52 protein-coding genes are annotated in these 56,151 nt (G+C 39.2%); 29 read left to right on the forward strand and 23 right to left on the reverse strand.

The annotated features are described in order from the left end of the window. Both B2V92_RS14045 and B2V92_RS14050 read left to right on the forward strand, forming a co-directional pair. Positions 1 to 810, forward strand: an 810-nt coding sequence (locus B2V92_RS14045) for an ROK family protein (protein WP_293309181.1), incomplete at its 5' end; no start/stop codon positions are given. Positions 811 to 896: 86 nt separating this feature from the next. Further along, a complete protein-coding gene (locus B2V92_RS14050; protein ID WP_293309183.1) occupies positions 897 to 3,272 on the forward strand; it encodes a glycoside hydrolase family 3 N-terminal domain-containing protein in 2,376 nt (791 codons plus the stop codon). A gap of 128 nt (positions 3,273 to 3,400) precedes the next feature. Here B2V92_RS14050 and B2V92_RS14055 read toward each other — a convergent pair whose 3' ends face one another. Further along, entirely contained in the window at positions 3,401 to 4,126 is a 726-nt protein-coding gene (locus B2V92_RS14055; protein ID WP_293309185.1) for a LytR/AlgR family response regulator transcription factor, read from the reverse strand. Beyond that, positions 4,123 to 4,332 (reverse strand): hypothetical protein, encoded by a 210-nt coding sequence (locus tag B2V92_RS14060; RefSeq protein WP_293309187.1) that lies wholly within the window; start codon positions 4,330 to 4,332, stop codon positions 4,123 to 4,125. Before B2V92_RS14060 ends, B2V92_RS14055 begins: the two co-directional genes overlap by 4 nt. Before the next feature lie 44 nt (positions 4,333 to 4,376). Between B2V92_RS14060 and B2V92_RS14065 the strand changes: the two genes are divergently transcribed. From B2V92_RS14065 to B2V92_RS14105, 9 genes are all read left to right on the forward strand, one after another. Then, positions 4,377 to 4,880 carry a hypothetical protein gene (locus tag B2V92_RS14065; protein ID WP_293309189.1) on the forward strand — a complete coding sequence of 168 codons (504 nt, stop codon included), beginning with the start codon at positions 4,377 to 4,379 and terminating at the stop codon, positions 4,878 to 4,880. Positions 4,881 to 4,945: 65 nt separating this feature from the next. Continuing rightward, positions 4,946 to 5,113, forward strand: a complete 168-nt coding sequence (locus B2V92_RS14070) for a hypothetical protein (protein WP_293309191.1) — start codon at positions 4,946 to 4,948, stop codon at positions 5,111 to 5,113. Further along, complete coding sequence (locus B2V92_RS14075; protein ID WP_349681434.1) at positions 5,097 to 5,630, forward strand: ATP-binding cassette domain-containing protein; 534 nt, start codon at positions 5,097 to 5,099, stop codon at positions 5,628 to 5,630. The genes B2V92_RS14070 and B2V92_RS14075 overlap by 17 nt, the downstream gene beginning before the upstream one ends. Before the next feature lie 43 nt (positions 5,631 to 5,673). Then, the gene (locus tag B2V92_RS14080; protein WP_293309193.1) at positions 5,674 to 5,982 is read left to right on the forward strand and encodes an HTH domain-containing protein; all 309 of its coding nucleotides are present in this window, start codon (positions 5,674 to 5,676) and stop codon (positions 5,980 to 5,982) included. Positions 5,983 to 6,069: 87 nt separating this feature from the next. After that, complete coding sequence (locus B2V92_RS14085; protein WP_293309195.1) at positions 6,070 to 6,222, forward strand: class IIb bacteriocin, lactobin A/cerein 7B family; 153 nt, start codon at positions 6,070 to 6,072, stop codon at positions 6,220 to 6,222. Positions 6,223 to 6,283: 61 nt separating this feature from the next. Next, entirely contained in the window at positions 6,284 to 6,481 is a 198-nt protein-coding gene (locus B2V92_RS14090) for a hypothetical protein (protein WP_293309197.1), read from the forward strand. 56 nt (positions 6,482 to 6,537) lie between these two features. Further along, the gene (locus B2V92_RS14095; protein WP_293309199.1) at positions 6,538 to 7,719 is read left to right on the forward strand and encodes a hypothetical protein; all 1,182 of its coding nucleotides are present in this window, start codon (positions 6,538 to 6,540) and stop codon (positions 7,717 to 7,719) included. 181 nt (positions 7,720 to 7,900) lie between these two features. Continuing rightward, positions 7,901 to 8,104: a hypothetical protein gene (locus B2V92_RS14100; protein WP_293309201.1), complete on the forward strand. Its 204-nt coding sequence runs from the start codon at positions 7,901 to 7,903 to the stop codon at positions 8,102 to 8,104. 60 nt (positions 8,105 to 8,164) lie between these two features. Then, entirely contained in the window at positions 8,165 to 9,256 is a 1,092-nt protein-coding gene (locus B2V92_RS14105) for a hypothetical protein (RefSeq protein ID WP_293309203.1), read from the forward strand. 235 nt (positions 9,257 to 9,491) lie between these two features. Here B2V92_RS14105 and B2V92_RS14110 read toward each other — a convergent pair whose 3' ends face one another. The 8 genes from B2V92_RS14110 to B2V92_RS14145 form a co-directional block, all read right to left on the reverse strand. Continuing rightward, positions 9,492 to 9,947, reverse strand: coding sequence for a 4'-phosphopantetheinyl transferase family protein (locus B2V92_RS14110; protein WP_293309205.1), 456 nt, complete (start codon positions 9,945 to 9,947; stop codon positions 9,492 to 9,494). After that, positions 9,934 to 10,197, reverse strand: coding sequence for an acyl carrier protein (locus B2V92_RS14115; protein ID WP_293309207.1), 264 nt, complete (start codon positions 10,195 to 10,197; stop codon positions 9,934 to 9,936). Before B2V92_RS14115 ends, B2V92_RS14110 begins: the two co-directional genes overlap by 14 nt. Beyond that, the gene (locus tag B2V92_RS14120) at positions 10,190 to 11,467 is read right to left on the reverse strand and encodes a beta-ketoacyl-[acyl-carrier-protein] synthase family protein (RefSeq protein WP_293309209.1); all 1,278 of its coding nucleotides are present in this window, start codon (positions 11,465 to 11,467) and stop codon (positions 10,190 to 10,192) included. The genes B2V92_RS14115 and B2V92_RS14120 overlap by 8 nt, the downstream gene beginning before the upstream one ends. Next, positions 11,460 to 11,900 carry a 3-hydroxyacyl-ACP dehydratase FabZ family protein gene (locus tag B2V92_RS14125; protein ID WP_293309211.1) on the reverse strand — a complete coding sequence of 147 codons (441 nt, stop codon included), beginning with the start codon at positions 11,898 to 11,900 and terminating at the stop codon, positions 11,460 to 11,462. Before B2V92_RS14125 ends, B2V92_RS14120 begins: the two co-directional genes overlap by 8 nt. A gap of 117 nt (positions 11,901 to 12,017) precedes the next feature. Next, complete coding sequence (locus tag B2V92_RS14130; RefSeq protein ID WP_293309213.1) at positions 12,018 to 13,070, reverse strand: type III polyketide synthase; 1,053 nt, start codon at positions 13,068 to 13,070, stop codon at positions 12,018 to 12,020. After that, complete coding sequence (locus tag B2V92_RS14135) at positions 13,067 to 13,780, reverse strand: methyltransferase domain-containing protein (RefSeq protein ID WP_293309215.1); 714 nt, start codon at positions 13,778 to 13,780, stop codon at positions 13,067 to 13,069. Before B2V92_RS14135 ends, B2V92_RS14130 begins: the two co-directional genes overlap by 4 nt. Then, on the reverse strand, positions 13,781 to 14,986 hold the full coding sequence (locus B2V92_RS14140; RefSeq protein WP_293309217.1) for an NAD(P)/FAD-dependent oxidoreductase: 1,206 nt from the start codon (positions 14,984 to 14,986) through the stop codon (positions 13,781 to 13,783). Between the two features lie 242 nt (positions 14,987 to 15,228). Further along, positions 15,229 to 16,368 carry a sterol desaturase family protein gene (locus B2V92_RS14145; protein WP_293309219.1) on the reverse strand — a complete coding sequence of 380 codons (1,140 nt, stop codon included), beginning with the start codon at positions 16,366 to 16,368 and terminating at the stop codon, positions 15,229 to 15,231. A 405-nt stretch (positions 16,369 to 16,773) separates the two neighbouring features. On the opposite strand from B2V92_RS14145, the gene B2V92_RS14150 reads away from it, so the two are divergent. The 4 genes from B2V92_RS14150 (at position 16,774) to B2V92_RS14165 (ending at position 22,305) form a co-directional block, all read left to right on the forward strand. Further along, a complete protein-coding gene (locus tag B2V92_RS14150) occupies positions 16,774 to 17,934 on the forward strand; it encodes a carboxypeptidase-like regulatory domain-containing protein (RefSeq protein ID WP_293309221.1) in 1,161 nt (386 codons plus the stop codon). Between the two features lie 514 nt (positions 17,935 to 18,448). Further along, positions 18,449 to 19,510, forward strand: coding sequence for a tetraacyldisaccharide 4'-kinase (lpxK, locus tag B2V92_RS14155; RefSeq protein ID WP_293309223.1), 1,062 nt, complete (start codon positions 18,449 to 18,451; stop codon positions 19,508 to 19,510). Beyond that, positions 19,482 to 20,297, forward strand: a complete 816-nt coding sequence (locus B2V92_RS14160; RefSeq protein WP_293309225.1) for a purine-nucleoside phosphorylase — start codon at positions 19,482 to 19,484, stop codon at positions 20,295 to 20,297. Before lpxK ends, B2V92_RS14160 begins: the two co-directional genes overlap by 29 nt. A gap of 1 nt (position 20,298) precedes the next feature. Continuing rightward, the gene (locus B2V92_RS14165; RefSeq protein WP_293309227.1) at positions 20,299 to 22,305 is read left to right on the forward strand and encodes a putative porin; all 2,007 of its coding nucleotides are present in this window, start codon (positions 20,299 to 20,301) and stop codon (positions 22,303 to 22,305) included. A gap of 237 nt (positions 22,306 to 22,542) precedes the next feature. Here the strand turns inward: B2V92_RS14165 and B2V92_RS14170 are convergent, their stop codons facing one another. Further along, on the reverse strand, positions 22,543 to 23,274 hold the full coding sequence (locus B2V92_RS14170) for an outer membrane beta-barrel protein (RefSeq protein WP_293309229.1): 732 nt from the start codon (positions 23,272 to 23,274) through the stop codon (positions 22,543 to 22,545). A gap of 284 nt (positions 23,275 to 23,558) precedes the next feature. Next, positions 23,559 to 24,740, reverse strand: a complete 1,182-nt coding sequence (locus tag B2V92_RS14175) for an asparagine synthetase B (protein ID WP_293309276.1) — start codon at positions 24,738 to 24,740, stop codon at positions 23,559 to 23,561. A gap of 233 nt (positions 24,741 to 24,973) precedes the next feature. Here B2V92_RS14175 and B2V92_RS14180 point away from each other — a divergent pair, with 233 nt between their 5' ends. Both B2V92_RS14180 and B2V92_RS14185 read left to right on the forward strand, forming a co-directional pair. Then, the gene (locus B2V92_RS14180; protein WP_293309278.1) at positions 24,974 to 25,435 is read left to right on the forward strand and encodes a peptidylprolyl isomerase; all 462 of its coding nucleotides are present in this window, start codon (positions 24,974 to 24,976) and stop codon (positions 25,433 to 25,435) included. Positions 25,436 to 25,501: 66 nt separating this feature from the next. After that, complete coding sequence (locus B2V92_RS14185; protein WP_293309231.1) at positions 25,502 to 26,041, forward strand: DUF5606 domain-containing protein; 540 nt, start codon at positions 25,502 to 25,504, stop codon at positions 26,039 to 26,041. 60 nt (positions 26,042 to 26,101) lie between these two features. Here the strand turns inward: B2V92_RS14185 and B2V92_RS14190 are convergent, their stop codons facing one another. Both B2V92_RS14190 and rlmH read right to left on the reverse strand, forming a co-directional pair. Beyond that, a complete protein-coding gene (locus B2V92_RS14190; RefSeq protein ID WP_293309233.1) occupies positions 26,102 to 26,230 on the reverse strand; it encodes a hypothetical protein in 129 nt (42 codons plus the stop codon). Between the two features lie 77 nt (positions 26,231 to 26,307). Then, positions 26,308 to 26,781, reverse strand: coding sequence for a 23S rRNA (pseudouridine(1915)-N(3))-methyltransferase RlmH (gene rlmH, locus B2V92_RS14195; protein WP_293309235.1), 474 nt, complete (start codon positions 26,779 to 26,781; stop codon positions 26,308 to 26,310). Between the two features lie 111 nt (positions 26,782 to 26,892). On the opposite strand from rlmH, the gene B2V92_RS14200 reads away from it, so the two are divergent. Continuing rightward, positions 26,893 to 28,707 carry a MutS-related protein gene (locus B2V92_RS14200; RefSeq protein ID WP_293309237.1) on the forward strand — a complete coding sequence of 605 codons (1,815 nt, stop codon included), beginning with the start codon at positions 26,893 to 26,895 and terminating at the stop codon, positions 28,705 to 28,707. A 199-nt stretch (positions 28,708 to 28,906) separates the two neighbouring features. Here the strand turns inward: B2V92_RS14200 and B2V92_RS26560 are convergent, their stop codons facing one another. The 4 genes from B2V92_RS26560 to B2V92_RS14215 form a co-directional block, all read right to left on the reverse strand. Beyond that, complete coding sequence (locus tag B2V92_RS26560; RefSeq protein ID WP_414691896.1) at positions 28,907 to 28,993, reverse strand: AraC family transcriptional regulator; 87 nt, start codon at positions 28,991 to 28,993, stop codon at positions 28,907 to 28,909. A gap of 1 nt (position 28,994) precedes the next feature. Then, the gene (locus B2V92_RS14205; protein WP_293309238.1) at positions 28,995 to 29,519 is read right to left on the reverse strand and encodes a hypothetical protein; all 525 of its coding nucleotides are present in this window, start codon (positions 29,517 to 29,519) and stop codon (positions 28,995 to 28,997) included. 3 nt (positions 29,520 to 29,522) lie between these two features. After that, entirely contained in the window at positions 29,523 to 30,698 is a 1,176-nt protein-coding gene (locus B2V92_RS14210; RefSeq protein ID WP_293309240.1) for a hypothetical protein, read from the reverse strand. A 438-nt stretch (positions 30,699 to 31,136) separates the two neighbouring features. Further along, positions 31,137 to 32,021 (reverse strand): AraC family transcriptional regulator, encoded by an 885-nt coding sequence (locus B2V92_RS14215; protein ID WP_293309242.1) that lies wholly within the window; start codon positions 32,019 to 32,021, stop codon positions 31,137 to 31,139. A 217-nt stretch (positions 32,022 to 32,238) separates the two neighbouring features. Between B2V92_RS14215 and B2V92_RS14220 the strand changes: the two genes are divergently transcribed. From B2V92_RS14220 to B2V92_RS14245, 6 genes are all read left to right on the forward strand, one after another. Then, positions 32,239 to 34,977, forward strand: coding sequence for a DUF1553 domain-containing protein (locus tag B2V92_RS14220; RefSeq protein ID WP_293309244.1), 2,739 nt, complete (start codon positions 32,239 to 32,241; stop codon positions 34,975 to 34,977). 11 nt (positions 34,978 to 34,988) lie between these two features. Continuing rightward, entirely contained in the window at positions 34,989 to 36,500 is a 1,512-nt protein-coding gene (locus B2V92_RS14225) for a DUF1501 domain-containing protein (protein ID WP_293309246.1), read from the forward strand. Positions 36,501 to 36,713: 213 nt separating this feature from the next. After that, complete coding sequence (locus tag B2V92_RS14230; RefSeq protein WP_293309248.1) at positions 36,714 to 37,646, forward strand: sugar phosphate isomerase/epimerase family protein; 933 nt, start codon at positions 36,714 to 36,716, stop codon at positions 37,644 to 37,646. 1 nt (position 37,647) lies between these two features. Next, positions 37,648 to 39,042, forward strand: a complete 1,395-nt coding sequence (locus tag B2V92_RS14235; RefSeq protein WP_293309250.1) for a c-type cytochrome domain-containing protein — start codon at positions 37,648 to 37,650, stop codon at positions 39,040 to 39,042. 112 nt (positions 39,043 to 39,154) lie between these two features. Continuing rightward, on the forward strand, positions 39,155 to 40,492 hold the full coding sequence (locus B2V92_RS14240; protein WP_293309252.1) for a GH1 family beta-glucosidase: 1,338 nt from the start codon (positions 39,155 to 39,157) through the stop codon (positions 40,490 to 40,492). A 211-nt stretch (positions 40,493 to 40,703) separates the two neighbouring features. Continuing rightward, positions 40,704 to 41,150 (forward strand): DUF2007 domain-containing protein, encoded by a 447-nt coding sequence (locus B2V92_RS14245; RefSeq protein WP_293309254.1) that lies wholly within the window; start codon positions 40,704 to 40,706, stop codon positions 41,148 to 41,150. 362 nt (positions 41,151 to 41,512) lie between these two features. Here B2V92_RS14245 and B2V92_RS14250 read toward each other — a convergent pair whose 3' ends face one another. The 4 genes from B2V92_RS14250 to B2V92_RS14265 form a co-directional block, all read right to left on the reverse strand. Beyond that, a complete protein-coding gene (locus tag B2V92_RS14250) occupies positions 41,513 to 43,792 on the reverse strand; it encodes an aconitate hydratase (protein ID WP_293309256.1) in 2,280 nt (759 codons plus the stop codon). Positions 43,793 to 43,984: 192 nt separating this feature from the next. Beyond that, entirely contained in the window at positions 43,985 to 46,750 is a 2,766-nt protein-coding gene (locus B2V92_RS14255; protein ID WP_293309258.1) for a bifunctional aconitate hydratase 2/2-methylisocitrate dehydratase, read from the reverse strand. A 321-nt stretch (positions 46,751 to 47,071) separates the two neighbouring features. Further along, positions 47,072 to 47,701: a hypothetical protein gene (locus B2V92_RS14260; RefSeq protein WP_293309260.1), complete on the reverse strand. Its 630-nt coding sequence runs from the start codon at positions 47,699 to 47,701 to the stop codon at positions 47,072 to 47,074. A gap of 166 nt (positions 47,702 to 47,867) precedes the next feature. Further along, positions 47,868 to 48,524, reverse strand: coding sequence for a polysaccharide deacetylase family protein (locus B2V92_RS14265; RefSeq protein WP_293309262.1), 657 nt, complete (start codon positions 48,522 to 48,524; stop codon positions 47,868 to 47,870). 73 nt (positions 48,525 to 48,597) lie between these two features. On the opposite strand from B2V92_RS14265, the gene B2V92_RS14270 reads away from it, so the two are divergent. The 3 genes from B2V92_RS14270 (at position 48,598) to B2V92_RS14280 (ending at position 52,626) form a co-directional block, all read left to right on the forward strand. Next, complete coding sequence (locus B2V92_RS14270; protein WP_293309264.1) at positions 48,598 to 49,968, forward strand: TolC family protein; 1,371 nt, start codon at positions 48,598 to 48,600, stop codon at positions 49,966 to 49,968. Between the two features lie 150 nt (positions 49,969 to 50,118). Further along, entirely contained in the window at positions 50,119 to 51,450 is a 1,332-nt protein-coding gene (locus B2V92_RS14275; RefSeq protein ID WP_293309266.1) for an efflux RND transporter periplasmic adaptor subunit, read from the forward strand. Positions 51,451 to 51,624: 174 nt separating this feature from the next. Next, positions 51,625 to 52,626: an NAD(P)H-dependent glycerol-3-phosphate dehydrogenase gene (locus B2V92_RS14280; protein WP_293309268.1), complete on the forward strand. Its 1,002-nt coding sequence runs from the start codon at positions 51,625 to 51,627 to the stop codon at positions 52,624 to 52,626. 300 nt (positions 52,627 to 52,926) lie between these two features. On the opposite strand, the gene B2V92_RS14285 is transcribed toward B2V92_RS14280, so the two are convergent. Then, positions 52,927 to 53,787 carry an AraC family transcriptional regulator gene (locus B2V92_RS14285; protein ID WP_293309270.1) on the reverse strand — a complete coding sequence of 287 codons (861 nt, stop codon included), beginning with the start codon at positions 53,785 to 53,787 and terminating at the stop codon, positions 52,927 to 52,929. Positions 53,788 to 53,955: 168 nt separating this feature from the next. On the opposite strand from B2V92_RS14285, the gene B2V92_RS14290 reads away from it, so the two are divergent. Both B2V92_RS14290 and B2V92_RS14295 read left to right on the forward strand, forming a co-directional pair. Beyond that, positions 53,956 to 55,965: a glycoside hydrolase family 127 protein gene (locus B2V92_RS14290; protein ID WP_293309272.1), complete on the forward strand. Its 2,010-nt coding sequence runs from the start codon at positions 53,956 to 53,958 to the stop codon at positions 55,963 to 55,965. 6 nt (positions 55,966 to 55,971) lie between these two features. Beyond that, a partial coding sequence (locus B2V92_RS14295; RefSeq protein ID WP_293309274.1) for a hypothetical protein occupies positions 55,972 to 56,151 on the forward strand: 180 nt, incomplete at its 3' end.

A 56,151-nucleotide genomic window follows, 5' to 3' on the forward strand; every position in this document is an offset into this window, starting at 1 on the left:
TTGATCGATCTTGATAAAAAAAATGAAATCGCCAAAACCAGGTGCAGGGCGGGTTTAAATACCAACGCGCCCGCCGAAGAAATTATAGATGCATGGGCAAATATTATAGAAAGTACCATGAGCAAACACACCGGGCGTCCTGCTTGGATTTCTATTGCCATGCCAGGCCCAATGGATTATAAAAACGGCATCTGTATGATCAAAGATCAGGGCAAGTACGATGCATTGTATAATGTAAATATCAAAGAAAAACTGTCGCAAAGGCTGGACTTTTCTCCATCAGCCATCAGTTTCCGTAATGATGCTGTGTGTTTTCTACAGGGTGAGGTATTCGGCGGTAGTTTACAGGGAATGGATAAAGCAATCGGGCTTACGCTGGGCACAGGTTTGGGCACAGCCTACGTTAAAAACGGCGAGGCCTATGATGCTGATTTATGGAAAATGCCTTTTATGAAAGGGATTGCCGAAGATTATATTTCTACCCGCTGGTTTGTAAACCGCTTTGAAGAACTGGCAGAAGTAGAAATTAAAGATGTGAAAGATCTGGTAGAAAACCACCGCGATTCGCCATATTTCCGTTCCGTTTTTACCGAATTCAGTATGAACCTTGCCAAGTTTATCTATAAGTTTGTGCGTAAGAAAATGCCATTGGCAGCAGTTATCGGTGGTAATATTGTACAGGCAGAGGCCTATTTTTTAGATGATACACGGAAATACCTGGCACAGATGATGGGCTATAGCTTTCCCATAAAAAGATCAACATTGGGCGAACAGGCTGCATTGATAGGGGCGGGATCGAGTTTGCAATAGTTTAACTGTTGCTTTAATTAAAGCCTATAACCAATACATTTTAAAATAATTATTTTATTTATATAAACTAAATATTGAAGCTTTTTATGCATTTAAAAAAAACGACCTGGTTTTTTCTCAGTCTTTTCTTAATTGTTCTCATCTTTGCTTTTAAAGGAAAACAGATTTCGGGTGAACAGCCCTGGATAGATTTTAACAAAAACGGCAGATTAGACATCTACGAAGATAAAAAGCAGCCGGTAGAGGCTAGAGTGGCCGACCTGCTTAAACGGATGACCATTGAAGAAAAGACCTGCCAATTGGTAACCTTATATGGATATGGCGCCTTTTTAAAAGACCGTTTGCCTACTGCCTCCTGGAAAGACAGTGTATGGAAAGATGGTATCGCCAATATAGACGAACAGCTTACCGGATTGAGGAAAGATACCGTTCTGGCTTTTCCATATTCGGCCCACGCAGAAGCCATCAATAAAATACAAAGATGGTTTATTGAAGAAACAAGATTGGGCATTCCGGTAGATTTTACAACAGAAGGAATCCGCGGACTAAACCATATGAAAGCTACTTATTTTCCGGCCCAGCTGGCACAGGGTAGTAGCTTTAATAAACAGTTGGTTAGGCAAATTGGTCGTATTACTTCAAGTGAAGCTAAAGCGCTTGGATATACCAATGTTTACTCGCCAATCCTCGATGTTTCTTCCGACCCTAGATGGGGACGTATGGAAGAAACCTATGGCTGCGATCCTTTTTTGGTTAGCCAACTCGGTAAAGAAAATATTTTGGGTATACAGGAAAATGGCATCATTTCTACCGTAAAACATTTTGCGGTTTACAGCATTCCGGTAGGTGGACGCGATGGCGGTGTACGTACCGATCCACATGTGGCACCAAGAGAAATGTGGAACCTCTACCTCGAACCGTTCAGGGTTGCTTTTCAGGAGGCACATGCTAAAGGGGTAATGGCTTCGTATAACGATTACGACGGACAACCGATTATTGGCAGCCATTATTTTTTAACCGATATCCTGCGGAAACAGTTTGGCTTTAAAGGTTATGTAACCAGCGACAGCCATGCGCTCGAAGATCTTTTTGCCAAGCACCATGTAGCGAAAGATACGGCCGATGCTGCACGTATGGCACTTAATGCAGGCTTAAATGTACGTACTGAATTTAAGAATCCGGCTGATTACCTGCGGGGATTGAGACGGGGCATAAAAAATGGAAGTATTGCAATGGCAGTGGTAAACCAACGTGTAGCAGAAGTTTTAAGGGTTAAATTTGAGATCGGTCTTTTCGATCAGCCTTATGTTAAAGATCCCAATGCTGCCGATCGGATTGTACACAACGCCAAGGCCAAAGCACTAGCCCTGCAGGCCGCCCGGGAAGGCATTGTGCTCTTAGAAAACCATAATAAAATTTTACCGCTCGATAGCTCAAAAACAGGTTCGGTGGCCATCATTGGGCCGAATGCCAAAGAACACCATAGTTTACTTTCCAGATACGGGCCAACGCATGCGAGCGTAATAACTGTGTTTGATGGTCTGAAAGCCGCTTTACCCATCGGAACCAAAATTAATTATGCCAAAGGCTGCGATCACATCGACCCGCATTTTCCCGAAAGTGATGTACAGGATTTCGATCTGGACGAAAAGGAGAACGCTGCAATAGAAGAAGCTGTTGAAACCGCTAAAAAATCGGAAACTGTATTTCTGGTACTGGGAGATAACGAAAATACCATCGGAGAAACAAAATCACGATTAACGCTTAAATTACCCGGAAGGCAGGAACTTTTGCTGAAACGCATTGCTGCATTAAAAAAGCCAATGGTGCTCTTATTGGTCGGCGGTAGACCCGTAACTTTTAGCTTCGATCATAAAACCATTCCGGCAATAGTTGAAACTTGGTATTTAGGCGAATATACCGGAAAAGCCATTGCAGATGTACTTTTCGGCAGATATAACCCCGGAGGTAAATTAAGTGTACCTTTCCCTAAAACAGTTGGACAGATTCCGCTTTCTTTCCCGATAAAACCTTCGGCCGATGCAGAAAGTAAAGAAGATGCCAATGTAAGCGGTTTTCTGTATCCTTTCGGTTATGGCCTAAGTTATACCGATTTTCAATACAGCGATCTCAACATTGTAAATGCTTATGCAAAGGAAAAAAAGATCAAAGTGAGCTTCAAGATTAAAAACACGGGGAACAGGGCGGGTGATGAAGTACCACAACTGTATTTTCAGGATGAAGTAAGTTCGGTAATTACCTACAGTAAAAACCTGCGGGGCTTCGAACGTGTGCACCTTGAAGCCGGCCAAACCAAAACCATCAATTTTGTGCTTAGCCAACAGGATCTTTCCCTGCTTAATGCCGATATGAAACGTGTGGTAGAACCAGGCTGGTTTAAAATTTTTGTGGGTTCATCTTCGGAGGATGATCGTTTAACAGGTAGAGTTAAGGTGGATTAGTTCATTGCTCATAAGGTTAACTGGTTAATTGTTTACCCTTCGGCTACGCTCAGGGGGTTAATCGGCGCTAATCCCCAAACGCTCGCCCTCTGCTCTTCGCTCCATGCTGTATGCTCCGTGCTCCATGCTCAAGATATCAGCTTCTGTTTCATCACATCCAGAAAGTCTTTCCGGTAGGTTTCGCCAATGAGTATCTCTGCCGAAATTCCCTTTAGTATGATCCGGTTCCCATCTATAGAGGTAATTTTGTTCGTGGCCACAATAAATGATTTTTGTACCCTGATAAAATGGCTTTTCGGTAATCTCTCCTCCACATCTTTCATGGTGAGCAGTGCCAGTGTACGTGTGCCGTTATGGTGGAAAGCAATGTAATTTTTCATGCCTTCAACAAAATCAATTTCTGCGATGTTGATCTTTAACATTTTACCCTTGGCCTCTGTTTTAACCATAAAATAATCATCAACCGGCGTGTGGGGCGGGATGTTGGTGCTTTTGGAATTGATTATTTTTAATGCTTTGGTTATGGCCTGCAAAAAGCGGGGCAGGGGTATAGGTTTAACCAGGTAATCCACCACATCAAGGTCGAAACCCTCGGTGGCAAACTCTTTATAGGCAGTGGTGAGGATCACCTGCATATCCATGTTTTTCATCGTCTGGATAAATTCTATACCCGATATTTCGGGCATGTGTATGTCCAGAAAAATAAGGTCTACTTTATTGCTGCTCAAAAAACCGAGTGCATCAATAGGGTTGGTAAAAGTTGCTGTGATTTCTATGGCTGCAACCGATTTCAGGTAATGCTGTATTACTTCTATGGCATGCTCTTCGTCATCAACAATAATGCAGTTAATCATGAGGTGTAAGGTTGTGGGTTAATCTTTGGTAGTTGGAGATGCTGTAAAAAATCTAAACTATCAGTAGATTTTGGTTTTTCCTGATGATCCATAACCTTATTGTAAGGGATGGTTAGTTCAAGACTGTAATCTGTTTCGGTTTCGTTGATCGTTAACGCTATCCCTTTTTTATAATGGTTAGAGAGCCTTTTTTTGATGTTTTCCATACCTATACCGCTTGAGAGTTCTTTAGGCCCGTTTTTCAAGTGTGATGATAGATAACCGTTCGGGCGAACTAAGAGATTTATTAAATGATGCGCTCCTCCTCTTAAAACAGGCTGATTTAAGCAATGCGGGGCAACCTGCATTGCAAAACGGCTTATATGCCGCGAGCTGGCAGCAATATGCAGAGCAGATTCAGAACGCCATCAATGTACGCGAACAGGCCTATAAGGTTTATAAAAGATACGAAGTGCTTTTTGGCAAAAAAGTAGTTACCGAAGCAGAATACGAACAGTATAAATTTAATTACGACCAGGCACTTTCCGATTTTAAAATGGTTGGCAAAAAGTACCGTACACAATGGCAAACAGAAGCCAACCAATATAAGAAAGAACTAAGGGATTTAAGCAATCAGAAAATACAGCTTAACGAACAGGAAAAACTTTATCATTTAACGGCCAGGATCTCGGGCACGGTACAGAGGCTTATCGGGTTTGCAACTGGGCTCGTTTATTTCTGCCAATCAGAAAATCGGAGAAATATCGCCCGATAGTGCTTTGCTGGCCATTTGCTACGTAAAACCTTCCGATATCGGTTTAATTAAGTCCGGGGCAAACGGTGAGGTTCCAGGTTGATGCCTTTAACTATAACCAGTGGGGCTTATTGGCAGGTACGGTAACCGACATTTCAGACGATATCGTTATGCTAAACCAAACCCCATATTTTAAGGTAAAATGTAAGTTGGATAAAAATTATCTGGAACTGAAAAATGGATATTGCAGGTAATGTAATCGAAAATATTGCAATTGGAGATTACGAACCCAACATGCAGCAGATTATCAATATCTGCACCCAGCTGGGTATTATCGATTTTATTGAAGCATTGCCAGAAGGGTTTCAAACCTACCTGGGCGAAAATGGTGCTTCACTATCTGGGGGACAAAAACAACGTATTGCCATTGCCCGTGCCCTGTATCGTAATCCCGAAATTTTAATTTTGGATGAAGCTACTTCTTCATTGGATTCGGCTTCGGAGCAATATGTACAGCGTACGATAGATTTATTACGGGCACAAAAGAAAACCATTATCATCATCGCCCACCGTTTGCCAACCATCAGAAAAGCCGATAAAATTATTGTGCTTGATAAAGGAAAAGTAGTAGAGGAAGGAAGCCATACCGAAATGATTGTTGCGAACGGACATTATGCCAGTTTATGGAAACAACAGTTTGGAGATGATGGTCTGCTTAATTTAGTAAACCCTTCATCAACATTGATAAATAGAAATATGGTACCTCAATAATTACGCTACACACAAATAATATTTAATCATCGCAATCTCAACTATGAAATTATTAGAATACATCGATAGGATCAAGATCATACATAAACTGATAAGGGAAAGCCGTACCGGAACACCCGAAAATTTAGCACAAAGGTTATCCATATCCACTTCAAGATTATATGTGGTATTAGACGAACTGAAGCTGATGGGCGCACCTATTGAATACTCCAGGCAGTTGCAAACCTATTATTATACACAGGCATTTGAGGTAAATATCAGGGCCGATTTTACGGTTTTAAAGCCACAGGAACTGATGGCTGTAAATGCCGGATTTTATTTTCAGCATCATTATCCACTACTTTTTTTGTAGAGCGGACGAAAGTAATTTAGAGGTGTTGCAACAAAAAGGCGTAAACCGAAAAGCCTTAAAGAGTAGGTGTTTTTTTAACGAATTAAAATGATGAAAAACTTAAAATTAGAAAGTTTTGGTGTTCAGGAAATGGATGCAAAAGAAATGACTGATGTAAAAGGAGGCTTTTGGCCCCTCATTATCGCAGGTATAATTGCTTTAGCTGCACTGGTAGCGTCAAAAGATGTTTGGGTTGATTAACCCGTTAACTAACAAAAACAATTTTTTAAAAACTTTAAATATTATCTTAATAAACTATATTATGAAACTAATTGATTATTCAGTAACCGAACTTAATAAAAATGAAATGTTAACCATCGAAGGTGGCAGTTGGTTATCAAGAAGATGGGATGAAATTAAAGCCTTTTTATCTGATCTTGGAGAAGAAATCCTTGAAGGAATTGCAGGGGGAACAGTGTCAGGACCAGGTGGTTCGGGACCGATTTTTCCGCAAAACTAATTAATAAAATGAAAAAGGATAAGTCTGCTAACTTATCCTTTATTTAATTGAGTAAAATGTACGATCGAAAGTATAACATTATCATATTTTTTCTTTTCTTTTTTATCAACGTTAAAGCGCAGGAACAACGTATTGCGGCAACTGTAAGCGATTCGAAAGGGAAAGGCATTCCTTATGCATCAATTTATGGCAATCATAACCTCCTTGCCATTTCAGAAGCTGATGGTAAATTCATCATCAGCATAGCTAAAAACGAACTTATCGATACACTTTATGTCAGCTCTGTAGGTTATGTTTCAACTGCTGTTCCGTTAAGCAAAAACCTGCAACAAATTACCTTAAAAGAAAGCGACCAGTTATTGGAAGAAGTTTCGGTAAAAGCATTAAATTTTACCGATCAGTTACTTCAGGATTGTTTGGATAATGGTATGGATACTACAGCAATATCAGGCACGCTTTTATGCAGGCAATATTTAAAGTTAGATGGTCTTTATAAACGTTTTTCAGAAGGAATATTCAACTACCATATTGATGGTAAACCGAACAAAAAAATAATTCTTGATCTTTTAAATGCCCGAACGCTGGATAACCTTGAGGTTAAAAACCAGGGTTTAGGAAAAATGAAATACGGTATAAATATCAGGGCTGCCATACAACAACCTTTTTTGCTATTTAAGCGAAACATACTGGATAAAGTATACCACTTTAACCTGGTTGGTCAGCGCAAAATTGATGGGGTAAACTGTTATAAAATTATCTTCAATTTTGATCAGAAAGTTACCATACCCAAGAATACCAGGTTCTTAATAGGGGGAGGAATCATTTATATCACTTGTGATGGACATCTGTTGAAATCGCTGGAAAGAAATCTGTTTTCACCTGACTTAAAAAAACGCTGGTTTACAAAGGAAATTTATGAAGTTGAAAAAGCAAAATCCCGGTTAAACCATATCGAACTCACCAGCGAGATTATCACAGGCCGGAATGCTCAAAGACAGCCAATGGGTGGCTTGAGTATTCAATTTAAATCAGATGCTAATATAAATCCTGTTGATGACTTTAGCGACGATAAAGGGAGTCAGGATTTATCCAATCATGTAAAAGCTTATGATGTTCATTTTTGGAAAGAATATTATACGCTGTTTGGCACTCATTTACCTGCCGATCTTCTTCAGGCTTTTTCAAAATTCGGAGCGCTTGATCTTCAGTTTGCACAGGCAGCTGATTTTAAGAAATAAAACTACTTCGGCGCAGATGCCTTTGCAAATAACTTCATTAATGAGATAAATTATTTTAATAAATATTGTTCACTCTTTTTTTTGTAGAGTGGGCAAAAGTAATTTAGAGGTGTTGCAACAAAAAGGCGTAAAACCGAAAAGCCTTTAACGAGTAGGTAAATTGTAAATAAAAATCTAAGTGATGCAGAAATTAAAGTTATATTATGAAAAATTTAAAAAATACGAAGTTGAAGAATTATCTTTAACAGAAATGAAATCGATTGAAGGTGGTAGCTGGTTTTGCAGGGCATTTGAACCTATTGGCAATGCTTTAGATGATGCTTACCACTGGGTACAAGATAATCTGGGTATTACTTTGGGTTCAGATGGACTACACGGGAAATAACTAAACCGGAAGAGCAGGTTATTTATCCTGCTCTTTCTATTTTGCTTTTACAAAAACCTTATGTTTAACAATATTTGTAACGCTAAGAATATCTTTTTAGCGATTTTGTTTTTTCTGTCTATTACGAAAATAAACGCCCAATCCTTTTATCTTACAGGGTATGTTTTTGATGGCAAAACGCCTTTAACCGGTGCTTCCATATTAATTTCCAATAAACATGTAGGCAATAGTGATGCTTCCGGTTATTTTGAAGCCAACGCTAAATTGGGCGATACACTGAAAATAAGCTTTCCTTTTTACGAAGTTGCAACACTTGTTTTAACCGATTCGCTGGAGAAAAAAGTAAATTTAACGCTAAAAATATTTCAGCTGGATGATGTTCAGATCAATTTTAGCAGGAGAAAAACCATCGAATCTTTGTTGAATGCGTCCTTTTCACAATTAAAGTCAGATCCGTTTAATGCGGAAGTATTTTTAAGGCAATCTGTTGTACAGAATGATGAAAAAGTTCGCTTATTAAATGAAGGTTTGCTAAGTGTTAGCAGTCCTGATTTAAAAGAGCTTATTGCGGCGGGCAGCAGTAAAAAAGTAAAACTAAATGTTGATTACAGCTGTAATCTGGTTAATGCCAAGGTTGGCCCCAGGATAACTTATGGCAGTAACCCCCAGATTAAATTACGTTTGGGATTGTTGCCGGCTCATTTCTATGAGCTTGTAAAACTGAATATTACCGAAGAAAGCATTAAATCAGATAGTGTGAATACGATTATTCAGATTAAAGGAAATCTGGCGCTAAAAGAAAAGGTTGAGGTATCGTATATATGGATTTTGGATCAAAAAACCAATGCTTTAAAGCAAAGTCAGTATTACGAGCAATATGTAAATAAAAAGTATTTTTTCTTTTATGATTATGCTTACCGGGATCATCAACTTTATTCGGCGTTGATCAGTGCAAAACAGGTTATTGGCCGAAATTCTTACTCCACCAATGATGAAATGTTCCTATATAAGCAAACCGGTAGTGATACAGGCAAATGGAATTTTGATGCAAATAAATGTGGGTTGGAAAAATATGTAGAGCAGACAGGAAATTGTGATGAGTTGAAAGATTTTAAAAATAAACATCAAATATCAGCGCGTAGTTTCTTTTAGTGTTGCAAAAAAAAATCGTTTCGAACAATTATTGCCATTGAGTAGTTTCGGTAATTGTTTTTAAGAATAATGTTTATAAATGCCTTGACTAGATCGATTCGTCATGCTGAATTTATTTCAGCATCTTTTTAGGATGAGAGACTTTGAAATAAATTCAGGGTGACGGATACCTTAATCAAAAGCTGGTCATAACTACCCAAAAGGAGGATTAATTATCGAACTTAGGTTAAATCGTTTAATACACCAAAGCCAAATACCTGCCATGGTGACTAACACAACCAGGTTTGGTGCTTTTGTAATCGAAAAGATAATGAGGTGCTTCGTAAATAGTAATTTTAATTTCATCCAGTTGATTGTAATTAGGAGCGGCGACAGTATGTACAAATGCTGTTTGTAAACTGCTTTTAGTGAAATAGGCATACCCATCAATATTTACTTCGCCATAAGTGTTAGGATGGATGGTACAGCTTAAACTTTTGGGTGCAAAATTACGGATACCAGTTTTGCGGTTATGGATTTTATAGGCCGATTCTTTCATGCTCCAAAGTAACCATACCATCACATCAGGATTTTCTGCAGCAGAAATGAGTAACTGTTCTTCCGTTGTAAAAATCTTATCCAGATAATTTTTACGGTGCCAGTTGCTCTGGGTTTTGGCCAGGTATAAATCTACAATATCATTGCCCAGCACGTGCTTCTAATTTAGCAGCTATAATTTCAGTCGTGGCTTTTACATTAAGCATTTTTGCCATCGAATCGTTGTCTATTTCAATGTTGAATTTTTCCTCAATATCCAGGATAATATCAACCAGATTGGCCGAATTTATTTTTAAATCATTGATAAAATCTGTGTTTTCATCGATATGGGCCAAAGCCGAGGTTTCTTCGCTATAGGGCTGAACGATGGTTTTTAGATTTTCGATAATCTGTTCTTTATTCATGGGTATATTTTTTAAAAATAACGCAGGCATTAATGTCGCCAAATCCGAAACTGGCTTTAGCTAATATATTAATTGGTTGTTGGATTAAAGTTTTCGGAATGCTTTTTTCAGGAATTAGTGCCTTAATTTCTGCGCTTAAATCTTCACAGTTGATATTCGGGAAAATAAAGCCTTCAGCAAGTTCGAGTATCGAAGCTACACATTCTATACTTCCCGAAGCCGCTATACAATGCCCGATCATTCCTTTCAACGAATTGATGTAAGGAAAACGTTCGGCAGGTAGTTGTAATGCATCTTTCCAGTTTTCTATTTCGAGTGCATCTTTGGTGGTAGCCGTAAGGTGCCCGTTAATCACATCTATTTCTGCGGCTTGTATTCCGGCATTTTGTAGCGCAGCTTTTATACAGCGTTGTACGGCAATTGGGTTTGGCGCAGTCATGGTTCCTAATCCCCGCTGTCCGCCTGAATTGATATTTCCACCCAATACTTCACCATAAATTTTTGCCTTTCTGGCGAGGGCACTTTCCAGCGATTCTAAAACCAATGCGCCGGCTCCGCTTCCCGGTACAAAACCACTTGCGGTTTCGCTCATGGGCCTGCTTCCCTTTTTGGGTTCGTGGTTATGTTTAAAAGTACATACTTTCATGGCATCAAAACCACCCCAAATGTACGGGCCACTATCGCTGGTGCTGCCGGCAAGCATTTTGGTTGCCTGGCCGGTTTTAATCCTTTCGTAAGCCAATAAGATACTTTCGGCTCCGGTTGCGCATGCTGATGAATTGGTGCTTACCTGGTTGCCCAGGCCGAGCTTGCCACTGATAAAAGCACTCACACCACTTGCCATGGTCTGTATCACCACTGAGCTTCCAAGTTTTCTGATTTCGAGGTCATCAATTTTATTGATCGCCCACCTGAATTTATCGATTCCAGAAGTGCCAGCACCAAAAATGGTTCCGCTATCCCAATCGGGTTCATCGTTGTTTTCAATGGTTAAACCAGCATCTTTCCAGGCATCTAAACCTGCAATTACACCGTAAACAATACCCGAGCTGTTTAAATTACGCAGTTCGAGCGGGGTAAAATATTGGCTGATTCGTTCTTCGCTCAATTCGGGTTTTCCGGCAATCTGACAGGAAAAATTTAAAGCTTCCAGGTCAGGCTGATGGCTGATACCCGAAATTCCTTTTTTTATCGCATCCGAAAATTCAGCGAGGGTAGTGCCATTTGGTGCACATACGCCCAAGCCCGTAATTACAACACGTTTATCCATTGTTTTTCGAAATTAACATGCCCGAAATATTTCCTTTGCATACTACCTCGCCTGCAGTATTTTCCATTTTTACCTTGCAGCTTAATTTGTTAAACCTGAAATAGATTTTTTCACTCGTTACCGTTACTTTTTCGCCCGGATAAACTGGTTTTAAAAAGTCGATCGCGTTTGATGTCATGGCAATTGAAACATCTTGATCAATATCTTTTAAGAGGTAAATCCCCAAACAAACCAGGCCAATTTGTGCCATGGTTTCGGTGAGGATTACCGCAGGTGTAACCGGATGGTTTTTAAAATGGCTTTCGTAAAAAGATAGCCCTTTGTCATAGGTAAATGTTCCCACTGCTCCGTTTTCGTCGATCTGCAATAATTCATCAACAAAAAGAAAGGATTTGCCGTAGGGGAGTTGAGCCAGTATTTCGTTTGTTGTCATTAATGAGTGAATTGTTGAATGTTAGAATGACTGAATGTTAGAATGATGGAATGAGTGAATGATTGAGGGATTGAATGTTAGAATTATTGAATGATAAAATGAATGATTGAATGAATTTTACCATTGCAACAATATTCTTTGTGCCGAAAAACCCGGGCCAAAGCTCAGCATCAATCCTTTTTCTCCTTTTGCCGGTTTTTTATCCATTATGCGTTCCAGAACATAAAGTACGGTTGCACTGCTCATATTTCCATATAACTTTAAAACGGCTTTGGTGTCATCTATATTTTTGCCCAGTTCGCTAAATAATTCTTCCACAATCTGGATAATCTTTTTCCCTCCCGGATGAAAAATCAAATGGTCTATATCTTTAATTTCGAGTTCGTTTTTGGCCAGAAATGGATGGATAATATCAGGGAAATGATTGGAAATGGTTTCGGGCACGGCGATATCCAGTACCATTTGCAGGCCGGTATTGGTGAGTTTAAAACCCATCATTTCTTCAGCATCATAAAAATGGTACATTTCTTCGGCCAAAATTTCTGGTCCACTGTCTTCTTCAGCCGAACTTAACAACACACAGGCCGCACCATCCCCAAATATGGCTGCACTTACGATATTGGCCATCGAAAAATCGTTGAGCTGAAAGGTTGCTGTTGGCGATTCTACCGCAACAACCGCTGCCCGTTTACCGGGATTGGCTTTTAGGAAATTCTTGGCATAAATCATACCCGATACGCCAGCGGCACAGCCCATTTCGGTTACGGGCAAACGCACTATATCCTGGCGCAGTTTTAATAAATTGATCAGATAAGCATCTAAAGAGGGGATCATAATTCCGGTGCAGCTCACCGTAATGATATAATCAAGATCTTGCGCCTGCCAGCCAGCTTTTTCGAGTGCCGAGCTTAAACAATTGGCCCCTAATTTTATGCTTTCGCGAACGTAAATGTTGTTCCGCTCTTCAAAACTTAAATCGCTGAAAACTTCTTCGGGCGACATGATCGAATAACGTTTATCAACCGCTGCACCCTCGAAAATCTTTTTCACCTTCCGGATAAAACGCTCATCCTGATCTTTTAGCCAAACATCCAGAAATGGCAGAATGTCTTCAGTTGATCTCCAGAATTCGGGCAGGGCTTTGCTTACTGCTTTTACGGTTACGCTCATATTGTTTTAATTATCCATTGGTAGCGGAAAGCCCATTTCCATTTTATCGAACTAGATTTAAGCTTTAATTGTTTGGTATATTTAATCAGATCAGCTCTTTTAAAACCACGGAGGATAGATACCAATCCGTCCTCGCGCGACATATCATTTAACCGGAATACGTAACATATCGCTTTAAAAAGACGATAGGCCAGGGCACTCCTTTGTAGGTCATTAATTACAATACCCAACTTTGCCGATCTTTTAAAATTTTCCAATAGCTCAATAATTTCTTCATCTTTAAAATGATGCAGCGTTAAAGTACAGAGCATAATATCACAGGGATCATCTTTGCCCAGATCATCAAAAATATCGCTACAATCGTAAGTGATATTGGGGTAATTTTTAGATAAACTTTTTGCATGATCGATGGTAAAACTATTGGCATCAATTCCTTTCAGTATAAAATTTAAACCTTTGCTTTTGGCATAATCGGCCAAAGTGCGCAGCATGTCGCCATTTCCACAGCCAATATCAGTAATACGTATCAATTCGCTCTTTGGTTTGCTGCCAATTAAGCTTTTAATGCCATTTAATGTAACTTTATTACCGCCAAGCAGTTGGTTAATGCTTGCAATCTTATCCAATGCATCGCGTAATATTTCGCCTTCCATGGCAAAATCGTCCATAATTTCGGGTTCGGTGCTTCTATATGTGGTATCTACAGCCATTTATTGTGGGATAGTAATGGGTTTTCCGTGGGTTTGTTTAATGATGGTTTTGAGCATGAAGGGCATTTTACTTAAAGTATCCATGGCAAACTTTTCGAGTTTATTGTTTTTAAGCAAAGCTGATAAAAGCCTTCCCATTTTTAAGCGGTTTTTAAATTCGCGGTTCCATGCTAAGGTATATTTTTGCTCCAATGCTGATCTTGAAGTGATTTTACCTTCGAGTGTTTGTTGTAACAAGGTTGAAACTATTTTTGCGCTATGGATGGCCATGGCCATGCCGTTTCCACAAAGTGGATGGATGAGCCCGGCAGTATCGCCAATCATTAAAATATGGTTATAAACCGGTTCTTTTGCCTCAAAAGAAATCTGACTGATGGTTAACGGCGATTCGAACATACTTTCTGCATTTTCGAAAATGGTTGCCAGGTGGATGTTTTTGTAAAGGATGTTTTCCTGATAGGCCAGAATATTTTTATGCTTTTTAAAACTTTCGTAATTGGCCAGATAACAGATGTTTAAAATGTTATTTTCTACTTTCGAAACCCCACAGTAACCACCTTCAAAATTGTGCAAACTTACCACATTGCTAGGGAAATCAGCCTTGTAATGCGCTTTTACAGCCAGATAGGGCGATTGTTTATTGATGAATTTCCGGTTCAGTTTTATATCAATAGCCGATCTTTTTCCATAAGCTCCGATTACGTAATGTGCGACAAAACTAGCTGTTGCTGTTTCAACCACAAATTGATCATTTGCAAAATTTACCTGTACTACACGATCTTGCACTACTTTTATTTTTCTTTTAACAAGTTCGGTGTAGAGGTAATGATCAATGGTGTACCGGCTTAATCCGAAACCACCCAACGGCAATTTGGTCTGTATGCTTTTGCCTGATAGAGAAGTGAAAAGCAGATCGCTGATCAAAGCAGGGGCAAGACTTTCGATATCCAGACCGAGCCATTTAAGGTAGGGGAGAACTTCGTTCGAAATGTATTCGCCGCAAACTTTATGGTGGGGGTAGGTATCTTTCTCGATCAGTGTCACATCCAGTCCGAGTTTATTGAGATGGAGCGCAGCAGTTAAACCTGCCAATCCGCCTCCAATAATTAAAATTTCTGTTTCGGCATGCATAGGATGAGATGGAACGCTAATATAACGTTTTAAATGGCTGTTTGTTCCATTTAACCTGTTTGCGCTCGTTTCCAAACGAGTGCATCAATAGCTTTACGATTGCATCGTAGAAAAGGTTGCTTTTAACCACAGAGATCACTGAGAGATACACCAAGCGCACAGAGGGCTGGGTATATAGTGTTTGTGCTGTTAGATGTTGCCATCTGACAGTATGGCTTGCTTTGTAAAAGGCTTTATGATTACATCGTTTTAAACGATTAACTATTCAACACTCGTTAGAAACGAGCGTTAGCAAAGTTCGTTTAGCGCCGGTCTTTTTACCTATCGCTCCGTTCTTCCATATTTAAATCGGTATCAAACGGACTTTTGGTAAAAGGATAGATAGATTGTTTAACAAAACCTTTTGGGTAAGCCGCCTCGTGTACACCCGTTCCGGCGGGCCATTCTTTGCCCGGTAAATAATAGGTGCCGAATATCATATCGATAAATGGAAATATGGAGGCAAAATTATGCCCGTAATATTTCGGGTCTTCGCAATGGTGCCAATGGTGGTATTGTGGGGTTGTAAAAATGTATTTCAGCGGTCCGAAATTGATGCGGGTATTGGCATGGATCAGTACGGCGTGTATGGCAATAAAAATAATATACACATTAAAAACCGTTGGCGAAAAACCTAAAACGTAAAGTGGGATAAACGTCATGGCACGGGTAAAAAAGATATCGATAAAATGGGTACGGCTTCCGGCCAGCCAATCCATATTCTGGGTAGAATGGTGTATCGAATGGAAACGCCATAAAGCTACACGTGTATGGAAAAAACGGTGCGCCCAGTATTGAAACAGGTCGGTACTGAAAAAGGCCAAAAATAAGGCTACTATAAATGGCAAACCCTGCACCCATGCGTGTACCTTATCCAATCCCATCCAGCCGAAAAACAAAACCGCTGGTTTTTGGGTAATAATTCCGAAAAACTGTATAAAAAGATGACTGATTACAAAATAGGTTAAATCCGTACGCCACTCTTCATGGAATTTGGTTTGTTCATTATTTTTTGGAAAGAATAACTCCAGTGGAACAAAAATGGCAACCATTAAAAGAAGATCTAAAATCATCCAATCCAGGCCAAAATGCCAGTTCGATTTTGCTACATCCCTTCCTTCTACACTTAATGCACCCAATATTACCGCCAAAGCGCCCAATGCAAAACCCGGCCATGCCCATTTTATTTTTTTACTAAGGATTAAACTCAATAAAGAAAAAAAGAAACACGCAATTACACCGCCGAGCATTAATGCTTCCATGCTTTCTTTGGTGTATATCTCGCGGAATTCGGGAGTCGTTAATTTTTCAGGATAGTGGAAACAAAGAATTCCCAGAAGCGCCAATACGGCTAAAAAAATAGAAATATATCCACTGATCTGGCCCTGGCCAACAACTAATCTTTTATTAGGAGACATTAAATTACGTTTTGGTAGAGAACAATGATAATAAAAAATCTTAAAATATTAACTTATTAGTTGATTGGTTCACTTGTCATTAGTTCATTGGTCAGCATGATGCAAAAAACTATTCAGTGTAAATCAGTGCATCCGTGGCTAAATAGTTCATTGGTTCATTCGTTATTTGTTGATTGGTTAACTGGCTCGAGAGCAAAACAATTTCCATCTAACATCATTTGACCATTAAGAAATTAAGGTCATTAAGGTACTTTTTTGTCTGAAAATCCTTTGATGATCGTCATCCTGAATTTATTTCAGGATCTATCCAGACTGCCGGCTTCAAACTAACATGTTTCCATATCTAAAAAGAATAATTAAATTAGAGGGCATTAACCAGAAACTAATAAAAAACGCCTCAAATCTATGTCTTGCCGCTCAAAAATCATATTAGCAATTATTCTATGCTGTTTTAGCTTTTTTTCTGAAGCATGGGCGCAAAAAAATATTAAAGGTCGCGTTATTAATTCAGCCAGTAAGGGTATAGCTTCTGTTTCGATTTACAGTAATGAAAAACTTGTAGCATTAAGTGATGCTGATGGCAATTTTGCGTTTAAAATAGATTCGTTAAAGAAAGAACAACTGTTTTCGTTTAGTTCTGTGGGTTACGAAAGCCGTTCGATTAAAATTGATGATCAGATCAATGTAGCTGACCTCATTGTTAAGTTAAAGGATAAGTATATGAAGTTGGATGATGTGCAGATTTATGCCCCCAATTTTGTTTCAACGCTGGTGAAAAATGCCCTCGCACACCTTGCTGATTCGGGTGTAGTAAGCAAAAAACTACTCTGCAGGCAGTACATTGTTCGAAATGGTAAATACAATACTTATGCGGAAGGTATATTTAACCTGCATACCGACGAATATAAAAACGATATCAAGTTGCAGTTGGAGGGGATTAGAAGACTTAAAGACTTAAGAAAAGCAACAGGGAGTGTTAATATAAATTATGCCATTGATTTAAGGCTGGAGCTAAAATCTTATTTTGTAAGTTATTTAAATGCGAACATGTTAGATGAGGATAACGATTACGAAATTGAAGGTCAGGTTGATTACGAAGGTGTAAAATGTTATAAAATTTATTTCAGTAGGGTAAGAAACGTATTGTATAAAAGCAAAAACGGATGGATTTACATAACTGTAGACAAACACCTTCTCAGGGGAATGGAAAGCAATATTGCTACTGTGGCAAAAAGTATGATCTGGATAAATAGGCAGAATTATACTATTGAGAATTGTTTGTCGCACCTTTCTTCTACTTATTTGAAATGCAATGTAGTAGCTGGGTTATTTTCGGAAGGTGAGCCATCGGCAGAAATGGAACTACTTTTTTTAGATAATATTGATCCTGAACAAAAAAACAATAATGGTTTCTCTACTTTAAAACTCAGACAGGACTTTTACCAATACCCCAGGAAAAACAACGTTGAGCTTTGGAAAGAAATCTACGAAAAATATCACTTAACAATTCCTCCAATAATTGTAGAAACCTATAAATCAGATAAAGATATTTTGGAACAATTTTAAGGTTGGTTCATTTGTCATTGGTTTATTGGTCAATGGTTCATAGTTTATTAGCGATTGGCTTATTGAAAATTGATTATTGGTAATTTGTTATTCAACCTCGGACTGCGGAATTCGGACTAATTCGTTCACTTGTTCATTAGCTATTTGTTTATTGAACATTGTTCATTAGTAACTGCCCTCCAGCCGCTTACCTGTTACAGATCCTTCGACTACGCTCAGGATGACAAACCTTAAACAGGAATCGGTTGGCTTCGGACTCCGGACTGCCGACTTCGGACTAAACATCTTATTCCATCTTCCATCATTTCACCATTAAGAAATTAAGGTCATTAAGGCCCTTTTTTATCTCAAAACCCTCCAGCGATCTTCATCCTGAATTTATTTCAGGATCTATCCTGCCAGGCGATGTTTTCCATTTTACATTATTCACTCAAACCATTTCTTCCCTTTAAAGGTTGCTTTATTGGTGCAATGCCTTTCTTTTTTAAATAATCAGTATTTTTGAAGCCACGATATGTTACTAAACTACCTACGTCTTTTACTGCTCCCATTTTCATTGATTTACGGATTGGCTATTGTGCTCCGCAAAAAGCTTTACGATTGGGGCCTTATGCCGTCGGTAAAGTTCGATCTGCCGATAATCTGTGTAGGTAATTTAGCGGTAGGCGGATCGGGCAAGACACCCACTACCGAATATTTGGTGAGGCTGCTGGCTGATTATAAAGTTGCAATTTTAAGCAGGGGATATGGCCGGAAAACAAAAGGTTTTATCCTTGCCGATGCCAGCTCCACCGCCGAAACCATTGGCGACGAACCGCTTCAGTACCATCAAAAATTTAATGGTGTAACTGTAGCTGTATGTGAAGACCGTGTAAAAGGAATCAATCAATTAAAAGAAAACCACGATTTAATCATCCTCGATGATGCCTTTCAGCACCGTGCTGTGCAGGCCGGTTTTAATATCCTTCTTTTCGAATTCCGAAAATTAGGCACTTTACAGTTTTTGTTGCCTGCCGGAAACCTGCGCGATGTTTTTTCATCCCGTAAGCGGGCCGATGTATTATTGGTAACCAAATCGCCTGTTCCTTTGTTACATGTAGCACAACAGGCTTCGATAAATGAATTACAGCCCAATGCCGGTCAGCCCGTTCTGCATTCCTATTTAAAATATGGCGATCTGGTACATTTATATGATAAAGAAAGCCGTACACTCGAATCGGTGAAAGATTTTGAGATTTTTCTGTTAACCGGAATTGCCAATCCGCAGCCTTTGATAGAAGAACTTGGGAAATATTCTAAAACGATCAGACACGAAGATTTTCCTGATCATTATGCCTTTAAAGAAGCTGATATCAGGAAATTTAAAAACACTTTTTTGGCCGGAATTAAAAAAGAAAAAATCATCATCACAACAGAAAAGGATAGCAAGCGTTTAAGAGCTACCGGATTTGAAGATTTACTGTTAGATTTACCTGTATATTATTTACCCATAGAGGTTGAATTATTTGAAGAAGATAAGATTACCTTTGACGAACTCATTTTAAATTATGTTAAGAGCAATAGAAGAAACCGTTGAATATATAAAACGTAAAACAGAGAATTTTAAACCAGAAATAGGCATTATTCTGGGTACGGGCCTTGGTGGTCTGGTAAAAGAAATCGAAGTTGAACATCAGTTGATGTATTCCAACATTCCCAATTTCCCGATTTCTACTTTAGAATTTCATAGTGGTAAACTTATTTTTGGTACGCTTAACGGGAAAAAAATCATTGCCATGCAGGGCCGTTTGCACTATTACGAAGGTTATAGCATGCAGCAGATTACTTTTCCGGTGAGGGTGATGAAAGGTTTGGGCATCGAAAACCTGATCGTATCCAACGCAGCCGGTTCGTTAAACCCTGAATTTAAAAAGGGCGATTTAATGATTATCGAAGATCATATTAATTTACAGCCCGATAATCCATTACGTGGTTTAATCGAAAGTGAATTAGGGCCACGTTTCCCCGATATGAGCCAGCCTTACAAACGCGATATTATTGCCAAAGCTTTGGAAATTGCAAAAGATGTTGATATTAAATGCCATAAAGGGGTTTATGTTGCCGTTTCGGGCCCGAATTTGGAAACCAAAGCCGAATATAAATATTTACGCTTAATCGGTGCAGATGCCGTGGGCATGAGTACCGTACCAGAGGTGATTGTGGCCAACCATGCCGGTTTGCCTGTTTTTGCAATCTCGGTACTTACCGATGAAGGTTTCCCTGAAGATCTTCAACCTTTTAATTTAGACGAAATTTTGGCTGCTGCGGCCAAGGCAGAGCCAAAAATGACAGAAATTTTAACCCGCTTAATTTCTGATTTATAAGATGCGTAAAATCGTTCAAATCTGTTTTTTGATCTTCGTGTTTTCCGGCATCGGTAAAACATTTGCGCAGGATTTAAAAACAAGTGTGGGTACAAACAAAGAGCTCGATTCGGTTAGGAAGAAACTAGATGGGGGGAAAGACTCCATAGTTTTTACGGCGAAATACATCCGCTTTACCAAAATCGGACTTAGTAAGGATAGTATCGTGCTATTGCCTTTAGATACTTCTACTGTTAATATCCAGAACTATAGCCCGCTTTTGCAGCCTACACACCCTACTATCAGCAATGGTAATATGGGCTTATCAGCAAGGCCTTTATTGTACGAACCGAGTAAACGGATCGGTTTTGATGTAGGTTTCCACTCGCTCGATTATTATGCGCTTACGCCAGAAGATATCATTTATTATCAGGCACGTACACCTTTTACCAGTTTGTACTTTGTTAGTGCCGGACAGAAAGAACAGCTTTTTAGGGCCCTGCACACACAGAACATTAAAAAAAACTGGAATGTCGGTATAAATTTCAACAGGGCAGATTCTAAAGGTTTTTATGTAAGGCAGCGCGGCGATAATTTAAATGTTGCCGTATTCTCCTGGTACCAATCGCCAAGCAAACGTTACAATATGTGGGCATCAGCCATATTTAATACGCTGCGGGCTTACGAAAATGGTTCGGTTGTAGCAAAAAATATATTTGATCCAAATTATAACGCCATCAGCAGGGATGCCGAAGCGATAAACCTATCGGATGCGCGTAATAATTATAAAAAAAATACACTGTTTTTAAAACAGACCTATTATGTAGGCCGGATAGATACTTCTACCAATGCAGCCAATGCCGTTCTGCCTACCAATAAAGTTACCTATACGGTTGAGTACAATAACGACAGTTACGATTTTTTAAAAATCGGCACCGACCCAAATAATGTATTGCCACCGGGGATAAACAGTACAACCTTTACAAACGACTCTACCCACGTACAGCACCTTAAAAATGAATTTATTTATAGCTTTTTTTTAAGACCTAAAAATTCGTCGCTCATTAAAAATGAATTAAAAGTTGATGCCGGAATCAGGCACGATTATTACAAACACGAATTTTTGGGGATTAAACAGGATGGTACCAATTACGAACAGAGCCGCTTTGCCTACCAGAATATAACCATTTTGGGAGCCGCCGGTTATCGGTTTTCGTCAAACATTGATTTTAACTTAAATGTTGAACAGATTTTGCAGGGCGAAAATGCAGGCGACTACCTATATGAGGCAAAAAGCAAAATCCTGTTAAGCAAAACAATCGGTAGGATAGAACTGGGTGCTTATGTGCAGAACCAGAGTCCGGCAACTATTTTTGATTATTACCATGGCAACCATTACCAATGGGCCAATAATGATTTTAAAAATACCAAAATTGCCAATTTATCCTTTAATTATATCAACGATAAATACGCTTTAACAGCAGGTGCCAAATATTATCTAACCAGTAACTACCTTTATTTTGCTGCCGATCATACTAGCGGTACTACAGCAATTTTACCGAAGCAGGAAACGGCTGATATCAGCTTAATTAGATTCGATGTATCTAAAAAGTGGACGTTTGGAAGATTTGCGATGGAAAACTATGTAGCTTATCAGAAAACAGATAAAAATGCCATTTTAAGAACGCCCGAATTTTATACCTACAACAGCATTTATTTTAACAATACCTTCTTTAAAGTGTTAAAAGCGAATATCGGTTTTGATGTACGCTATAATACCACTTATGCCAACTATCTTTATTCGCCTGCAACGGCACAGTTTTATATTGATGAAACCAATCCGGTAACATTTGATTCCAAACCGATTGTAGATGTTTTCTTTAAAGCGAATTTAAGAAGGGCCAATATCTTTGTAAAATACGATTTTATCAATCAAGGCTTATTTCAAAGGGGATATTATACTGTAAACAGATACCCAATGCAGGATGCACTACTAAAATTTGGGGTAACCTGGAATTTTTACGATTAAGTTGGGTTGATTGACATTTGTTCCAAGGTTTTAGCTTTTATCTAACGCGATCGTCATGCTGAATTTATTTCAGCATCTTTTCTGCAAAACAGACCCTGAAATGAATTCAGGGTGACGAACTAGGAACGAAAATACCTAAAGGTACACTTAAGAAATAATATTAACTAATCCAAAGTTTATTCCATAAAAAAACCTCCTGATTTTTACATCAGGAGGTTTTTTTATTAAGCTATTCTATTAAAACGAATAACCAACTGTAAAACCTAACACACGGTTAGTTAATTTATTCGCGTTTGCCTGTCTGTCTTTAGGTGTTAAATCGGTTAAACCTAAGCCATAGTTGGCACCAACTAAAAACCCTGATGAAGTACGGTAAGCTAAACCAAAGTTTGCTCCAAATTCGGTACTTGCCACATCTTTATCCGTTGCGCTACCAAAGCTCAGATCTTTATCGTTGCTGTTAGTAGAAGTTACACTCGAATTGGTGTTGTTATTTACTGTAGTTGTAGTGGTTGTTCCTTTGTTTTTACCAGAAATGTTAAAACCTACGTACGGACCAGCACTAATCTGTACCGCACCAGAATTACCGGTAGGTATATTCGCAACAGCATTAATCGGCACTTCAATGGTCATAACATTCGTTTTTAAAGATGAAGTAGTTGTAGTGGTTGTTGAACCGATTGTGGCCGAATTGGTACCTTCAAATTTTACACCTTTATTCTGCAATGAGATTCCCGGCTGGATAAAGAAGTTGTTGGCCACACCAAAATCGCCAAAAGCAGTAACATTATAACCTACATTATTTTTTGCATTGTCGTTAAAGGCAGCTGCATTATCACCGCTCGAATGGATCTTGGCTAAGTTAACACCTGCTTTAATACCAAAACGCGAAGTTGTACCCGTAGTTGTTTGAGCGAAAGCACCTGTTGCCAATAAAATAACCGATGCGCTTAATAGTAACTTTTTCATAATATTTTTCTTTTAGAATAATCTTTTTAAAAAATCAGGTTTTTACCTGGGTTAATTACTGGGCTTGTTTCCAAAAGCTGTGCCAAAGTATCAAGTCTGTTACAGTTTAAGAGCTAAGATGTTGGTTTACAGGGGATTTTTTGCGGTGTTTTAGTGTTGTGCGGAAAGCTAGAAATTATGCTTGTACAAGTAATTTACTGTATACATAACAGGAATATCGGATAAATCCGGTAGGTTTTTGAACTTAAAACCAATAATGCCAAAAAATAGAATCTTAGAGAAATCTACGTTTTTTGGGGTTTCTTTTTTGCTGCGGGGAACAGCACATTATTTAATATTAAACGGTATCCCGGCGAATTGGGGTGCAGGTTTAAATCTGTAGGCGGATCGCCAACCGCATGTTGGTAATCTTCTGGATCGTGGCCGCCATAAAATGTAAACTGGCCTTTACCTATTTCACCATGTAAATACCTCACTTCGGCAGCACCTTTATTTTCGCCCAGTACAGTTACGCTTGTTTTTACCAGACTTTTTCTGAAAGCAGTAGTCTGCCCCATAAAACCTTTGATCACTTTATCATGATCCTGTGTAAGCATTGTAGGCACCAGGTCCCATTTTGCAGAAAAATCAAATAACGTGAAATAATCGTTTGTTTGGTTTAAGGTACGGGTTTGTGTGGCGTCGATATCCGAGAACTCGTAATTCATGGGGTTGTTATCCAGTTTAAAGTTCTGGAAAGCCAATGTTTTGCTGAAATCCAGTTTAGATTGTGCATTTGGGTCGGCCGGATCTCCATCAAACATCTGCGCACAGATATCTACACCTTCTGCCGCAAGCGCAATATCAAAGCTATCGGTACCCGAACACATCGCAAAGAGAAAACCTCCACCGGCACAATATTCTTTAATGTGTTTGGCTACTGCCAGTTTCATTTCTGATACTTTTTTATAGCCCATGCGTTTGGCCAGAGCCTCCTGGTTTTTAACATCTTCCTGGTACCAGGTAGCATACCTGAAATTGGCCCAAAAACGCCCGTACTGACCAGTAAAATCCTCGTGGTGCAGGTGCAGCCAATCGTATTTACTTAGCTTGTCCTGTAAAATATCATCATCATAAATTACATCGTAGGGAATCTCGGCATAGGTGAGCACCAGGGTAACGGCATCATCCCAGGGCAATTTGCTTTTAGGGGAATATACTGCAATTTTGGGTGTTTTTTCCAGCTTCACCATTTCCATGTTTACCGATGGATCGCTGATCTCGTTTAACAGACTTACTACTTTTCCATCGGCCATTACCTCATACGATACCCCGCGGATCTTTAATTCATCCTCTACCGTTTTGTTATATTTAATTAAAAAACTGCCGCCGCGGTAATTTAAAAGCCAATCAACCTCCAGCTGTTTGCTGATGGTCCAATAGGCAATACCATAAGCTTTTAGGTGGTTTTTTTGGTCTTCATCCATGTAAATCAATAGCGACGAAGCCCTGAGCCCTAAAGAGCAAAGCAGGCAAATGAGCAGGATATAATATTTCTTTATCAAATCGGTTTGCTTAAAACACTAAAATACCGCATTTAAACTGGATAGAAAAATTTAATGATGTTATAAGTTACACAATTTTGTTATTTTTGCCCTCTACCAAAAAAATGAGAATTTTTTTAAGGTGGTTAAAATTTAAAATTAGTACCGATATTGATATGAGTAAAGCAATAATAAAAACAGAAAAAGGCGATATGACCGTAGAATTCTACGAAAACGATGCGCCAAAAGCCGTTGCAAACTTTAAAAAATTAGCTAAAGAAGGCTTTTATGATGGTGTAACTTTTCACCGTGTAATCCCTAACTTTATGGTTCAGGGTGGATGCCCAAATTCAAAAGATCCGGCTAAGGCACATTTGGCAGGTACTGGTGGCCCGGGTTACAAAATCGATTGCGAGCTCGACGGTGAAAACCAATATCACGATCGTGGCGTATTATCAATGGCACATGCTGGTCGTAACACCGGTGGTTCACAGTTTTTTATCTGCCATAGCAGAGCCAATACAGCGCATTTAGACCGTAACCATACCTGTTTTGGTAAAGTTATAGAGAATGTAGATCTTGTGGACGATATTCGCCAGGGCGATAAAATTTTGAACATTGAGGTTTTAGAAGACTAAATAGCAAAGGGTTAAGGGCTTTGAGCATAGCGCTCTTCACTTTGCTCCATGCAAAATCATAAAAATATGAACTTAAGAGGAATTGTTGCCGTATCTGGCAGACCGGGTTTGTTTAAACTGGTTGGACAAAATAAAGTGGGTTACATTTTAGAGAGCTTAGATGCCCAAAAAACTAAAATTGTAGCCAATATTACCAATACAAAATTAGCTTCATTAGAAGATATTACCGTATATGGTGAAGATGAAGAAATTAAATTAGCGGATATTTTCGCTAAAATTTCGGCTAAAGGTTCTACTCCTGATTTAAAAGGCGATTTACGTGCTTTTTTCCTTGAAGTAGCACCAAATCATGATCAGGAGAAAGTTTATGCTTCGGATATGAAGAAAATCATTACCTGGTATAACCTGTTAAAAGATCTTCCTTTGTTTACCGAAGAAACACCTGAAACTCCAGGTACAGCAGCAGAGGTTAAATTATCAGAAGAAAAAGCAGCGGCAGATAAAAAGCCAAAAGCTACAGCTAAAGCGGCATCAGGTGCTAAAGCAACAACTAAAACTTCTGCTCCTGCTAAAAAAGCAAGCATGACAAGTAAAAAAGGCGTTTAAGCTTTATTTATTTTCATATAGAGAACACCAGGCCACTCGTCTGGTGTTTTTTTATGGCTTTTAATCGAAAAAATACCAAAGCAGCGCAACAATTACCAAAGAAACAACTATGCTGATCCATAAGTATTTATTGTTGCGGTTCTGATCACTTTTATACCTGTATTCCCTTTTATATTTATCGAGTATCATAGTTTCTTTTATTTAATGATGATTTTAATCCTGTTTTTCCATATCCATCCACATTCTCCATCTTCCCTCATCCATCTTTATGCGTGATGATAAGGTTCTCCCTTTAATATACTAAATCCCCTGTAAAGCTGCTCTACAAAAAACAACCTGATCATCTGGTGTGAGAAAGTCATATCCGATAGGGAAATTAAACCGTTTGCCCTTTTGTAAATGGTTTCGTCAAAGCCATATGGTCCGCCGATAATGAAAATTAAATGTTGTACACTGCCTACCATCTGTTTATTAAGGTAATTGGCAAACTCTACCGACGAATATTTTTTCCCTTTTTCATCCAGTAAAATTACAACATCGCCATTATTGATCTGTTTGTGCAACAGCTCGGCTTCTTTTGCTTTTTGCTGTGCTTCGCTCAGGTTTTTAACGTTTTTTACATCAGGTATGGCCAAAAAACTAAAGTTAATATAATGTTTTAAGCGGTTGATGTATTTATCAATCCCCTCAATTAGATACTTATCTTCGGTTTTGCCAATGGCGATCAGGGTAATCCTCATTTAATATTTTGCCTATCTTTAGAATTTCGAGTTCCAAACTTAGATAAAATTGTAACAAAAAATACAATCTATCCATCTCATACCTTCGGAAATATATACAGAATAAAAATCATGCTAAAACAACAAGAAGAAATAATAGCCGCCTACGACCAGAAAATTAAAGAAGTTACTGCAGATATCAGCCAGACCAAAAAACTGATCGATCAGCTTTCTTTTGTACGTATTGGCTTATTCCTGGCCGAGATCTTATTTTTTATCCTATTGGTGAGTTCTGCCGATGATGGTCTTCGCACCCTGATACAGACCGGTTTAGTATTGCCTGTAATTGCCTTTGCATTTGTAGTGCGCAAGCAGAGTAAACTCGATCGCGAAGTTGATTATAAAAAACAGCTTTTGTGGGTGTACCAGAACGAATGGAATGTTTTAAACGGAACGGCCAATGGATACGATCATGGCGCAGCCTTCGAATCAGAACTGCATCCTTATACTTCTGACCTCGATATTTTTGGAAATGCGTCTTTATTTGCGCTGATTAACCGTTGCAGTACCAAAAGTGGGAACCATATTCTGGCCAAAAGCCTATCTGAAAAATCAACAGGGGATAAAATGCTGCTTCGCCAGGAAGCCGTGAAAGAAATGATCGAAAAAATTGAAAAAACCTATAGTTTCAGGGCCAACCTCCATGGTTACGATCCAGAAAAAATAGAACAGATCAAAACACAGCTTAAATACCAGTTAGGTGCACAACTGGAATTCGTAGCTGGAAAATTTTTAAGGTTTTATGTAAAATTGGTGCCTTATCTTACTCTCACACTGATTTTGGCAGGTTTATTTGTAAGCGGTATTTTTTGGCAGATACTGGTATTGTTCTGCGTTATCCACGGTGGGTGGAATGTATTATTGGGCACAAAAATTAATAAGGTTTTTTATAGTTTTGGTGGAAGCTCAAACCTGTTAAACGGCTATGCAAGTGCCATTTTATGGACAGAGAACCAAAGCTGGAAAAGTAAATACACACTCGGTTTACTCGATTCGAAAATTCCGGTAAGCAAGGAAATTAAAAGTCTGTCTAAAATCATCCAGAATTTCGATGCACGGCTCAATATCGTTGTTGGCGCGATATTAAATCTACTTTTGTTATGGGATTTAAGATGTTGTGTAAACCTCGATATCTGGTATAAATCTTCATCAAAAGATGTAATTTCTGCGCTTGATCATCTTGGCGATTTTGAGGAGTTGATCTCATTGGCTACCACTGCCCATAACCAACCCGATTGGGTTTTCCCGGCAATTACCGATCAGTTTGCCTTAACAACTGCCCAGATTGGCCATCCGCTGATTAACGAAAAATTAAGGGTAAATAATGATTTTAATCTGGCTGCAAAGCCAACTGTTGATATTGTAACCGGTTCGAATATGGCCGGTAAAAGTACTTTTCTGCGTACATTGGGTATTAATATGGTATTGGCATATACAGGTGCACCGGTTTGTGCCAAAAGCATGCAGTTATCGGTTTTTTCCATTAATACCTATATGCGGATAAAAGATTCGCTGAACGAAAGTACTTCTACTTTTAAAGCCGAATTAAACCGTTTAAAAATGATTTTAGACAATGTAGTGAAGGATAAAGACACTTTTGTGCTGATTGATGAGATGCTCCGTGGTACGAATAGCAGGGATAAATATCTGGGATCGAAGGTTTTTGTAGAAAAACTGATTGAAGAAAAAACACCGGCACTTTTCGCTACCCACGATCTTCAATTGGCCGATCTGATTGCCGATCATCCTGAAACCGTACGCAATTTCCATTTTGATATACAGATTACCGAGGGCGAGATGAAATTCGATTACCTGTTAAAACAAGGCCCCTGCAAAACCTTTAACGCTGCAATTTTATTGAAAGAGATAGGCTTGACTCTGGATTAGTGTGGTGTGGGATAGCAAGTCGAAACTATTTATAAATATGGAATTGTCGTCCTTAGCTTGTCGAAGGATCTTCTTAGTAAATGCATGACATTTCGATAGGCTCAGTGTGACAAAATCAGGAGAAGTTAAGCCAAGTGCAATCTAATTAATACTAACAGACTAGATCAGTTAGGTGTTGCCATCTAACTTTAATTTTACTTCAACCAAATCTATTATCCCTGTACTGTTTCGGCGAGGTGCCCATAATACTGGAGAAGAGCGTGCTAAAATAATACGGGTCTTTTATGTTAGTAACCTTTTAAACTTCTTATTCCAAAAATGCAATCGGCAATTGTTGTAGTTATATCTTCATCGTAATAAGATGGAACTCTAATCCAGTTAATTTCTTGACGACAGTCTATTTCTGATATATAATTTTTGTCAGGGAATGTAGTTGTTAACCATTGCAAAAGTATTTCTCCTTCTATCTTATTATATTCATTTTTTTCTGACTGGTAAAATGAAAAAAAATATGGTGCGATAATGCTGACATGAAAATGTATTCTCATTTTTTTTTTATCGTTGATAACATAAGCTTGAAAAGAAGGTTCATTTGCTTCAAATAGTGTATCGTCTATTATTTCGCAATCAGGCATTAATTTTACTAATCCTAGAAGTTTTTCCTTCCAAGCTGGTAATTCTAGCACAGCCTTTTTACATACTATAGTTAAGCTATGTAAAAATTTGTTATTAGGCATTAAATCTTCATTAAAATCTTCTCTTTTTGGATAAAAAGTTTCAACAATTTCTAATATTAAATTTATATCTTTCATAAGTTAACAACCAAAAAAACCAATAAAAACGGCATCTACTCCATCGTTTTCACCGGCAGTAACCCTGCCCTGATTAACGGTAGTTGCTGAACTATTGTCGATCAAACGTAATTGTCTGTTAAAGTAAGTTCTCATTTCATTCATCAAATCTTTTTTTAACAATAGTGGTGCTTTTACTCCTTGACTGCTGTAATGACCTGATGAAATTTTCTCAGCAACTTTGGCTTCTGCTATATTTAGTGCTCTTGTAGCATATCTTTGTGCATCCTCACGACTAGCTAAGTTTCTTCCTAAACCTATTTCAAAATCCATCGTAATAAAATACCTGATTGGATTGCCTAATCGGTCGGTACCCATAAAAGCATACTTATAATTTTTAACATAAGCTGCCTGCCAATTTGATGCTGTATTTTTAAACTCAAAGGTGCTCGGACAAACTAATTTGAATGAAGAGTTAGAAATGCTCTCTCTAGCTACAGCACCGCCACCAGCGCCAGTACCTGGGCATGTGGTAAATACATAATCTTCTTTCATTGCCACAACTTCACCTTCAGCATTTCGCCACGTTTCTACGTAATACCAATCGGTGCAACCTTCTCCGGCAGACATAATTTTCCCATTGGTGATTCCAATTGATTGACTATTTCTGCTTTTTACAATTTCTACTGCCGAGTTTATTTTTACGTTTGGGATGTTGGCCAAAGTTACGGGTGAAGCAAATTTACCTTTGTCAATATACTCAGCTTGAAAAATCTCTCCAGTAAGTTTAATGTATGTTAAAAGCCCTTTTGAATTAACTTCAACTTCACTGTTCAAATGCAATGAGTGCTTGTAACTATTTAATATAGTTACTTTTAATTCTTGATCTGATACCTCTGACTCTGAGGTGAATTGAATAATATTATAATACTTTTTGCCATTATAAGTTAAAGCGGAAGCTTTGATTTTATTAAAACCATCAACTATTTTGATCGTATGAAAATCGGCATCTACAATATCAATAAATGTCTCTTTATTTATTTCAATTCTTTGGTACGTTGATGGGTTAATTTTAATCCCTACCGAGGAAAGCTTCTCATTAAATTCTTTAATGTTAGGTTTTTCTAGTTGTATTTTATCCTTTACGCAAGAGGAAATTAATAAAATGATTAGTGTTGAAAAATAAAAAAGCTTTTTCATTTGAGAGAGTTTAAGTTAATTTTAGTTTTTATTTAATTAAAATTGTATACAACTAAACTAAGTAGATGCACAGTTTTCTAGCATCAATAATTTAGTTACGAATTCTTGTGGGACTCAAGTATTTAATGAGACAATAACACTAATCTAATAAATCAGATAGGTATTATATGTACATGGTGTATTTGGGAATAATACAATCGAATATAACATAATTAATATAAAGTTACAAGAAAAAAGAATGTTTAATGGCTTAATGGTGATTATTCTACTCAAATATTTTGTTATTCATATAAAAATTAAACAAACTAAAAGCGCAATAAAATTATTATAGGCAATTATTCAGTTATAAGCTGGTATTATATATTAATTGAGAAGATGAAAGAAATGTAGAAAATTATTTTATTCGAATTTAATAGGGTTTCCCATATATAGGTAATTTCAACCAAACCTATTATCTCTGTACTGTTTCGGCGAGGTACCCATAATGCTGGAGAAGAGCCTGCTAAAATAATACGGATCTTTAATCCCGATTTTCTGCGCAATTTCATTGATCCGTAAATTGGTAAACAGTAAATATTGGGTTGTTTTCTGGATTTTTAGCTGGTTGAAATAATCGATAGGAGAGGTGCCCGTTTTCTTTTTAAATATGGCCGATAAATAAGATGGCGAGAGGTAAACTGCCAGTGCAAGTTCTTTTAAACTGAGCATCTTTTCGATGTTGTTCCGCATAAAGTCAATCACCTCCTCAACCTTGTCTGGCGCTATTATTTTATCGTTTGCCAGATTTTTATCTGTATAAATAATTTCGGCAATATAATGGTGCAGGCTCAAATTGGCCGATACGATATTCTCTCTGCTAAAGCCCCTTTCCAGCCGGTTGTAAATGGCGTCGAATAAAAGATTCCTTTCTTCATTAAAACCTGCATAAGCTTTGTAATGCTGTAACGAAGCCACAAGCTGGTCGGCGCCGGTGCCCAAAAAATGAAACCAATAAATTGTCCATGGCAAAGATGGGTCTGCCTGATAAATATGCGCCGTTTTTTTAGGGATAATGATAAAATTTCCAGCTTCGATATGGTAATCCGTATTTTTAAAAGTGACGTTTCCTTTCCCTTCAATACAATAGATTAAAATATGCTGGTCGGCACCGTTATCCCTTTGCGCATAGTGGTTCAATGCCTTACGGTAATAGCCAATATCGGTAATAAATAAGTTATTGATGATTTTGTTCTCATTACATTGCTTTGCAAGCACATTTTTCGGAATGATAATGGCCTTCTGAAAATCAAAACTATTTTTTTGCCTGGCTAAATGCTTTTCCATGTTTCAATCTGAAAAAAAGTAATATAATCCATTTTTTGAGCAAGTTAATACATTTTTGTGCTTTTTATTTTTATTGATCTTTGGTTTAAGGGAAGCCAAAATTTAAAGATTTAATCTGATAAGCGGTTCTCTTGTGTTTTTATTAATGTTTAGCTTGATTTAACTTTGTATATAAATACAAAACTGCTAAAAATTAGTTTAAGTTTATACTGACCAAATGTTACTGAACAGGAAAATATTATTTGCCTCCGGCTTTGTGCTGGTTGCTGCCGCTTTAGCTGCCTTTTCGTTTTTTTCTTCTGAAAAGGAGGTCGACTTTAATTCGCAGGTTAAACCCATACTCAATAAAAAATGTATTGCATGCCATGGTGGTGTTAAGCAACAGGGTGGTTTTAGTGTGTTGTTCAGGGAAGAGGCGCTGGCCAAAACGAAAAGTGGTAAACCTGCCATTATCCCCGGCAACCCGGAAGAGAGTGAATTTATCAAGCGCTTAAAATCAAACGATCCCGAAGAAAGAATGCCATACAAACATCCGGCCTTAAATAATGATGATATCGATATATTGAGCCGCTGGATAAAACAGGGCGCAAAATGGGGCAATCATTGGGCCTATGTAAGTGTAAAGCCAACAGAAGTGCCAGATGTGGATAATGATTGGGTACGCAACGATCTGGATAGGTTTATTTTTGCCAAACTTGAAGAAAATAAGCTCGAGCCTGCTAAAACAGCCGATAAGGCAACTTTATTAAGGAGGGTGAGCCTGGATCTGATCGGTACTTATCCTTCAGATGGATTAGCGAGATTTTACCTTAACAGTAAAAATGAACAACAGGCCTACAATGTGCTGGTTGATAGTTTATTGGCCTCTCCCAAATTTGGCGAACGTTGGGCATCAATGTGGTTAGATATAGCACGTTATGCCGATACCAAAGGTTATGAGAGCGATCCTAACCGGAATATCTGGGCCTACCGCGACTGGGTGATCAGGGCTTTTAACCAGGATATGCCTTACAACAGGTTTATTACCGATCAGATTGCAGGCGATTTGTTCCCCAATCCAACCGATGCGCAATATATTGCCACAGCTTTTAGCAGGAATACCCCAACCAATGATGAAGGCGGTACCAATAACGAGGAATTTAGAACGGCAGCAGTGCTGGATCGTGTAAATGCCACCTGGGAGGGGTTAATGAGTACTACTTTCTCTTGTGTGCAATGCCACAGCCACCCTTATGATCCTTTCAAACACGATGAATATTATAAATTCATGTCGTATTTTAACAATACCAGAGATGAGGATGTAACGGCAGAATACCCTTTGCTCAGGAATTTTAACGATAGCCTTAAAAATGAGCTCAATAAACTGGTGAGTTGGGTTAATACCGTTTCGGGTAAAACACGGGCAGCTGAGATCGAGCTGTTTTTAAAAACAGGTGAGCCTACAATAAATTCAACCACGGCTGATGAGTTGGTTAATTCGGTAATAGGCAATCATAATATAGCACTGTTCTTTAAAAATAGTTCATCGGCCAGGTTAAAAGCGGTTAACCTTCAAAATGTAGATCAGTTGATTTTGCGTTACAACTGTAGCAAGCCAAATGGTACAATGAGTTTACATCTTGGCTCCCCTAACGGGCAGGTGCTCAAATCGTGGAAAGCAGATCAAACCAATGGCTATCAGAACATAGAGGTCGATTTTCCTAAACAAAGCGGCGTTAAAGATGTGTATTTAACATATACCAATCCTTCGGTAAAAAATCCTGATGAGTTTATGGTGTATTTCGATTGGTTTTATTTTACGCAACAATTTCCGGGGCAGGGTAAACCTGATTATCTGGCCCATAAAAAAACGTTTACCGATTTAATGAATGCGCAGGTGCCCACCACGCCCATTATGGTCGAAAATCCATTAAGTATGAAACGCAAAAACTATGTGTTTGAGCGTGGTGCGTGGACATCGAAAGGTAAAGAGGTAAAAGTTGGTGTGCCAAATTCTTTGGCTTTCGCTATGCCAAAAAATGCACCTGATAACCGGATGGGTTTAGCGATGTGGCTTACCGATAAAAGAAACCCACTTGTATCGAGAACCATGGTGAACCGTTTGTGGGAGCAATTATATGGAGCAGGTCTGGTAGAAACCCTCGAAGATATGGGGACACAGGGAATGGCCCCAACCCATCAGGAGCTATTGGATTTTATGGCTTACCAGTTGATGTACAAATACAATTGGAGTGTTAAAAAAATGCTGAAAGAGCTGGTAATGATGGCCACTTACAGGCAGGATAGTAAAGTTTCGGAAGAATTGAAGGAGAAAGACCTTTTTAATAAATTTTATGCACGTGGCTCAAGGGTGAGATTGAGTGCCGAACAGATCAGGGACCAGAGTTTGGCTGTTTGCGGTGTGTTGAGCAACAAAATGTATGGTCCGCCGGTAATGCCCTGGCAGCCAGAAGGCATTTGGTTTTCGCCATATAACGGTGCCAAATGGGTAACCAGCGGTGGAGGGGAACAGTACCGTAGGGGAATTTACACCTATTGGAAAAGAACAGCTCCATACCCATCGGCCATTGCTTTTGATGGTGCATCGAGGGTAGTATGCAGTCCACGGCGGATCCGTACCAATACGCCCTTGCAGGCATTGGTTACCTTAAATGATAGTGTTTATATTGATTTGGCCAGGAAACTGGCCCTGCGGATGGAAAAAACTGGTGGAAATAGCAGCAAAGCTAAAATTGCAAGGGGATATGAAATGATTTTGTATAAAAGTATTCCTCAAAACAGGCTAAAAATTTTCGAAGACCTTTATGCCAAAGCTTTCGAAACATTTAAGCAGAATTCGGCAAGCGTATCGGCATTTATGGGCGATAAACAAAAGAAATATAGGCCAGAAGAGGCTGCAATGGTTTTGGTGGCCAATGCCATGCTCAATCTGGACGAAGTAGTTACCAAAAATTAAGTTGATCGGTTATGACAAGAGACGAATTAAATGCACATCGGTTAATTAAAGAAGCACACGAAGCAAATGCCAGATTACACTCCAGGCGCCACTTTTTAAAAGAAAGTGCCATGGGCCTTGGTGCTTTGGCAATGGGTTCACTTTTAGGGAGCTGCGGTGATCTTTTTGCTGATAAACAGACCAAAATTGCCTACGATCCTGCTCATCCGCTATTGCCAAAATCGCCACCCCTTGTTGGCAAGGCCAAAAGTGTAATTTACCTGCATATGGCCGGTGCGCCATCGCAACTCGAATTATTTGATTTTAAACCCGAACTGATGAAAATGGATGGACAGGACTGTCCGCCATCTTTATTGGCAGGTAAAAAATTCGCCTTTATAACCGGAGTACCCAAAATGCTTGGGCCACAGGCTACTTTTGCCAAACATGGTCAATCGGGTGCTTTGGTAAGCGATAACCTGCCCCATTTTTCTACCCTTGTTGATGAAGTAACCTTTTTAAAAGCCGTAAAAACCGATCAGTTTAACCATGCTCCTGCTCAATTACTGGTACATACCGGATCGCCGCGTTTGGGCCGGCCGAGTATGGGCAGCTGGGTAACCTATGGTTTAGGGTCCGAAAACCAAAACCTGCCGGGTTATGTAGTTTTAACCAGTGGAGGCAGTTTTCCCGATGCCGGAAAAAGTGTTTGGGGTAGCGGTTTTTTACCTTCGGTTTATCAGGGGGTACAATGCCGTAGCGAGGGGGATCCGGTATTATTTATTAAGGATCCTGATGGGATGAACAGGGATTTGAGAAAAGCCTCCATCGAAGCCATAAACAAAGCCAACGAACAGCAGTACCAGGAATACAACGACCCCGAAATTTTATCGCGGATTGCCCAGTATGAAATGGCTTACCGCATGCAGATATCGGCTCCGGAAGTAATGAATATTAACGATGAGCCAGCGTATATACACGAAATGTATGGTACGCAGCCCGGAAAAGCCTGTTTTGCCAACAATGTGCTATTGGCACGTAAACTGGTAGAAAAAGGAGTGCGTTATATTCAATTATTCGATTGGGGATGGGATGCACATGGTGATAGTCCAAATAATTCGCTTAATATAGGATTGAAGAATAAATGCAGGAGTATCGACCGGCCGATTACCGCTTTACTGCTCGATTTAAAGCAGCGTGGATTACTGGAAGAAACACTGGTAGTATGGGGCGGTGAGTTTGGGCGTACACCCATGATGGAAAACCGTAATGGAATCCAGAATCCATTTAAGGGAAGGGATCACCATACCGAAGCGTTTACCATCTGGATGGCCGGAGGAGGCGTGAAAAAAGGATTTACATACGGCGAAACCGACGAAATTGGTTATAGTGCCATTAGTGGTAAAGTAGATGCTTTTGATATACAGGCAACCATTTTAAACCAATTAGGCTTCGATCACGAACAGTTTACCTATCCATTTCAGGGCAGGCCCTTTAGATTAACCGATGTGGCAGGGAAGGTGATTAGGGAGGTTGTTGCTTAGTCCAAAGTCCAAAGTCCGAAGTCGGTAGTCCGGAGTCCGAAGCTAAGCAATTCTTAGCACAGTTTGTCATCCTGAGCATATGCGAAGGATTTGTAATGGATAAGCGATTGGCACATGTTCGACGTATCACGACAGTTAACCCAATTAAGAAGTTTTCAGTTGGCAATTGGCTTTACCAATGAACAAATGACCAATGAACAAATGAACCAATAAATGAACCAAACAAGAAGAAAATTTTTACAGCATACGGCGGTTGCAACGGCGGCTTCGTTACTAAGTCCTATACAAAATATCAGTGCCGGTACGCCTAAAAGTGTAAAGGCTAAGGCAGGTTACGAATTATTATTTATGCAGACCGATTGGGGTTTTGAAGGAACGAGGGACGAATTTTGTGCTGCCGCTAAAAAAGAAGGTTACGATGGAATAGAAGTGTGGTGGCCGGGCGAAGAGAAAGCCGTTAAAGAACTTTTCGATGCTGTTAAGAAATACAAACTGGAAGTAGGTTTTTTATGTGCCGGATCGCAATCGAATATTTCCGAACATTTAGCATCTTTTAAGAAAAGTTTAGATGCCATTTGCGCTAACACTTACCAAAAACCGGTTTACATTAATTGCCACTCGGGGAAGGATTATTTTATTTACGAAGAAAATAAACAGATTATCGATTATGTAACCGCTAAAAGAAAATCATCGGGAATACCCATTTATCACGAAACACACCGCAGCAGGATGATGTTTGCTGCTCCGGTTGCGAAGAATTTTGCAGAAAAAAACCCAGAAATCAGGTTTACTTTAGATATTTCGCATTGGTGCAATGTGCACGAAAGTTTACTGGCCGATCAAAAACAGACCATCGATTTTATTTTGGAGAAAACAGAGCATATCCACTCCCGTGTTGGCCACCCCGAAGGACCGCAGGTAAACGACCCACGCGCACCAGAATGGGCTAAGGTTGTGGAAACCCATCTGGCCTGGTGGGACAAGGTAATCGAACGCAAAAAGAAGAACGGCGAGCGGATGACCATACTTACCGAATTTGGTCCGGCAGATTATATGCCAACATTGCCTTATACCCGTCAGCCGGTTGCCGATCAATGGGCGATAAATGTTTATATGATGAATTTATTAAGAAAGAGGTATCAGTAAAATGTTAGAATTTTTTGGCCGTTTTCACCCGGTTTTTGTCCACCTGCCCATCGGGATTTTATTATTGGCCTGCATCTGTATCCTTTTAACATTTAAGGCGAAATTTGCTGGTTTAAAGCCTGCAATACCACTCATGTTACTTTTTGGTACATTAAGTGCTATAATATCGTGCTTTACAGGCTATTTTTTGGCCCATAGCGGCGATTATGAGGGTGGTTTAGTAAGTAACCACCAGTGGATGGGCATCAATGTGGCTATTTTATCAGTTGTTTTATGCATAATTTATAAAAAGGTTAAATCTAAGATTGCATTGGGCATAATGGCTACTATTCTTGTTGTTTTGATATCTATTACCGGTCATTTAGGCGGTTCTTTAACCCATGGTTCTGATTATTTAACCGCTCCGTTAAAATCTGATGGAGCCAAAGGTGGGGCAGCCATTCCGGCTATCCCTAATCTGCAGGAAGCTTTTGTTTATCAGAACGCCATTCAGCCACTTTTAAAAAGCCGTTGTTATAGTTGTCATGGTAGCGAAAAACAGAAAGGAAAACTAAGGCTCGATCAGGAAGCGTACATTTTAAAAGGCGGGGAAAACGGACATACACTTATAAAAGGCAAAGCCGATGAAAGTGAGTTGATCAAACGTATTTTGCTGCCCTTAAACGATGAAGACCACATGGCACCTAAAGAAAAGCCCCAGCTTAGTACAAATGAAATTGCCTTGTTGAAATGGTGGATCGATAATGGGGCCGATTTTAAAAAGAAGTTTAAGGATTTACCACAAACAGCCAAAATTAAACCTGTACTGGCCAGTTTAGAAAATGGCGAAAACAACGCTGGGGAAATAAAAAACAGTGGGATCCCTGCTGAAGAAGTTTCTGCCGCCGACGATAAAACGTTGAAAAAACTGGCTGATGCAAGTGTGATTATTGTTCCGGTTGCACAGAACACAAATTACCTGTCGGCAAACTTTGTTAATGCACAATCGATGAGTAAGGATGTTTTAAATCTCATCAAATCAATCGAAAAACAGCTTCTTTGGCTTAAACTGGAAAACAGTAAGGTAAACGACCAAACATTAACGGCTATTAAAGGTTGTAAAAACCTTTCGCGTTTGAGCTTGAACAATACAGCCATAACCGATACAGGTTTAGCACAGTTAAAAGAACTGGATCAGCTCCAATCCTTAAGTTTAGTTGGAACAAAAGTGACCTTAAAAGGCATAAATCAATTAAAAAAGCTGAAAAATTTAAAGTTTCTTTATCTCTACCAAACCAATGTGACCAAGAATGATCTGGCTGCAATAAAAAAACTTTTGCCCAAAACCAGTTTAGATACCGGCAATTATAAGGTGCCTGTTTTAGTTCAGGATACTACTGTAGTTAAGGCGCCATAACTTCAGAAATCCGTCATTTCTACTGCAATGAAGAAGTCTATAATTTAAAATAATGTTACTTAATGATTTGTTAATATTAAACTTGCAACTTATGGCAATTAATTGGTAAACAATGGTTAATGCAAGCGATTTTGGTAAGGATTTTTTGTGGGGAGTGGCAACAGCTGCTGCCCAGATAGAGGGAACAGCAACCCAGTATGGCAAAGGTCCTTCCATTTGGGATACCTTCACCGCAAAAAACGGGAAAATAAAGAAAAACCATAAACTGGATCCGGCCTGCGATTTTTACCACCGGTACACCGAAGATGTTGCGCTTGTTAAACTTCTGGGCTTTAAGGTTTTCAGATTTTCTATTGCCTGGACGCGGATTTTACCGGCGGGTAGGGGAGAAATTAACCAGGAAGGTGTCAGGTTTTACCATAATCTTATCGATGAGTGTTTATCAAACGGAATTACACCCTATGTTACCCTTTACCATTGGGATCTGCCACAGGCTCTGGAAGATGAAGGTGGTTGGACCAGCTTTAGCATTAACGCTGCTTTTAATGCTTTTGTAAGTATCTGTGCTTTAGAATATGGCGATAAGGTAAAAAACTGGATTATTTTAAACGAGCCTTTCGGTTATACTTCATTAGGTTACATGCTGGGCGTACATGCGCCAGGTAAAACGGGTTTAAGCAATTTTTTTCCGGCAGTTTTACACACCGCTTTGGCACAGGCAGAAGGTGGTAAAATTTTACGTGCCGAAATTAATAAGGCCAATATCGGTACTACTTATTCGTGCTCGGAGGTAATTCCGAATACACAGAGCGATAACGATATCCTCGCGGCAAAACGGGTAGACTGTTTAATGAACCGGTTATTTATAGAGCCTACACAGGGACTAGGCTTCCCGACCGCAGATTGGGATCTGCTCGAAAAATTTCAGATCGAATATGGTACCTGGCGGCTTCAGGAACGGATGAAATTTGATTTCGATTTTACCGGCCTTCAGAATTATTTTCCTTTGGTGGTAAAATACAATGCCTTTATCCCTGTAATACAGGCCTGGGAGGTTAAAGCTAAAAGCCGTAAAAAACCGCATACTGCTATGGGATGGGAGATTAACGCAGATAGTTTTTATAATATCGTAAAACAGTTTGCTGCTTACCCAAATGTAAAAAACATTATTATTACCGAAAATGGAGCTGCTTATCACGATAAACTGGCCAATGGAAGGGTAGAAGATCCCGAACGGATCGAATATTTTAAACTTTATTTAAATGCGTTACTGAAGCTTAAACAGGAAGGTGTAAATGTTACCGGTTACATGGCCTGGACATTAATGGACAATTTCGAATGGGCCGAAGGTTTTACTGCAAGGTTTGGCCTGATTTATAACGATTTTAAAACACAGCAACGCACCATTAAAGATTCAGGTTATTGGTGGCAGGAATTTTTGAGAAAATAGTCTTGATATATCGTCCTCGTTTGTAACGAGGATGAAGGAGAAAGGCGATTTGATCGCCATTAGCATAACATTTCATCAGTATAAATATTCTTTATGCCCTTTTTTGCATCTCGATAACTTTAGCTACACCTGTCCCAACTTTTAATGCGCGGATGCACCGAAAACACGGAAAATTTCCATCATTCAACATTTTTTTTACTAAATTAACAGTATGAATGATAAAACCGTTGTTTACAGTACCTACTATAATCCCATGGAGGCCAATATCATCAGGGCAAAATTGGAAGACAGTGGTTTTGCCTGTTTCCTGGCTGATGAAAATGTGGCTACTATTCAACCATTGTACAATCAAGCCATCGGAGGCGTAAAATTGATTGTTTTTGAAAGAGATGTTGAAGCCATTAATACTTTACTGGCAGAAGATAATAGCCTGGCTTTCGATTCATCCGCTGAAATTGTTAGTGATCAGGAATTAACAGAAGAACAGTTGATTTGTCCGGAATGCGGATCAAAAAATGTTGGTTATGGAATGGCTACCAAAAAGAAATTTAGTTGGTGGGTTACTTTAACTTCTGTTCTGATTGGTATTTTTATTCCTTTTAAAGGAAATAAATGTAACCACTGTTACGATTGTGGTTATGAGTTTGAAAAGAGCTAGCTTTCTTATCTACAACGTCATTTAGAGCAGCCCAGATAGCTATCGGATGTAACGCAGCCGAGGACCACGTAAGTGCTCAGCGAAGCTAAATCTATCTCAAGATAGATCTCTCCATTCCACTGTGTTCCAGTCGAGATGACGACACGTTTTAGTTAAACTCATGATCTCTTCACCCTGAATTAATTTCATGTTTTATAAAGCAGGAAAGATGCTGAAATAAATTCAGCATGACGGCTCGTGTTTAAGTTTCTCTAGCAATACCTACTTCTTTTATCAAAAAGCAACAAAAAAATCCCGTTCTGAATTAACAAAACGGGATTGATATCCTGACTTTAGACTTAGGACTAAAGACTGTTGACTAATTAAAGCGCTGCTTTAGCTGCTGCTTCGGCCCTGATGATATTTAAGGCACCACCGGCTTTAAACCAATCAATCTGCTGGGCATTGTAACTGTGGTTTACAGGGAACGATTCTTCTGTACCATCGGCATGGTGTAAAACCAAAGTTAATGGTACGTCGGGAGCAAAAGTTGTTAAACCTAAGATATCGATCGTATCATCTTCAAGGATTTTGTCGTAATCTTCCTTGTTTGCGAAGGTTAAACCAAGCATTCCCTGTTTTTTAAGGTTGGTTTCGTGGATACGGGCAAAAGATTTTACCAGTACGGCACGAACGCCCAGGTGACGTGGTTCCATAGCAGCATGCTCACGTGATGAACCTTCACCATAGTTTTCGTCACCAACAACGATAGATCCTAAGCCGGCGGCTTTGTAATCACGTTGTGTTGCCGGAACAGGACCGTATTCGCCTGTTAGTTCATTTTTAACGGTATCGGTTTTATCGTTGAAAAAGTTAACCGCTCCGATAAGCATATTGTTGGAAATATTATCCAGGTGACCGCGGAATTTTAACCACGGACCAGCCATCGAGATATGATCGGTTGTACATTTACCTTTGGCTTTGATCAACAGTTTTAAACCTTTTAAATCAGTGCCTTCCCAAGGAGCAAATGGATCCAACAATTGTAAACGGTGGGAAGTTGGCGAAACCAGAACCTCAACTTTAGAACCATCGGCTGCTGGTGCCTGGTAACCTGCATCTTCTACAGCGAAACCTTTTGTTGGCAGTTCAAAACCGGTAGGCGGATCTAATTTAACCTGTTCACCTTTATCGTTTGTTAAGGTATCGGTTAATGGATTAAAACCTAAATTACCCGAAATGGCAATTGCAGCAACGATTTCAGGCGAAGCTACGAAAGCGTAAGTATTGGGATTACCATCTGCACGTTTAGCAAAGTTTCTGTTAAACGAGTGCACGATTGTATTTTTTTCTGCTTTTTCTGCACCTGTTCTGTCCCACATACCAATACATGGTCCGCAGGCGTTGGTAAAGATCGTTGCATTTAAATCTTCGAAAGTTTTTAAATAACCATCACGGTCTGCAGTATAACGTACCTGCTCCGATCCCGGATTGATACCGAATTCGGCTTTTGTTGTTAAACCTTTTGCTATAGCCTGGTTAGCGATAGAAGCAGCTCTTGATAAATCCTCGTAAGAAGAGTTGGTACAAGAACCGATCAAACCCCATTCTACTTTTAAAGGCCAGCCATTTTTCTCTGCCTCTGTTTTCATCTGCGAAACCGGGGTAGCTAAATCTGGTGTAAAAGGACCATTCAAATATGGCTCTAAGGTATCCAGATCAATTTCGATTACCTGGTCAAAATATTGTTCAGGATTTGCATAAACTTCATCATCACCGGTTAAATAAGCAGCAATTTTGTTGGCCTCATCAGCAACTTCATCCCTGCCTGTAGCACGTAAATAACGTTCCATGCTTTCATCATAACCAAATGTAGATGTGGTTGCACCAATCTCTGCACCCATGTTACAAATGGTACCTTTACCGGTACAGCTTAAGTTAACGGCACCATCACCAAAATATTCTACAATAGCACCGGTACCACCTTTTACGGTAAGGATACCTGCAACTTTAAGGATAACATCTTTGGCAGCTGTCCAGCCATTTAATTTTCCAGTTAATTTAACACCGATCAATTTAGGGAATTTAAGCTCCCAGGGTAAGCCGGCCATTACATCGCAGGCATCGGCACCGCCAACACCAATGGCAACCATGCCCAAACCACCTGCGTTTACGGTGTGCGAATCGGTTCCGATCATCATTCCGCCCGGAAAAGCATAATTTTCTAAAACTACCTGGTGGATAATACCTGCACCTGGTTTCCAGAAACCGATACCATATTTGTTGGATACAGAGGATAGGAAATCGAAAACTTCGGCACTTTCGGTTTTGGCATGGGGTAAATCTATTGATGCACCTTCTTTTGCCGTAATCAGGTGATCACAGTGAACGGTAGAAGGAACAGCCACCTGTGGCCTGCCCGCCTGCATAAACTGCAATAATGCCATTTGTGCAGTTGCATCCTGCATCGCAACGCGATCCGGTGCAAAATCTACGTAATCAGAACCCCGTTTAAATGCCGTTTTAGGATCTCCATCCCAAAGGTGTGCATATAATATTTTTTCAGATAATGTTAAAGGCCTGCCAACTATTTTACGTGCAGCCTCTACACGGCTACCGAAGTTTGCATATACCTTTTTGATCATGTCTATATCAAAAGCCATACTTTATTTTTTAATAATTATTGTCAGTTATGAGACTATTCTAAATTAAACAAATTTTAACAGACTTGTTTTTGTGAATTGTCAAATTGTGTTATTTAAAAACATTCTATGCAAATTTTGACATAAAAAAAGGCTACCCAACATTGTCGGATAGCCTGGTTCTTTATAAACGCACGATGTGCTTATTTGTTCTTACTGTTTCGTAGAAATTGGTGTAAACTTGGTTAAGTTGATGCCTTCTACGGCAACTTTGTATTCTTCGATGCTTGGAATACGACCCAAGATAGCAGAAAGTACCACTACCGGCGTAGATGCCAGTAAAGATTCTCCTTTTTTACCATCCCTGTCTTCTACCACACGGCCCTGGAACAAACGTGTAGAGGTTGCCATTACGGTATCGCCTTTTGCCGCTTTCTCCTGGTTACCCATACAAAGGTTGCAACCCGGACGCTCTAAATACATGATGTTTTCGTATTCGGTACGTGCTGTGCTTTTAGGCAGGGCATCGCTGAATTCAAATCCTGAATATTTTTGAAGGTATTCCCAGTCGCCTTCTGCTTTCAGTTCATCGATGATATTGTAAGTAGGGGCGGCAACTACCAATGGTGCTTTAAAGGATACTGAACCTGTTTGTATCTCTATGTTTTTCAACATTTGGGATACGATTTTCAGGTCGTCCTTATGTACCATGCAAGAACCTACGAAACCAAGATCTACTTTTTTATCGCCGCCATAGTAAGTTAAATCCCTGATGGTATCGTGCGTATAACGTTTAGAAACGTCAGCATTGTTTACATCCGGATCGGCAATCATTGGTTCTTGGATAAGATCAAGATCAATTACTACTTCAGCGTAATATTTAGCATTATCATCAGGCATTAAAGCGGGTTTGATGCCGGTTTTAATTTCCTCGATACGTTTATTTGCTTTATTGATCAAACCTTGTAAAACCTGGTTATGGTTGTCCATACCCTTGTCTATCATGATCTGGATGCGGTTTTTTGCAATTTCCAAAGATTGGATCAAGGTATCGTCCTGAGAAATGCAGATCGAAGCTTTTGCTTTCATCTCTGCAGTCCAGTCAGTAAAAGTAAAGGCCTGGTCAGCCAATAAAGTGCCGATGTGTACCTCAATAATACGACCCTGGAATACGTTTTCGCCATCAAACTGTTGCAACATCTGCAATTGCGTTGCATGCACCACATCACGGAAATCCATGTGTTGTTTCATTTCACCTTTGAAGGTTACTTTTACCGACTCAGGGATTGGCATAGAAGCCTCACCGGTTGCCAAAGCCAATGCTACTGTACCCGAATCGGCACCAAAAGCAACACCTTTCGACATACGTGTGTGTGAGTCTCCTCCAATAATAATTGCCCACTCATCAATAGTGATATCGTTCAATACTTTGTGAATAACATCTGTCATTGAATGATATGTGCCTTTAGGATCGCGGGCTGTAATCACACCAAAATCATTCATAAACTTCATCAGTTTAGGAATGTTAGCCTGGGCTTTTTTATCCCAAACAGATGCCGTATGACAACCTGATTGATAAGCACCATCAACAATCGGAGAAATAACCGTAGCAGCCATTGCTTCTAATTCCTGCGCCGTCATTAAACCGGTAGTATCCTGAGAGCCTACAATGTTTACTTCTACGCGAACATCAGAACCAGCATGTAAAACCTTGCCCGGTGTTAAGCCTACAGCATTTCTGTTAAATATTTTTTCTACAGCGGTTAAACCCTGTCCGTCGATAGATACTTCTTTAGCTGGCGCATATACCAATGGAGCTTCGATGCCTAATGTTTTTGCCGCAAAAGTTTGGATTTTTTTACCAAATACGATGGCGTAAGATCCACCTGCCTTGATAAATTCTACCTTTTGTGGTGTTAGTGCTTTTGAAATATCAATTAGCTCCTGATCACCATTGTATAATTTTTTGGTTTTTGTATTGATGGTAAGAACAGTACCGGTTTCAACGGTGTAAACCTGCTCTAAAATTGGCTCATCATTTTCGTTACGGATAACATTGCCATTTTCATCGGTTTTCTTTACCCAGTTTTTAAGGTCGATACCGATACCGCCCGTTACATCAACTGTGGTTAAGAAAATAGGGGATATACCATTGGTACCCCCAACTATTGGCGCAATGTTTACAAATGGAACATAAGGACTAGAGCGTTTACCTGTCCAAAGGGCCACATTGTTAACCCCCGACATACGTGAAGAACCTACACCCATGGTGCCTTTTTCGGCCACAAGCATTACACTTTTATCAGGATGTAGTGCCTGTAGCGCCCTGATTTCTTCCTGAGCCTCAGGGGTGATCATACATTTACCATGTAACTCGCGATCGGAGCGGGAGTGTGCCTGGTTACCCGGAGACAATAAATCCGTAGAAATATCACCAATACCGGCAATAAATGTTACTACTTTAATTTCTTCGGCAATGGCAGGTAATTCTGTAAAGAATTCGGCCCTGGCATAGCTTTCCAAAATTTCTTTGGCAATATCGTTACCGCTGTTGTAAGCTTCTTTTAAACGATCGGTATCAGCATCGTATAAGAAAACCTGTGTTTTAAGTACATTCGCAGCTTTATGGGCCTTATCTCCATTGTCGGCCAGAGCGATATCCAATAAAACTTTGATAGAAGGTCCGCCCTTCATATGTGATAACAGTTCGAAAGCAAAATCAGGTGTAATTTCTGCAACGGCAGTTTGACCTAAAATAATTTCTTTTAAAAACTCTGCTTTTACACCAGCTGCTGCGGTGGTACCCGGCAAGGTATTGTATATGAAAAAATTAACAGCATCTGCTCTGTTAAAATTATTTACATTTTTGATCTGATCGATGATTTCGCTCAATAATTCGGCTCCATCAATAGGTTTAGGGTGAAGACCCTGGGTTTTCCTGTCTTCAATCTCCTGGATATAATCGTTATAAATACTCATCTTGGATATTTTATTCTTTTTGTGTTAAGTAGGTGTAAGAAATACACGCCCGCTTTTCATCAAAAGAATACTGCTTTTTGTATATTAATTTGTGGTTTTTTGACCAAAAAACTCAATTTTTTGACTAGAGCCAAAAATAGCAAAAAACAACTTTTAAATGTAATTTGCACAGGTGATTAAGTAATTTGGAATTATTCTAAACTACGAAAAAAGCTTAAGTTTTAGGTCATGAAAACGTATAAATTATGGAAAGGAGTACGACCTTGCTTTATAGTGTTTTTAAGAGGCTGGTATTTATGAGAGTGGAGGCTTAATAGAGCATTAATCATAACACCTGGTATCATCAACATTATAATAAAAGCCTAAACTCTTTGCCTTTATATTTCCCATGCTATCTATACTTACCCTAAATGGTTCCGTTCTTACGGTACACTTGCGAAATCTCGCCAGGTAAAATTCAAATCCTTTTTTCGTTTTCTGATAAGCACCACCAATATCCCGGTCATAATCAACCGCCAGATCGTCGATTTCTGCCAGTAATAAAGCTTCTTCCAAACCATCTATTTTTCCGATAAACCTGATCAATTCTGCTCTGCTGGTAACTAATTTCAAGCTGTCTTTTTCAACGTAGGCAATGTAAAAATAACCGCTCCACATTTTGGCTAAAAAACCAGATTGTGGTTGATCAAACTTATTATTCATCAAATAGGAAATATTTCCATGTCCTGTTATAATCTCAGTTTTCGGATGGATCTTGCCGCTAAAATCCTGACGGATGCAGGCCCAGTATTGATAGTCTTTATCAGGACGTATTGCCCTGATCAGATCCTCCGTTAAGCTTAAACCGGGAGGGATTTTTTCGAAACCCTTTTCAACATGGGGATTGCATGCTATCAGAAAGAGAGGGAAAACCAGCAGATAATATTTTATCTTCAGAAGGTAGTTTTGCATATCGGTTTTTAAACTGAAGATGAAACAAAACCGGTTATTCCATAAGCGTTCATTAACGTACACGTTTGTACGGTTTTGAACAGTTTTATATTTTTATTTAATTTAATGTTCTGATAATCAAATTGTTGTTGGTTATTTTTGAGCTTGGCATAAGATTGGCTTTGAACTAGAGCGTTGAAAAGGTGAAACCTTTTTCGGTAAAATAGGCTAATACTTTAGGGAGTGTGTAAGATAAACGGTCGAATGCTTTTAAACTATCGTGAAAAACAATGATGGAGCCGTTTTCGGTATGTTTAATCACGTTTTGATAGCATTTTTCGGGCGCCAGATTAATATCAAAATCGCCACTGAGCACATCCCACATCACGATGTTCAGTCCTGAGTCGGTAGTCTTTAGCCCTGAGTCGGACTGTGGACTAAGGACTGCGGACTTAAGACTTTTAACCTGGCTTTTCTTAATCCTCCCGTAAGGTGGACGGAAGAGATTGGTTTGTGTGAGTTGCTGGCATTTTAGTGTATTTTCGAGATAGGTTTCATCATCGGTTTTCCAACCCCTTAAATGGTTAAAGGTATGGTTGCCGATGGCATGCCCGTCGCTTTTTACACGTTCAAAAACTTCGGGGTGTTTAACGATATTATCACCGATGCAAAAAAATGTAGCTTTTGCATTAAATACTTTTAAAGTTTTTAATACAAAATCTGTAACATTGGGTATGGGTCCATCGTCAAAGGTCAAGTAAATAACTTTTTCGGTGCGGGATTTATTCCATAACAGTGATGGATAATACCATTTTAGCAGAAGCGGTGATTTGATCAGGTACATTGAGGACCAAAGTTAGTAAATGCCTGTACAGATTGAAATTATTAAAGTTGTTTATATAGATTTGAAACAAATTATGAAGATGTTTACCAAGAATAAGTTAATTACCGGATCTGCGTTATTAGTTGCATTTAGCTTTAGTCAGCAGATTAAGGCTCAAGAAGTCATCAGCATCCAACAGGCTGTAGAAAATACCCTAAAAAACAATCTGAACATCAAACAGGCCGCTTTTAGTGCCTCTTTGAGTGAAGAAACCGTACGCCAATCTAAAAATGCTCTTCTACCAACTTTAAGCGGAGGTATTGATCAATCAATGAGATGGGGAAGGAGTCAACAACAATCTGGTTTATACGAGAACCGTCAGAGTTATACTATGAATCCGAGTTTAAGTACCAACATTTCATTGTTTGAGGGAGGGACAAAACTTAACCAGATCAGGCAGAATAAAATATTGCTAGCAGTAGATCAGACAAATGTAGAAAAGGTAAAAAACGATCTTATTCTTCAGGTGGTAACGGCCTATCTTCAGGTTTTAAATAACGAAGATCAGGTTAAGGCTACCCAACAACAACTCGATGTAGCAAAATCCACACTTAAAAGAGAACAGGCACTCTTAGATGTAGGAAATAAAACCCTGGCTGATATTTCGCAGGCCAAATCGCAGGCTGCTACCGCCGAACTTAATTTAACCAATGCACAAAATCAGTTAACCATCTCTTATTTAACTTTAGGGCAATTGATGGAAATCCAACCACCTATGACTTTTAAGGTTCAGCCACCATTGGTTAACGAATTAAATAATATCCAAAGCAATTATGTTCCTACAGATATCTATCAGCAGGCACTTAATACCTTTCCAGATATTAAGTTGGCTGGACTAAATTCAAAAGCTGCAGAAAAATCTATAGACTTAGCAAAAGGTAATTATTTCCCAAAAGTAACTTTGGGAGCAGGTTTAAATTCAGCATATTATTATCAATTTAATATAGATAAATCAAACCCGATTTACGCAGGCGTAAATAACTCTTTTAAAGATCAATTATCTGGTAACTTCGGACAATTTGTGGGGATGAGTATATCTATTCCTATATTCAATGGCTTCGCCGCCAGATCAAGTGTTAGAAAAGCAAAAATAGTATTCCAACAGCGCATTACTGATGAACGATTGGCCAAAAATAACCTGATCAAAGTAATTAATCAGGCAGTAGCAGATTTAAATGCAGCTCAAAGCCGTTACAGTTCAACACAAAATGCTTTTCAGGCACAAAAAGATGCTTTTTATGTAATTGAACAGCGTTATGCGGTGGGTTTGGTAAACTCACTGGATTTTAGCACTGCACAAACCAATAGAAATAAAGCAGAAATAGATTTTATCCTGGCAAAATATGATTTGCTTTTCCGGGCTAAAGTGATTGATTATTACTTAGGAAAACAGATTGTTTTTTAAGGTTAAACCTAAAAGAATAAAGACCAAAGGTTAGAGCTGAAAGGTAAAAGACTAAAGACCAAAGCTGAAAGGATAGGGAATATTAGAACTTTTTCAGCCTTTTTGAACATTACAACATTATCGAAACAAACGAAATACAATAAATAAATTATGAAACTGAAGCATATTATTATCACCGTAGTTGCTATCGTAGTCCTGCTGGTTGTTCTTAAACTGGCCGGCGTGATAGGTGGAGACAAAACCGAGAAAGTAACTACCGAAAAAGCATCAGATAAAACTGTTGTAGAAACAGTTACTGCGAGTGGTAAAATCCAGCCAGAAACCGAAGTTAAGTTAAGCTCGGAAGTATCGGGCGAGGTTGTAGAATTAAAAGTTAAAGAAGGCGATATTGTTAAAGCTGGCCAATTGCTTTGTAAAGTACGCCCCGATGTATTACAATCAGGTTACGAAAGAACCGTTGCTACATTTAACGCTCAAAAAGCCAGTGTTGCTGCGGCCAGACAACAACTTGCACAAAACCAGGCTAACTTTGTAAATGCAGAGGCCACCTATAAACGTAATGTTGAGCTTTTTAATAAAAAAGTAATATCAGCTTCAGAATTTGATTCGGCCAAAGCCGCTTTCTTAACTGCAAAGGCTAATTTAGCCAGTGCAAAAGAAAATGTAACCGGAGCCAAGTTTACTTTGGAGCAAACTGGTGCAAACGTAAAAGAAGCTGGTGCAAACCTGGCTAAAACCACTATTTATGCGCCGGTTGATGGTGTAGTTTCAAAATTATCGATTGAGTTGGGAGATCGTATCCTTGGAACCTCACAAATGGCAGGTACCGAAATTATGCGTATTTCCAACCTGTCGTCAATGGAAGTTAACGTTGATGTTAACGAGAACGATATTACCCGTGTTAAAGTTGGCGATAAAGCTTCTATCGAAGTTGATGCTTTTTCAGACAAAAAATTCAGGGGTGTGGTAACCGAAATTGCAAGTTCATCAACAGCCGTGGGTACTGCAGTATCTACCTCGGTAGATCAGGTAACCAATTTCTCGGTAAAAATCAGGATCAGCGAAGAACTGGCAGGTAAACAACAATCTATTTTCCGTCCGGGTATGTCGGCAACAGTTGATATCGAAAGCGAATCGTTAACAGGTTTGGCTATTCCTATCCAGGCGGTATTTACCGATAATGGAAAAGCAGGAGATGGTGCTCAAAATCAGGAAAACAATGACAAACAAAAATCAAAACTGACCGATAAAAAGGTAAAACAGTTTGTTTATGGTTATGATGCCAAAACCAAAAAGGTTAAAAAGACCGAAGTTACCACAGGTATCCAGAACGATCAGTTCATTATTGTAAAATCGGGTGTTAAAACCGGCGATGAAATTGTAACAGGTCCTTATTCGGCCATCCAGAATAAATTGAAAGATGGAATGATCGTAGAAAAAACATCTAAAGACCAATTGTTTAGCAAAGACGGTAAAAAGTAGTTTATAATTAATAGCAAGAAATAGTAACTTGCGTTGTTTAAGGTGTAAGGTTTAGGGTTTAAGGCAAATGGTCTAAACCTTAAACCTTACACCTTTTACCTTAAACCTTTAGCTTGGGGCGTAGGACATAATAACCTTGTGCCTTTTACCTTAAGCCTTATACCTCTTTAAAATATGGTACCTAAAATAGCAATGATAGGGGGCGGTAGCTGGGCGACTGCCATTGTAAAAATGCTTGCAGATAATTTATCTGAAAAGGAGATTTTTTGGTGGATGCGTAATGAAACTGCTATAGAGCATATCAGGAAATTTAAGCACAATCCTAATTATATCAGTTCTGTTGAGATTAAGCTTGATGAAGATGACCATATCTCATCTGATATCAATTCCGTTATCAAATCGGCCGAGTTTATCATTTTAAACGTTCCGGCTGCATTTTTAAAAACAACCTTATCTTCCATCACACCTGAAGATTTAAAGGGTAAAAAAATTGTTTCTGCAATAAAGGGCATTGTGCCTGAAGATAACCTGATTATCGGCGAATTTATGCACGAAAAATATGGCATTCCCTACCACGATATTTTAGTGGTAAGCGGTCCGTGCCATGCCGAAGAGGTAGCTTTGGAGAAATTATCATACCTCACCATTGCCTGTACCGATGTAGAACAGGCTTCAACCTTTGCTTCTTTCTTAAACACCCGCTATATCAAAACCAATGTATCCGACGATATTTTCGGAACAGAATACGCAGCTGTTTTAAAAAATATTTATGCAGTAGCCAGTGGTATCTGTCATGGTATCGGTTATGGCGATAACTTTCAGGCGGTGTTGATTAGCAATGCCATCCGAGAGATTAAACGTTTTGTTGATGCTGTGCACCCAATCGACCGTGACATTAAAGAATCGGCGTATCTAGGCGATTTACTGGTTACCGCTTATTCGCAGTTTAGCCGCAACCGCACTTTTGGTAACATGGTTGGCAAAGGTTATACCGTTAAATCGGCACAGCTGGAAATGAATATGGTGGCCGAAGGTTATTATGCTGTAAAATGCATGCACATTAAAAATCAGGCTTATAACGTAGATATGCCAATCTGTAAAGCTGTGCACAGTATTATTTATGAAAACCGTTCGCCACGGATTGAAATGAAGTTGTTGGCAGAGAAACTGAATTAATTTTTTCCCGTCAGATCGTCACCCTGATCCGATAGCTATCGGATTTATTTCAGGGTCCCTAATTTTTTTTACTGCCAGAATTTAATTTTTAGCCACGGATGCACGGAAAACTCTAAGCTAAATTGATATAGATCTCTCCGCTCCGCTGTGCTTCGGTCGAGATGACGGCCGTTTTATTAAGTTGTCATCCTGAGCGTAGTCGATGGATCTCCATTTCACTGCGTTTCAGTCGAGATAACGATTATTCCAGCGGGTCGTCACCCTGAATTTATTTCAGGGTCTATCCAGTAATAAAACGCCTTAAAACTCATCCGGAAACTTCTTTTTCTGGTATTTTAACGGAGAAGTACCGGTATGCAGTTTAAACTGACGGTTAAAGTAAGAGATGTTTTTATAACCGCTTTCAAAGCAAACATCGAGGATGCTCAATTGCTTTTGCTGCAATAACCTGCAGGCATAACTGATCCTTAGTTCATTCATAAATTCTGAATGTGTTTTCCGTGTATGTTTCTTAAAGTAACGGCAAAAGGCCTCTTCCGAAAGATTGGCCACCGAAGCAATTTCGGACAGACTAATGTCGCGTTTAAAATGATCAAGTAAAAAATGGTAAACCCTACTCATCCGCTCCGTATCGCGGTGGATGGCATGCGATTTATAATCATAATGTGATAACAGTTCGTATTCGTTCGATCGGCCAAGCAGATTAAGTACCGAAATGAGGTTGGCCACCGATTCGGCTTCATCAGCCAGCAGCATTTCTTTAATCTTTTCTGTTGCTTTATCCCTAACGGTACCGTTAAAGCATATACCATGCAGCGAACGTTCGAAAAGACCTTTAACTGCACTAAACTGTTCCAGATCGAAAAAGCCTTTACCGAGCATATCCTCGTTAAACTGGATCACGATCTGGTGTACTTCCCTATCAGCAGGTAAGTGTTTGTTATAAAAGGTATGGGGCAAATTCGGACCAAAAAAACAGAGGTCACCTGAAGAAAAAGTATCGATACTATCGCCAACGTATCTTTTGCCACTGCTTTTTAAAACGAGGATGAGCTCATATTCAGGGTGGATATGCAGAGGGAAATCGTTGTACGGAAAGCTTTCTTCTTTCAATACAAAAAGTTTGTCGCCCCTGATAATGGTTTCGGTAAACAGTTTCATTTATATTGTGTTGATCGAGGTTTCTTTAAAAAAATCAAATTCGTATCAAAATAGATCAACTTAGCGCAATAATTTTACATTAATGGCCTGTATTTTTGACTAAATTACCAATAATTGATCAACTACGAAATAGCTATGAGTTTTCGCCTTTTATCCCGAACCAAATGTTTGACATTACTTTTTGTTTCTGCTGTCCAAATATCTACAGCACAAGAGCAGAAAGTTAAAAGTACCGATCCGATACAGTCAGTACCACTTGCTGCAGTAAAAATTAATGATGGCTTTTGGTCGCCCAAATTTAAGGTTTGGACTAGTAAAACGATTTATGATGTTTTGGATAAGCTGGAAGGTAAATATGAACCCGACCAGGAAGATATCATTAAAGAGAAAACCGAGCGTGGAAGAACACGAAATGCCTTTCTCAATTTTGATCTCGTTGCCCAGGGGAAAAAGGGAATAGGTACGAGCGATGGCCCGCCATGGTACGACGGACTGGTTTATGAAACCATTAGGGGAGGAGCCGATCTGTTGGTTTCTTATCCGGATGCCAAACTCGAAAAAAAACTGGATGCTTATATCGATCGCATCGCCGCGGCCCAAAATGCCGATCCGGAAGGATATATCAATACTTATACCACACTGAACAGACCAACGCAAAGGTGGGGCTTAAACGGTGGCGACGACCGCTGGCAGCATGATGTGTATAATGCAGGCATGTTGGTCGAAGCCGGTGTTCATTATTATCAGGCTACCGGAAAAACAAAACTTTTAGGTGTTGCCGTAAAAATGGCCAATTATGTAACCAAAGTAATGGGCGCGGCGCCAAAACTGAATGTTATCCCTGCGCATGCAGGCCCTGAGGAAGCATTTTTTAAACTTTATCTCTTATTTAAAACTACACCCAATTTAAAGCAGAAACTCGGCATTACGGTACACGAAGATGATTATTACGCCATCGTTAAATATTGGATCGAAAAACGTGGTGTTTTTGCTGATGCTGACGGATCGAGGGCAAGAATTAGTTTTGGCAGCTATAATCAGGATCATATTCCTGTTTTTGATCAGCAAACCATCGAAGGACATGCGGTACGTGCCACTTTGCTTGGAACAGGTATTACAGCTGTAGCGAATTATAGCAAAGATGGACGCTATCTGAACACGGCCGATCACTATTGGGATAACATGATTGGCAAGCGCATGTTTATTACCGGTGGGGAAGGAGCCATTGCGAATGATGAGAAATTTGGCGCAGATTATTTCCTGCCCGAATCGGCATATCTGGAAACCTGTGCTTCAATCGGAGCTGCTTTTTTTAGTCAGCAGATGAATGCCATACATGCCAATGGAAAATACATCGACGAATTTGAAAGGGTAATTTATAATAACCTGCTCTCGAGTGTAGCAGCTGATGGACAACATTATCATTACGAAAATCCATTGATTTCTAAAGACCGCAGGCGATGGAACTGGCACAGCTGCCCTTGCTGTCCGCCGATGTTCCTAAAAATGATCGGTGCATTGCCGCAATATATCTACGGACACAATAAAAACACGGTATTTGTAAACCTGTTTATCGGAAGCGATGCGCATATAGATCTTGAAAATACCAAAGTGGGTTTACAACAAACTACCTCTTATCCGTGGAAAGGTGGTATTAGGCTTCAGGTTAATCCCGAAAAATCTTCCGCGTTTAGTATTGCGCTGAGGATTCCGGGTTGGGCCATGGGCAATGAAAATCCTTTTGAGCTGTACCATTCAACAGTTAACGGAAAATTAAGCCTCACAGTTAATGGAAAAGCGATAGAAGTAAAACCGGTAAATGGTTATGTATCCATCAACCGCAATTGGAAAAAAGGTGATATTATCGAATTAAGTCTTCCGGTTGAACCAAGACTGGTTACACCAAACAACCTGGTAAAAACAATCAGTGGTAAAACGGCAATTGCTGCTGGCCCGATAGTTTACGCTTTGGAAGGGGTTGATAATCCGGAAACAGATGTTTTTCATTTAAATAACAATTCGATACTGGCACCTCAATACAAAGCAGGCATTGCCGGCGGTATTAATGTAATTGCGGGTAAATCGATCAGTAATTCTATGCCAATTAACTTTACCGCCATTCCATTTTATGCGATTGGTAACCGCGGCGTGTATCCTTATAAAGTTTGGTTAGATTAATAAAAGATGGATAAAATTTTCAAAATGTTAAGTATTGCGCTTGTAGGTGTAATGCTTTATCCATCGGGTTTAAGTGCCCAGAATACAGTGATCAAAATCAATGCAGATAAAATTGAAAATAAAATCAGTCCACTTATTTATGGCTCCAACATCGAAGATGTAAACCACGAAATTTATGGCGGTTTT

Source organism: Pedobacter sp. UBA5917, from assembly GCF_002432345.1.
GTDB lineage: Bacteria > Bacteroidota > Bacteroidia > Sphingobacteriales > Sphingobacteriaceae > Pedobacter.

Coding starts and splice junctions, on each gene's coding strand:
- B2V92_RS14050 (WP_293309183.1), top strand. CDS start 897: ATGCATTTAAAAAAAACGACCTGGTTTTTTCTCAGTCTTTTCTTAATT.
- B2V92_RS14055 (WP_293309185.1), bottom strand. CDS start 4,126: ATGATTAACTGCATTATTGTTGATGACGAAGAGCATGCCATAGAAGTA.
- B2V92_RS14060 (WP_293309187.1), bottom strand. CDS start 4,332: ATGGAAAACATCAAAAAAAGGCTCTCTAACCATTATAAAAAAGGGATA.
- B2V92_RS14065 (WP_293309189.1), top strand. CDS start 4,377: ATGATAGATAACCGTTCGGGCGAACTAAGAGATTTATTAAATGATGCG.
- B2V92_RS14075 (WP_349681434.1), top strand. CDS start 5,097: ATGGATATTGCAGGTAATGTAATCGAAAATATTGCAATTGGAGATTAC.
- B2V92_RS14080 (WP_293309193.1), top strand. CDS start 5,674: ATGAAATTATTAGAATACATCGATAGGATCAAGATCATACATAAACTG.
- B2V92_RS14085 (WP_293309195.1), top strand. CDS start 6,070: ATGATGAAAAACTTAAAATTAGAAAGTTTTGGTGTTCAGGAAATGGAT.
- B2V92_RS14090 (WP_293309197.1), top strand. CDS start 6,284: ATGAAACTAATTGATTATTCAGTAACCGAACTTAATAAAAATGAAATG.
- B2V92_RS14095 (WP_293309199.1), top strand. CDS start 6,538: ATGTACGATCGAAAGTATAACATTATCATATTTTTTCTTTTCTTTTTT.
- B2V92_RS14100 (WP_293309201.1), top strand. CDS start 7,901: ATGCAGAAATTAAAGTTATATTATGAAAAATTTAAAAAATACGAAGTT.
- B2V92_RS14105 (WP_293309203.1), top strand. CDS start 8,165: ATGTTTAACAATATTTGTAACGCTAAGAATATCTTTTTAGCGATTTTG.
- B2V92_RS14115 (WP_293309207.1), bottom strand. CDS start 10,197: ATGAATAAAGAACAGATTATCGAAAATCTAAAAACCATCGTTCAGCCC.
- B2V92_RS14120 (WP_293309209.1), bottom strand. CDS start 11,467: ATGGATAAACGTGTTGTAATTACGGGCTTGGGCGTATGTGCACCAAAT.
- B2V92_RS14125 (WP_293309211.1), bottom strand. CDS start 11,900: ATGACAACAAACGAAATACTGGCTCAACTCCCCTACGGCAAATCCTTT.
- B2V92_RS14130 (WP_293309213.1), bottom strand. CDS start 13,070: ATGAGCGTAACCGTAAAAGCAGTAAGCAAAGCCCTGCCCGAATTCTGG.
- B2V92_RS14135 (WP_293309215.1), bottom strand. CDS start 13,780: ATGGCTGTAGATACCACATATAGAAGCACCGAACCCGAAATTATGGAC.
- B2V92_RS14145 (WP_293309219.1), bottom strand. CDS start 16,368: ATGTCTCCTAATAAAAGATTAGTTGTTGGCCAGGGCCAGATCAGTGGA.
- B2V92_RS14150 (WP_293309221.1), top strand. CDS start 16,774: ATGTCTTGCCGCTCAAAAATCATATTAGCAATTATTCTATGCTGTTTT.
- lpxK (WP_293309223.1), top strand. CDS start 18,449: ATGTTACTAAACTACCTACGTCTTTTACTGCTCCCATTTTCATTGATT.
- B2V92_RS14160 (WP_293309225.1), top strand. CDS start 19,482: ATGTTAAGAGCAATAGAAGAAACCGTTGAATATATAAAACGTAAAACA.
- B2V92_RS14165 (WP_293309227.1), top strand. CDS start 20,299: ATGCGTAAAATCGTTCAAATCTGTTTTTTGATCTTCGTGTTTTCCGGC.
- B2V92_RS14170 (WP_293309229.1), bottom strand. CDS start 23,274: ATGAAAAAGTTACTATTAAGCGCATCGGTTATTTTATTGGCAACAGGT.
- B2V92_RS14175 (WP_293309276.1), bottom strand. CDS start 24,740: ATGGATGAAGACCAAAAAAACCACCTAAAAGCTTATGGTATTGCCTAT.
- B2V92_RS14180 (WP_293309278.1), top strand. CDS start 24,974: ATGAGTAAAGCAATAATAAAAACAGAAAAAGGCGATATGACCGTAGAA.
- B2V92_RS14185 (WP_293309231.1), top strand. CDS start 25,502: ATGAACTTAAGAGGAATTGTTGCCGTATCTGGCAGACCGGGTTTGTTT.
- B2V92_RS14190 (WP_293309233.1), bottom strand. CDS start 26,230: ATGATACTCGATAAATATAAAAGGGAATACAGGTATAAAAGTGATCAG.
- rlmH (WP_293309235.1), bottom strand. CDS start 26,781: ATGAGGATTACCCTGATCGCCATTGGCAAAACCGAAGATAAGTATCTA.
- B2V92_RS14200 (WP_293309237.1), top strand. CDS start 26,893: ATGCTAAAACAACAAGAAGAAATAATAGCCGCCTACGACCAGAAAATT.
- B2V92_RS14205 (WP_293309238.1), bottom strand. CDS start 29,519: ATGAAAGATATAAATTTAATATTAGAAATTGTTGAAACTTTTTATCCA.
- B2V92_RS14210 (WP_293309240.1), bottom strand. CDS start 30,698: ATGAAAAAGCTTTTTTATTTTTCAACACTAATCATTTTATTAATTTCC.
- B2V92_RS14215 (WP_293309242.1), bottom strand. CDS start 32,021: ATGGAAAAGCATTTAGCCAGGCAAAAAAATAGTTTTGATTTTCAGAAG.
- B2V92_RS14220 (WP_293309244.1), top strand. CDS start 32,239: ATGTTACTGAACAGGAAAATATTATTTGCCTCCGGCTTTGTGCTGGTT.
- B2V92_RS14225 (WP_293309246.1), top strand. CDS start 34,989: ATGACAAGAGACGAATTAAATGCACATCGGTTAATTAAAGAAGCACAC.
- B2V92_RS14230 (WP_293309248.1), top strand. CDS start 36,714: ATGAACCAAACAAGAAGAAAATTTTTACAGCATACGGCGGTTGCAACG.
- B2V92_RS14235 (WP_293309250.1), top strand. CDS start 37,648: ATGTTAGAATTTTTTGGCCGTTTTCACCCGGTTTTTGTCCACCTGCCC.
- B2V92_RS14240 (WP_293309252.1), top strand. CDS start 39,155: ATGGTTAATGCAAGCGATTTTGGTAAGGATTTTTTGTGGGGAGTGGCA.
- B2V92_RS14245 (WP_293309254.1), top strand. CDS start 40,704: ATGAATGATAAAACCGTTGTTTACAGTACCTACTATAATCCCATGGAG.
- B2V92_RS14250 (WP_293309256.1), bottom strand. CDS start 43,792: ATGGCTTTTGATATAGACATGATCAAAAAGGTATATGCAAACTTCGGT.
- B2V92_RS14255 (WP_293309258.1), bottom strand. CDS start 46,750: ATGAGTATTTATAACGATTATATCCAGGAGATTGAAGACAGGAAAACC.
- B2V92_RS14260 (WP_293309260.1), bottom strand. CDS start 47,701: ATGCAAAACTACCTTCTGAAGATAAAATATTATCTGCTGGTTTTCCCT.
- B2V92_RS14265 (WP_293309262.1), bottom strand. CDS start 48,524: ATGTACCTGATCAAATCACCGCTTCTGCTAAAATGGTATTATCCATCA.
- B2V92_RS14270 (WP_293309264.1), top strand. CDS start 48,598: ATGAAGATGTTTACCAAGAATAAGTTAATTACCGGATCTGCGTTATTA.
- B2V92_RS14275 (WP_293309266.1), top strand. CDS start 50,119: ATGAAACTGAAGCATATTATTATCACCGTAGTTGCTATCGTAGTCCTG.
- B2V92_RS14280 (WP_293309268.1), top strand. CDS start 51,625: ATGGTACCTAAAATAGCAATGATAGGGGGCGGTAGCTGGGCGACTGCC.
- B2V92_RS14285 (WP_293309270.1), bottom strand. CDS start 53,787: ATGAAACTGTTTACCGAAACCATTATCAGGGGCGACAAACTTTTTGTA.